The sequence below is a fragment of the Thainema salinarum CENA647 genome, from assembly GCF_057732415.1.
The window spans coordinates 2,764,539-2,822,209 of sequence record NZ_JBYJZJ010000022.1; the positions used below are offsets into that span (position 1 = coordinate 2,764,539).

Below are 57,671 nucleotides of genomic sequence, written 5' to 3' on the forward strand. Positions count from 1 at the left end.
GATTTCGCGATTTCCTGATGAAAAAAGGCAGAAAAATCATTGAAGCGATCGCGATTGCCGAGATGTTCTGTGGCTACAAAGTCCTGTGTAAATCTGCTTTTTTCTGAATTAACACCCTGAAGCTTCGAGATATAGGCGCGGTAATACTGAGTCAGAGCTGTGTCGTCTGCTCCCATTTGCTGCATTGCAATCAGAACCATCGGCAGGTGATTGGCCAAGCGATCGCCATAGAGCGGATGAAAACTAGACGCTTGCTGAATTAAGCTGCGACAATGCTGACCGATATCCATAGGCCTACTCCAACTTAACCGCCGCTGACGGGTGGAATTAGAACCACCTCATCTCCATTGTGCAAAACGGTATCTGGTTCAGCAAACTGTAAGTTGACGCCAAACCGAGTGATTTTTCGTAGATTGTCTAATTCGGGATGTTCTGTGAGAATGCGATCGCACACTTGCATAACCGTCGTCCCCGGCGGCAGTTCCATCTGCAGCTCAGGCATCCCATACGCCTCCTGATAAGCCGCAAACAGCTTAACCATAACCGTAATCGTTGACTCACTCATCTAAATCTATTAATCCTTCACCTGATCGCTTTACTCCTCACGCCTCACACTCTCACGCCCTAGACCTACCCCACCGTAGACCGATCCACTTTAGATGAAGCCACTTTCCCCCGCTTTTGCTGAATCGCTTGCCGAAAACCGAGGACGACCAAAATATTCGATAGCGTTAAGAAAACCTCAGCCCCACCGTGCAGCCAGTCCACATTAGCCAACTGCTCACCAAAGGCAACCTGAGCATAAATCCCCGCCGGAATCGTAACAGCGACGAACACGAGCGTTCCATAAAATCCAATCAGCGCCAGTCGCGGCGTCTGACCCGACCGCGTCAGAAACCAGAGAAACCCCAGATAGGGAAACAGCGATAGGGCAAATAAGCTTTCTTTACTTAGCATTGTTATATTGTTCTCTGCATCAAAACCAATTTAATGGTTGAGTAAAAGGTTGGCATCGCGACCTTTTACTCAACCATTAAATTGAGTTACATCAACGGTGGAATCGTCAGGCCCTTCAGTGCCTGCTGCTGCTGGGCTGCGCTCAAGCCTTTACTTTGCACCAAAACGCCAAAATTCCCTAGTCCCATCGGATTCATTAAATCATGTAGGGCTTGCCGTCGCCGTAAAAGTTCGCGTAGGGAGTAGGTGTCGGTTTCATCCATGTTGGACAAATTGGCAATCCGATCGCCTAGACCCAATGCCATCAAAAACATGGCTTGCTGAGTCGTGCCCACGGTGTGTAAACCGCAGCGCTCGCCCTGATTTTCTAGCGCGGTGAAGTCCACATGAGCCGTAATATCCTGCTGACCAACGTAAATGTAGGGATCGTCGTGGTGGCTGTGCTGGTAATAGCACTGGAGCGTGCCCTGATCGCGATAGGGACTGTAGTAGCGGTCAGCAGGATAGCCATAGTCAATCGTGAGTAAATAGCCCTGCTGGATGCGATCGCACACGGTTTCGATCCAGTCCAGTGCCGCCAAATTGACCTCGCTGCGGAAGCCCTCTGGATAACGCTCAGTGGGAATCTGCACCCCAACCAGCTCAAAATACTCGCGCAGTTTCGGCGTAGAGAGTTCGCCCACAATCTCAATGAACTGCGGAATATCGGCCTCTAAATCCACCAGCGTGACGTAGATTTCCTGAAGTTCACCCTGCTTGATCGTCACCAGATGTACCGGAAAAGCATCCACCAGCTCATTGGAAAAGCAGCAGCCAACGATAGAGTTAGACGGCAGAGCCTGCCAGTCCGTCCAGCGAATCGGAAATCCCTGGTCAATGAGCCGCTTCAGTCGGCGCTGCTGGTCGGCAATCAGTCCGGCGGCTTTTTCGATAATGACGTAGTCAATGCAGGCAAAAAACTCTGGATGGCGCTCGTTGAGATACCGCAGAATATCAACCGCCAGTAAACCTTGACCTGCGCCCATTTCTACCAGCGAAAACGGCTGTGGCTGTCCCATCACCTGCCACATATCGACTAATTGCTCTGCCAGTAGCTCACCAAAATCCTTTCCTAAGTGCGGTGAGGTAAAAAAATCGCCTCCCACACCAATCTGCGCCTGATTCGTGGCGTAGTAGCCATAATCCGGATGATAGAGCGCCAAGTCCATGTAGTCTGTAAACGGAATCCGCTGATCCGCATGGTTGGCGATACGATCTGCGATCGCACGACAGAGATGTAAATGCTGATGGGTTGAAGACATGCCGCAGGTGAACAGAAATAGTAACAGAGCGATAACCATATCCATTCGCAGTGTAACGAACCTTGGGTAATGAAATGGCAGAAATTCCTACATCTTGTGCCTTAATTCGGTGTCTGCCACGCTACAATAGCCAAGCGCTACTCGGTGATTTGGGGGATCAGCCCAAATCAGACAGCTTGATCTCGATGTGGATCAACGTAAAAGCTATCTAGGGAAAGTCCGGTGCAAATCCGGCGCTGTGCCGCAGCTGTGACAGAAATGAAGGAGCGATTTGTTTTGTGCATTCTGCACAAAACAAATCGCTCCCAACTCAAGCCTTTCTGGAGTCAGAACGCCTGCCGATTGCTTAACCACTTGCTTAGCCACTTACATCCTGCGATGCACAGGTAAAGGTGATGATGGAAATTATTCAAACGCTGCGCCCGACGATGCCAATGGATTGCATCGCGACGGTGCTAGAATCTCGCTGGCTGACGCCGACGATTAAGGCGATTCGCCTGCGGTTGGATCAGCCTGATTTTTCGTTTCTGCCAGGACAGGCGATTTGGCCCAAATTTGAGCGAGAGGGTCGCCAGTTCAGCAAAATTTATTCCATGTCATCGTCGCCCTCGAACTGCCCCGAGGTAGAACTTTGCGTCTCGCGGGTGGGCTGGAGTTCGGCTTATCTGCAAGACATTCCCGTGGGCGGCACGATTGCAGCGCGTGGCCCCTACGGTCTGCTGACGCTGGATCGACCGCCCATTCGCCCTCGACTGTATTTGGCAGAAGGATCTGGGATCGCTCCGATTAAAAGTCAGCTTGACTGGCTCTACGAAACGAAATTCCCCCATCCGGTCTGGCTGATTCAAGCGAATCCGGAAACGACCGATCAGCTTCCCTATTGGGATGAGCTACAGGCTCTCAGCCAAATCTGGCCACAGTTTCAGTATGTACCCATTTTTCAGCAAACACCGGAAGACGTGCTGACGCAAGCCGAACTTGATTTGGCACAGTTTGATATTGATATCTGTGCGGTCAATCGACGCACGATTGAACTACAGCATTGTGCGATCGCACTTGGAGCCTGTCCCCAGCAGATTCGCTTTGAAACTTTTCACAGCTTCTAACTAATTCAATATTTTTTGTTGGGCAAGGCTGAGCCTTGACCCAACAAAAAATATTGAATCACACGACTAACCAGCGTAAGACAGTGCAGGCATCGCAGTTCGAATTCGATAGCCCAGCAGATAGTGAACGGCAGATAGCAAATTCTGATGAATTAAATCTGGCTGGAACTGCTCCAAATACAGGCGACTGCGGATGCCGCAGGTGAGCGAAACCGTTGGAATGTTCAATGCTTGTCCGGCCAGCACATCTGCTTCCGTATCGCCAATCATCCAGCCCAGACGCCAACCCTGACGCTGGGCATGTGCGATCGCATTTTGCAAAAGCGCTGTTTTATGATCAGCATGATTCTGATAGGCCGCCTGATCATCCTGTGCTCCAAAGATACCGCTGAATGCAGGGGCCAGTCCGGCAGCTTGAACGATGGATTCCACCTGCTGCTGCTGACGTAGCGTTACCAGAACGACCTGGATGCCGCGATTGCAGAGGTGGGAGAGCGCCCAGCGTACACCTGGCTGAATGTCATCCTGATGCAGTAGTGCAGGCCGATTGACAATCTGCTGCACTTGCTGCAAAAACAGGTCAATTTGCTCTCCCTGTAGACCGGACTGAGCTGCAATTTCAATATCGGGTGTGCGATCGCACTTCAGTTGCCAAAACTGTTCCTTCGTCAGCAGCGAAAGCTGGAGCCGTTCACCTCTAGTCAAATACTGAGCAAACGTTTCAGCTAAGCTCAGCCGATAGGTTTGGTAGTAGCGCTCCGACACATCAACGATGGGGCCATCAAAGTCGCAGAATACAACTATTCCCGGCTGTAGAAACCACTTCATCCGCTGGGAAGGTGCGTAGTGTTGCTCGTAATTAGATGCCGTAGCGAAGGTCATGGTGCTTTACCAAACTTGGCGTTTTGAAATATATCTTCAATATTAACAGCCCGTAATATAAGTTGCGACACAAATATCGTTTTTGGTGTATTAGCTTAACTTATGGTAAATCTGCTAGAACCAAAATGTGAGGCGAGAGGAGTAAGGAGTGAGGAGTCGGAAGGTATAGAAAGCAATGAAGCAGCATATTCGGTCACCCATTCATCCATTCACCCATCCACCTCAACCCTCTTACTCAACCCTCAACCCTGGAACTGCGCTGCTGTAAGACCCATGATTTTTCGTTATTCAGACAAGGGTTATACAACGAAAAATCATCACCTAATCACTACGGCAGGCCCAATGGGCTATGCTGATGTCTGTCAAATTGCAGATATGCAGACAGGATGAAATTTAGCGAACTGGTTCAATCTCTCGGCGTTGACGTGCAGCACAGCAGCCTTGCACAGGATGCCAATCTCGATCCTGAACTTCAGGGTGTGGCAGCAGTCAGTGAGGCCGTAGCGGGCACCATCAGCTATATCGAAGGGGAGAAATACGCCAAATGTGTGGGGACAACCACAGCGAGCGCTCTTATTCTGCCCCAAAATGAAGCGTTATTAACCCAGGCCACTGAACGCGGTATCGCTTGGCTGACGGTCGCCGATCCGCGTCTGATGTTTGCTCACACCATTGCCTGCTTCTACCAGCCCTATCAGCCAGAGCCAGAAATTCATCCTTCCGCAGTCATTCATCCCACAGCGACCATTGGCAAGAATGTTTACATTGGCCCTCACGCTGTGATTCAGCCCAGAGCCGTGATTGGTGATAGCGTGTGTATTCACCCCAACGTGACGGTTTATCCCGATGCCCAAATTGGCGATCGCACTGTGCTCCATGCCAACTGCGTGATTCAAGAACGCAGCCAAATCGGGGCAGACTGCGTAATTCACGCGGGTGCAGTCGTCGGTTCCGAAGGGTTCGGCTTTGTGCCCTCTCCTCAGGGACTGGTCAAGATGCACCAGTCGGGCTATGTGGTGCTGGAAGATAATGTGGAAATCGGCTGCAACACGACGATTGATCGGCCTGCGGTCGGTGAAACCCGGATTGGTCGCAATACCAAGCTGGATAACCTGGTGCAGATTGGTCACGGCTGCAAAATTGGCCAAAGCTGCGCCATGTCGTCCCTGGTGGGTTTATCCGGTCGCGTCACCATTGGTAACGGTGTCTTCATTGGTGGACAGGTTGGAGTCAGTAATGATGTGACCGTCGCCGATGGGGTGATGATCACGGCTCAATCGGGTTTACATAAGGACATTACCGAAGCGAAGTCGATTGTGTCCGGTGCGCCCGCCATGCCCAATAAAATGTGGCGCAGAGTGATCATTGCCTACACAAAGCTGCCGGAGATTTATCAGACCATGCGAGAGATGAAGCGATTTCTGGCTCAGCAATCAGCAGAGCAAAATAATAAGTAAACATACTTGCATCTCGCAGGATTTCGCACGACGCAGATCGAAAACCGGAAGAGGTGACTTGACCGCCGTGCCACAGTGGTCAGTCACCTCCTCGGTTTTTTGTGAGAATCACTATCCCTACTTTCGACAGAGCCTCAAATCCAGTCGCCCTTTTATGATGCGGAAGAGAAAAATCGAGTTGCGATCGCACCCTGCATTTGTACCCTGCAACCCTGCATATCGCAATTCACTACCGCACGTTAAGGAAAATATGACAACTGGAGTTCAAACTTCATCCACCGTCGAATGGACGAATAACAAACAAGACAGCACTCCTAAAACGCTGGTGTTCCTGCACTATTTTGGTGGAGCAGCCACGAGCTGGCAGTGGGTAGCCGAACAGCTACCGGACTATCGCTGTGTTGCCATTTACCTGCCGGGATTTGGTGGTCGAGCTGCATTCGATCAACCGTCCCTCCAAGCATATGCCGATGATGTTTGCCAGGAACTGGCTCGGCTGGAGATTGAGGACTACATTCTTATAGGCCATTCAATGGGCGGCAAAATTGCGCTGCAAATTGCAGCAAGTTGCGATCTCACGCCCTCCCAAATCATCCTCGTTGCCCCCTCACCCCCGACGCAGGAACCGATGCCTGCCGAAGAAAAAGAGCGGTTGCTCAACAATCACCCCAGCCGAGACAACGCCAAAACAACGGTTACGAATGCAACACAGCAGTCTCTTCGCTCTGATCAGCATGAACTCGCAATCCAAACCCACGTGACGGTAGACAACTCCGCTTGGCGCTGGTGGCTGCTAGACGGCATGAATCATTCCATTGCCGATCAGGTGGCAAAGACTTCTGTACCCTTGACCGTGATTGCCTCTGAAGATGACCCGGTGATTCCGTTTGACACGATTCAAAGCGATGTGCTGGATATCCTACCTGATGCCGATCTGATTACAACTCAGCAAGTGGGTCATCTCATTCCCTTGGAAGCAGCAAACTGGTTGGCGAATCAGCTACGTGCGATCGCAGCATAATAAGCCTGGTTAAAAGCCAATATCAACCAAATACGCCACAAGCTGGAGGGTTCAGAACCCTCCAGCTTGTGGCGTTAAATCGGCATCACTAGCAAGGAGAATTAGCGTGTTGCTGTCGTCAAATTCTGCCAAGCCTGCATAATGGCCTGCAAATCGTCGGGCAGTTGGCCAGCAATAGAATCATCGTATTGGGTCACGCCACCCATTGCGGTGGAAACCGTCACCGTGAACGTATCCGCAACGCTGTGAGTTGGCTGGTAGTTCAGACGATGAAAGCGATTGAGCTGGTGGGACGCGACGATATCCTGAAATTGTGCGATCGCAGCGGGCGAAACCTGAGTCAAAACAGTACGGGTTTCAGGCTGGTTGGGGCCAGCGGTGTACTGAATAACGCGACCATCTGCGAGTAGAACGGTTGCGGTATCCATACCGGCAAAGCCACCGCTCATGCTGACTCGAAAGATTTCTTCTTCAATCGGTCGCGGGAGAGAGGCATCGGGCATGATTTGAATCGTGACATCGGCTTGTTCAACACCAACGATGTCATTTAGCCGAATGTCAGTTCCATCAAAATTGGTATGGTATATCCACGTTTGAGTCTGATCGGTGATGACGACCTGCCAGCCTGAAATCGCGATCATCGTACAGGCCGTCATTGGGCTAGCCACTCCCATACAGCCGTCCCAGGTCCGAGAGGTGAAGTCAGTAATGGTGAACTGGCTGACTGGCTGATCCGTTTCGGCAGCGGCAGCTTCCAGCACCCGCGTCTCAACCATTTCTGGGAGCTGACTTGTGGCAGTTTGCTCTTCCAAGCGGATACTGTCACCTGTTTCATCTGTCCGATAAATCCACGTGCGTTGGCCATCGGTAACTTCAACTCGCCAACCCGGAACCAGTGCCTGTAAACAGCCTTCATAAGGTTGACCCAAACCCAAACAGCTATCGCTCCAGGTTTCCTGACTAGCATCAACCACCTGGACAGCGATCACATCATTCTCAGAATAAACTCGCTCGAAAATGCGATCGCGGATGCTATCCGGTAAGCCAGAGTTGACGACTTCCGGCTCTAGGCGAATTTCAGTTGCGTTGGCATTGGTGCGTACCGTCCACTCTTCATCCCCATCGGTCACAGTTACGCGCCAACCGGGAGTAACCGCTGGAGCACAGAGTTCAACCGGATTGGGAACGCCCAAACACATGTCCGGCCACTCTTCCGCACTGGAATTGGTGATGCGTAGGCGCGAAGTACCCGCTTCCCGCGCGACATACTCATAGACTCGCCGCTCAACCTGATTCGGCAAACGACCATTCGGACGATCCGAACTATTGGGGGTCTCATTAAACGTGGTTGATTCCAGCCGGATTGAATTACCGGACTCATCGGTGCGATAAATCCATGTACTGTCCCCAGCGGTCATCGTCACCCGCCACCCTGGCGTCATGACAAAGGCGCAGATTTCAGCCGGACCGCCTAAGCCTAAGCAACTATCTGACCAGGTTTCGCGCTCGGCTTCACTGACCCGCAGCCGCGACGGATTGATGTCGTATTCTGCCCGGATTCGAGCTTTAATTTGTGCTTCTAGGCTGGCTGGAATCATGCGATTGCGCTGTGACATGGGAAAGCCTCGCCCTTTAGCAATCAGCTCAGGCCGTGTCGCTGTATCTGTTAAGTGCGATCGCACAGCCGCAAAACCAGCCTGTTCACCCACACTCAATGTTAAAAAGCCGCCCAGCAGTAGCGTTGAGGCTAAGCGTTGCGATGAGCGGTAGGAACCCAAAATGTGATGCAGAGAATTACGAAGAGTCATAGATAACCCAAACCTTAATAGGAGTCCAACTGATTCACAATCAACTCCAGCGTTTAACTATCCCAACTCTATCGACTCATTCAGGATGTCAGAGTTCCGTTACCAAATCTGAGACAGACTTGAGACAGCGCTAGGCTAAAGTAGACCACTCTAGTACCGCTGCATCGACACAAAAAATATCCCTAACCGAAGTCAGGGATTATCATCCAGCAATATCTACAGACAGTCTAAGCTTGTTATCTAGGCTCGTTTCAGGTTGCGATCTAGTTACCGCACCCAAACAGACTATGCATAGACTCACTGAACCATTAGGAAGGTGTGTACTCATCTGTATGTTCTATATCTACCGCGTTCTCTGCCAAAAACGTAGATCTTTATTAAAACTAAAGATTGATACATTCGCTACAGTTTTGCTCTGCACCCGCCCCTGCGCTATCTAACGGGAACGCCATTCGTACAAAACCATTAGAGCGATGGCATTCCCCCCCTACCGAACACATGACACTAGGGCGAATGCCATTCGCCCCTACCGATTTCATTAACGGCCTAACTCCCCTACAGCTATCTAATGGGCGAATTACCATTCGCCCCTACGATTTCATTAACGGCTAACTCCTTTACAGCCTCTACAGCCCCTCACCTCTAAACGCTGAACAACACACAAAACCTCAATCTATTCATATCCACGAAATAAATTTATAAATCACAAAAACAAATCATTGGATTTAATAATCTAAAAATGAACTTATAAGACTGCATGATAGCATCAGCTTCAACAGAGAGAAGTTAGCTAAAGATAGCTAATCAAACAAGAGGCAGCCGATTGCCTAATCGACATTAGCTAGTCTGACAATTCAGGCACGTCTTGGGCAGTTAATTGTCAACCTAGACATCAACTATTACCCGGCACAAATTACAGCAAACTGTTCCACTTTATGACTTGAAGTGGGAGCAAATCCTGTCGTGTTTTTTGTGCTCGTGTGTCATGAAAGTGTCGTAGAGCTCTGTATTGAATTGGTCTGGATACACGGCTGTATCAATGACTGTATCAACAGTTGTGTCCCAGATCAGTTGTGTTCCAAATTTACTGCTGTTGTGTGAGGATTGACTGTGTTCAAGGATTTACGATTCTGTCGCTGGCAAATTGCGATCGCATATTCGTTACTAAATGTTGTATGGGCAAATGAAGCCCTCGCTAAAGACACCCAGATAGCTTATCGAGAAGAGCTAATTCCGACTCATGCGAGTCTAGATGCGTTACCGACAACTACAGCAGATAGCTTATTCGAACAACACCTTAATTCAAATGCCAATCTCAATGCCCTAAACGACCAGATCAGCATCAGAGAAGGGGGCGAAAAAGCGGCATTACCGTCTGAAGCTCGGCCACAACCGGATTCCATTTCTCAGCAACAGATTGCGGAATTGCCAGCATTGCCAGAAAGGATTGATTCGGCAATTCCTCAGCCCTCTGGATCAACAGAACCCCAAGCCACCGCGATGGAGAGTTCTCCGACTGACCCAATGGCACAGGTCACGTCAGTCTCCCAGCTTTCAGATGTTCAGCCTACGGATTGGGCATTTCAAGCCTTGCAATCTCTGGTCGAGCGTTATGGCTGCATTGCCGGATACCCAGACGGAACCTATCGGGGCGATCGCAGCTTAACTCGGTATGAGTTTGCGGCAGGTCTCAATGCTTGTTTAGATCGGATTCTCGAAATTACGGGTACGGGTGGAGTTACAGACACAGACCTCGATACTATTCGGGCACTACAAGAGCAATTCGCAGCGGAACTGGCGACCATACGGGGACGGGTAGATGCGCTGGAAACGCGAGTTGCTGAAGTTGAAGCGAATCAATTCTCAACCACCACTCAATTGAGTGGACAACTCATCTTAGGGCTGGCTGGCGCAACGGGAGCCTATCCCGGTGCCGGAGAACCTGAGGCCACACCTGGAATTCTCAGCAACACTGGCGGCATACCCAGCAATGATACTCAGGTTGGACTGAACTATCGGTTGCGTTTGAATTTGACAACTAGCTTCACCGGACAGGATCTGCTAATTACGGGCTTACAGGCTTACAATTTCCTCGGGGATCCCAATAGCATCCAGGGCACGCTGGGCTATTCCGATCCGCTCTCGCTGAACGCAAGTACAGTCCGCCTTGGGTTCGAGCCGCAGTTTCCAGGCACCAATCCTCAGACCCTGACTCCCCTCAACCCTAACGATCTGCGTCTGTACAAGCTGCTTTATGTCTTTCCCAGCTTCTTGGATGATGTCACGTTTTTTGTTGGGACAAATGCTGAAGTAACGGACGCCTTTCCCGCAGTTAGCCCCTTTGCCAATGACACACAGGGCGCGCTTTCCCGCTTTGCCCCCTACAATGCAGCAGTTCGCGTATCGGGCGGCACATCCGGAACGGGACTGGCCTCTGCGGGCGGATTTATCTGGAATATTGCCGATTCAGTCAATCTGACGGCACTCTATGGCAGTGTCAATGCACCCCTTACCAGTAACCAAGGGCTGACGGGTGGCACACCATTGGGTGCAGGCTTATTTGGTGGGAGCTATGTAGCCGCCGCCCAGCTAACCCTCACGCCATCCGATCGTCTGCAATTTGGCCTGAACTACGCCCATAGCTATCACCAGATCAATATTCTGGGTACGGGCCTAAGCAGTTCTGACATCGGTTCCATCTTGTTCGATCCCAATGCCGCCCAACTCGCAGCGGTGGGAGGAAATCCCGTCTTAGCGATCGCGAATGAAGGGATTCAGCTCAACTCGCTGGGCGCGACGCTCAACTGGCGCTTTTTAGATGACGTCTCGTTTGTGGCCTCGGGCGCTTATATTTTCGCTGATTTGGTCGATGTTGATGCAAGTACCAACTTTATCAATTGGATGGTCGGATTGCATCTGCAAGACATTTTCGATGAAGGCAGTAGTGCTGGCATTCTGTTTGGACAACCCCTGCATCGGGACAGCATCGGTGGTGTCGCATTTAACCCGGAGGACGCTGAACCTTATCACTTGGAAGGATATATTAGTTTCCGCGTATCGGATAACATCACTCTAACGCCGGGTGTATTTGCCATCTTTAATCCCGAGGGCTACAGCGGTAACGACACGGCGGTGGTGGGCGTATTGCGCACCGCATTAACCTTCTAATTTCAGCAAACCCGTACAAATATCAGCAGGGGTTGCTTAATCTGGGGATGAATTGGGATGCAGGGACACTGCTCCTACATCCCAATTCATTCCTAAAATCAGCAATGCCCAAGCAAGCTTGTAAACCCAAGTGGATGCTGTGCCAAAGCCTTGACCTGCGATTCAATGGTTCAGCAATCTGCGCATAAATAGCGGTAGAGACATTCAATAAGGGATACCCATTACGGTATACTCTCGAAAGTTCTGGAACTTTTACAAGCACTGAGTTTTACAGAACGACGAGATTACGCAGGTTTATTTCATAAAACGCAGTCATGGAAATTGGTCAGAAAGTAAAAGTTTGTCGCCTTCGGGATCGGGTTTCGCAAGATATCATCAATCGCCTAGGACAAACCGGCATGATCCGGGACTATCGGGTTTTGGATGGCAAAGAAATTGGGGTTATCGTTCAATTCGACGATAAGTTCACGACTTGGTTTTTTGAGGATGAGTTAGCGTCTGTCTAACCATCGGCTAGTTGCTTTGCCCTTTAATTCACGGCAAGGTAGAAGTTGAGGCAAGCGATTTTGCTGAGGCTCCATCCTTGCCGATTTTTTATTGGGTACAAATACTGCAGCTCTCAACCGAGTGAGATTCATGAGCATGCTTCTTGTTGAAGGCAAAAAACAGGCTTGTGACTCACCCGTATGAGAAGCGCTGTATCGGCAGCGATCCCTATCAGGTCACATATTGAATTAAGTTATGGCTTTTATTCTGACATTCTTGGGAAAAGGCGGCACCGGACGCACCACACTTGCGATCGCAGCGGCCAAACATTTTGCCCAGCAGGGAAAACGGGTTCTCCTGGCCAGTCAAAGCGCTGGTCCCGGATTAGGGCTGATGCTCAACACTGAGCTAGGCGTTGATCCACAAGAGGTAGAACCGAATCTACAGGCCGTGCAGTTCCGCTCGGCCACGCTGCTGGAGCGCAGTTGGGAAGAAGTCAAGAAGCTAGAAGCTCAATACGTCAAAACGCCGTTCTTCAAAGAGGTCTACGGCCAGGAACTTGGGGTGCTGCCCGGTATGGATAGCGCGCTCGCCCTCAATGCGCTGCGGGAATACGATGCCAGCAAGCGCTACGACGTAATTGTGTACGACGGAGCGGGCGATCAGGCCACGCTGCGCATGTTGGGGATGCCCGAAATTCTGAGCTGGTATGTGCGTCGCTTCCGTAAAGTGTTCACAGAATCGGAATTTTGGAGATCGCTCTCTCCGTTTATTCAACCTGTTAGCAGTGCGGTGCTGAACGTCAACTGGTCGGGCAACGATATCTTCAACCAGCAGCCGACCAACGAGATGAACAACATCCTGGATGACGGCAAAAAAGCAGTTACTGATCCCAATCGCGTCGCTGCGTATTTGGTAACGACCGACGATCCAGTTGCGATCGCAACTGCGGCTTATTTGTGGGGCAGTGCTCAGCAGGTAGGCTTGACGGTGGGCGGCGTCCTGCTCAACCAATCCAGCAGTGCTGAAATTGACAGTGCTCCCTTTGCTCCCCTGCCTATCAGCGCCATCCCCACCCAAGCTGATGCGGACTGGCAGCTGCTGATCAGTGCCCTACCCGACTTTTCCAAAGCGGCACAAGCACCTAAGCCAGTAACGATTGATACGGCCAGCAAGCAGGTGCGGCTGTTCTTGCCCAGTTTCGATAAGCGACAGGTCAAGTTGACCCAGTACGGGCCAGAAGTGACCATCGAGGCTGGCGATCAGCGCCGCAATTTGTGGCTACCTGATGGACTCAGTGGTCGCCAAGTCACTGGAGCCAAATTCCAAGATGGCTACTTAATTATTTCGTTCTAGTTCATCAGAAATCACGGGTTTATCCGTTTTTGTAGGGTAGTAGCTATGCCATACCCTATAAAAGCATGACCTAAATATCATCACCATCGTTCTAAGATTGAATTGCTGCTAGGCAGTTAGGCGCTATGACTGAATCCAATACTCCTGAACGTTCTCAAGAGTCCACCTCTACTGTCACCCCCGAATCGACGACTGCTGCAACCACTGAGGCAACGGCTAAGCGGGGCAGCAAAACTCGTCAGATGCTGGGTATGAAAGGGGCTGAACCGGGCGAAACCTCCATCTGGAAAATTCGCCTGCAGTTGATGAAGCCGATCACCTGGATTCCTCTGATTTGGGGTGTAGTCTGCGGTGCAGCTTCTTCCGGCGGATACGTTTGGAAATTTGAGTATGTCCTGATTGCGGCAGCCTGTATGTTGCTATCCGGGCCACTGCTCACGGGCTACACCCAAACGCTCAACGACTTTTACGATCGCGAAATTGATGCGATCAACGAACCCTATCGTCCCATTCCCTCCGGCGCGATTTCTATTCCGCAGGTTGTCACCCAAATTTTAGTCCTGCTGGTTGCAGGTATCGCCTTGGCCTATGGCTTAGATACGTGGGCGGGTCATGAGTTTCCGACGATCACCGTTTTGGCCATTGGTGGTTCGTTCATCTCCTATATTTACTCGGCTCCACCGCTGAAGCTGAAGCAGAACGGCTGGTTGGGTAACTATGCTCTCGGTGCCAGCTATATTGCTCTACCCTGGTGGGCGGGTCATGCACTCTTTGGCGATTTGAATCCCACGATTGTGGTACTGACGCTGATTTACAGCTTCGCGGGTCTAGGGATTGCGGTCGTCAACGACTTCAAGAGCGTTGAAGGCGATCGCCAATTGGGGCTCAAGTCTCTGCCTGTAATGTTTGGTATCGGCACAGCGGCTTGGATTTGCGTGCTGATGATCGATATTTTTCAACTGGGAATTGCAGGCTATTTGATGAATATTCAGCAAAATCTCTATGCAGTGCTGCTGATTTTGCTGGTCATTCCTCAAATTACGTTCCAAGACATGTATTTTCTCCGCGATCCGCTAGAAAACGACGTGAAATATCAGGCTAGCGCTCAGCCATTTCTCGTTTTTGGCATGTTGGTCACTGCTTTAGCACTTGGACATGCAGGTGTCTAGTATCCCAGTGCTGTTTAAATTTCTGCTACTGAGCGCTAGTATTTTCCAAATCAATGTAGCAAATTCAGCAGTCTCCTAAAGCATCCTAAAAGAGTTGTGAGAAGTAGAGTGGATTTACTTTTCACAACTCTTTCGAACATTTGAGGATAGTGCATTCAAATAATGACGCTGCTAATGATGCTTGTTGTGAGGTGAGCTTACTAACTGACTGACATCATGCCTTTTAAGAAGAACCATCCATTCTGGAACCCTATACATAGAACTCTAAGAGCAGCTCGAAACGAAATTTAAAAATCTAAAAGAAATCTAAGAGTAGTCCGCAAAGTTCATTGTCAACTTTGAATTTTTCTTTTTCTCAAAACAAAGGGGAAACACTTTGTTTTTCAAGGAATCTGGATAAATTGTTGAGCTGTAGTGCGATCGCAATTTAATTTAAAAAGTAGCCAAATTGGTCTTTCTGCGTATAAAGTCCTATAAAGGTACGTGATCCCGAGATGAATTTGATTCGTTTTTTCATTGATGAGACTCATTGATGAAATGATTTAGCAGGTTTACCCTGTTTTAGATCGTGGTGTTTTTGATGGCGTGTGAGGCGATAACGTGGCAAATTTTATTTCACGCTTGAGGAACTCATCCTCATCAACAAACGACGCTCATCAGGCGATGGAATCCTCCATGACGCCTGCACGGCCAAAGTCCGTTGATTCATCAGCTGCTTCTGCTGAGGACACAGAGAACACAGTTAATGTTCCCGCTGGTAATTTTCCCTCTGGTAAGAGGCGTCGGGATGGTCGCCGCTTCTTGCGACCCCGCAAGCCAATTTATCAGCGCTGGGGACTGTGGATTTTGATGGCGATGGGAGCTGTAGTGACCAGCTCAAGCACTCAAGCCTACCGCTACGTTTCCACGCTTGAAGCCAATCTGCCTGATGTCGCGGAAGTCAATAGCTACGCTCGCGATGGCACGATGACGATTAAGGCTGCAGACGGTTCGGTCTTGCAGTACATTGGTCCGGCTACCCGCGATAAGGTCACCTTCGACAATATGCCTGAACAGATGGCACAGGCATTTATTGCATCGGAAGATCGCCGTTTTTATGACCATAGAGGCATAGATTTTCAAGGTATTGCCCGTGCTGCTTATGCCAACCTACGAGAGCGTGAGGTGGTTGAAGGTGCGAGCACCATCACGCAGCAGCTGGCTCGGATTGTCTTTCTCGATCAGGATCGCACCTATGAGCGGAAACTGCGAGAAGTGATGCTAGCTCGCAAGATTGAGCGTGATCTGAGCAAAGCCAGTATTCTAGAGCGCTATCTTAATCTGGTGTATTTAGGATCGGGAGCCTACGGCGTGGCTGATGCTGCTTGGGTCTACTTCAGCAAGCCAGTCGATCAGCTTACCTTGCCTGAAATGGCGATGATTGCAGGCTTAGCACCAGCACCCAGCGAATATTCGCCGATGGTCAATCCGGACGCAGCTCTAACGCGGCGTAACTTAGTCTTGCGCCGGATGGAAGCAGATGGCTTTATCTCAGCCGCAGAGGCAGATCAGGCTGTTGCGTCTCCGCTTGACCTCAACCCTAGTGCGCCTAAAAATCTCTATAGCTCCCACCCGTACTTCACCTCTTATGTCCAGCAGCAGCTAAACGAAATTCTCTCTCCTGAAGAGATTGAGGTGGGTGGTCTGACTGTCGAAACGACCATGAATCCGGTCTGGCAGCAGAAGGCGGAAGAAGTCGTGAAGGAAGCCGTTGATCGTTGGGGAGGCGGACAACGTTTTGAACAGGCCGCTTTAGTTTCGATTGATCCGCGTAACGGGCAGATTAAAGCCCTAGCCGGTGGCACCGAGTTTGGTGACAGCCAGTTCAACCGCGCCACCCAAGCCCAGCGCCAACCGGGTTCGACGTTCAAAGCTTTTGTTTATACAACTGCGATCGCAGCTGGCTTTTCCCCCTACAAAACTTACGCCGACGCTAAGTATGTTGTAGACGGCTATGAACCGAAAAACTATGGCGGCAGCTACAGCGGCAACGTCTCAATGCGGGAAGCCCTAACCAAATCAGTAAACATCGTGGCCGTTAAGGTTCTAGTCGATGTTGGCTTTCAAACCGTCATCGACATGGCCAACCGAATGGGCGTTGAATCTGAGCTGCTGCCAACCTACTCGCTGGCTCTGGGTGCGTCGGAGGTTACTTTACTGGAGCTGACTGGGGCCTATGGCACCCTGGCGGCGGAAGGTATGCACCACAATCCTCGGGCAATTTTGAAGATTTACAATCGCTATGGCGACGTGATTTACGATGCTTCTGACGAATTGAAGCCAGAGCGAGCCGTTGATGCTGAATCAGCGGCAATCGTCACCTGGATGCTGCAAGGGGTTGTGCAGGGCGGTACGGGTAGCCGAGCCGCAATTGATCGCCCCGTTGCCGGTAAAACCGGTACGTCTGAGCGCAATCGAGATCTATGGTTTGTTGGCTACATCCCTCAAGTTGTGACAGGCGTGTGGCTGGGTAATGACGACAGCAGTCCCACCTGGGGCGCTAGCAGCACGGCAGCAGCGACCTGGCGGCTGTTTATGCGGGATGTTGTTGACGGCATGGAAGTAGAAGATTTCCCTGAACGTCCTAACCTGAACCGCGAAGGCACGATTGAGGCTCAGCCCGTCAAGCCCGGTCGGGTAACAGCGGCAAAAGCGAGTTCTAGCAGCAGCGACGATGATGACGATGACGACACGCCGAGTCGCAGCCGTTCCTACTCGTCGAGCGATGAGGATGAGTCAGAGTCTTCTGGCTATTCCGGTGGGGGTGAAGAACGCGATCGCAGTCGCTCTTCTGGTTCCTCATCCCAGCGCAGCGGCAGTTCTAATCGGGACAAAGTGCCAACGCCAGAACGCGATCGCAGTACGCCCAAAGCTCCACCTAGAACACCTGAACCAGCCAGTGAGCCACCTACTGAACCTCCGGCTCCATCCGATGGTAACGACGATCCTCCTGCTTCACCTATTCCTGCCCCTCCTGCCCCTGCTGAACCTGAGCCGATTCCAATGCCGCCAACGGCCCCTGCACCGGTTGCGCCTGCTGCTGTTGAGCCACCACCACCGACGGCTCCCGCACCCGTTGCGCCACCGCCAGAGCCTGCTATACCTGCACCTCCCAAGAGTCCACCTCCTCCAGAACCTGCAGCAGGCAACTCATCGACTAAGGAATAACCGCGATCCGCAAGGTGCATTCCAATAAGGGGATCAAACTGTTCTAAAATACTTAGCGACGGAACTTAGCAGCAAATCAAAAATCAGAGTACTAAAAGGGTTGAGGGTCTTGCACCACTCATAAATCGCTAAGTTAATGACCACTAAACAAGGAGAATCTTTAAACCGATGGGCGGAGAAATTTTTAACGCGGCAATTCTATCATTCACGCTGATTTTGGTTGGGCTAGGAGTCGGTTTCCTAATGCTGCGACTCCAGGGTGGCGAAGAATAAATAGGGTAATCCTTCTAATTAACAGCACTTGCACGTACGCAGAAAGCTCTTGACAGACTGCGGTCAGTTGAGGTTCAACCTCGCCAACCTCAGGCTTCAAGAGCTTTCTTTGTTTCTTAATGTCTTAACTGATGTGGCGACTGCTACAGGAGCAACTTGGCAGCAGGTGCTAACCCTCAACAGGTCGCTCTGTACCGAATAGTGGTAGAGGTCGTAAACAAATTTTTCAAATTCCGGCAATTTTATGAGAAGTTTGCCGCTGCTTTCTGATAAAATCTTATCAAAAGTTTACGTTTAGAAAACATCTTTATCCCTCATGACTTTACTAATCGTTGGTGCGACTGGCACATTAGGAAGGCAAATTGCCCGTCATGCTCTTGATGAGGGATATCAGGTGCGCTGTCTCGTGCGAAGTTTTCGCCGAGCCGCGTTCCTCCGGGAATGGGGCGCAGAGTTGGTTAAAGCTGACCTCTGCCAGCCTGAAACCCTCCCACCTGCATTTGAAGGCGTGACGGCTGTAATTGATGCTGCAACAGCTCGACCAACAGATTCCCTCTCCATTCGTCAGGTTGATTGGGAGGGCAAAGTTAATTTAATCCAAGCTGCATCTGAAGCGAAGGTTGAGCGCTTTGTCTTCATCTCAATCCTCAATTCTGAGAAGTTTCCAGATGTGCCGCTGATGGATATCAAGCACTGCACTGAGGACTTCTTGGCTGAATCGGGTCTCAAATATACGATTCTCAAGCCCTGTGGTTTCCTTCAGGGGTTGATTGGTCAGTATGCAATTCCTATCCTGGAGAATCAGGCGGTGTGGGTCACAGGTGAGACAGCACCTACGGCTTATATGAACACTCAGGATATTGCCAAGTTTGCGGTTAAGGCGCTCTCAATTCCTGAGACTGAAAATCGCTCATTTCCTCTTGTTGGCACACGTGCTTGGACAGCGTACGAAATTATTCGTCTATGCGAACGATTATCTGGGCAGACCGCTAAGATTTCTCAAATGCCGCTTGGCCTACTGCGAGGTGTACGGCGCGTGGCTCGCTTTTTCCAGTGGGGACAAAATCTAGCCGATCGGCTGGCTTTTACGGAAGTTGTTGCTACCGGTAAACCTCTGGATGCCCCCATGGAGGAAGTCTATGAGGTCTTCCAGATTGATCCAAAGGAAACAACGACGCTGGAAGAGTATTTGCAAGAGTACTTTAGTCGTATTATGAGAAAACTAAAGGAACTGAATTATGAGAGCGGCAAGTCCAGAAAGAAGAAGTTTCCCTTCTAGCTCTTTTTGCCAATCCAAGGAAGTTCTAAGAGAGCTGCTGTGCAGCTTTTGTTCTCAAGAATCTACCCCCTTCGATACAATAGCAAGGCATAGAAGTGCTATTGTATCTTTCAGTAAATCGACCTGCGGACGCTGAATGTGCCGAAAGCTGGCATTATCTACAACGACGTTAAACCTATTGCTTGCCGAGCCGCTCAAGACTTAGCAACTCGTCTCAAGGCGGACGGTTGGGATACTCACGTGGCAACGGGAATTGGCGGCATTCTTGGCTACTCCAGCCCTGAGCGACCAATTTGCCACACGCCGATCGAAAGTCTCACTCCTCCCCACTTTGACTCTGATATGGAGTTTGCGATTGTGCTGGGTGGTGACGGTACGGTGCTGTCTGCCTGCCGTCAGCTTGCTCCTGTCGATATTCCTCTGCTGACTGTTAATACAGGGCACATGGGGTTTTTGACAGAAACGTACCTTAATCAGTTGCCCCAGGCCATTGAACAGGTTTTGGCTGGTTCATTTCAGCTAGAAGAGCGAGCCATGCTGACGGTTGAAGTGTGGCAACAGGACAAGCTGGTATGGGAAGCTCTTTGTTTGAATGAAATGGTGCTTCATCGTGAACCGCTGACCAGCATGTGCCATTTTGAAGTTGCTATCGGAAACCATGCACCTGTTGATATTGCGGCAGATGGGGTGATTATTTCAACGCCTACGGGATCAACTGCCTATTCTCTATCGGCAGGTGGCCCAGTGATTGCACCTGGTGTATCTGTGATGCAGCTGATTCCAATTTGTCCCCATTCGTTAGCGTCGCGGGCATTAGTTTTTCCGGATAGCGAACCTGTCACTGTCTACTCGGCCAATCCGCAGCAGTTAGTGATGGTGGTGGATGGTAATGCAGGCTGCTATATTTCGGCGGGTGATCGCGTCATGGTAGTTCGCTCAAAATATATAGCTCGATTTGTCCGTTTGCAGCAGCCGGAGTTTTTCCGTGTGCTTCGAGAAAAGTTGGGTTGGGGCCTACCGCATATTGCTAAACCCACATCCGTGGAATTACCGTAATAGGTCGCATATTGTTTGGCAAGCCCTGCTTTGTGCGGCTCGCCAAACAATATGCGATTTTCTTTAAGCGGTAGCGTCGTAATAGGGCAAGAGAAATATTTTGGTTGTAGGAAATGGGTAATATAAACCAGAATCTCTTGTTTTCTGTAGCCACTAGGTGGCTCAAATCGCTAATTTAGTCAGCGCAATGAAAATTCTCTTAGTTGAAGATGATGAAGTCTTTATAGCCGCTATAGCCACTAGCCTGGCCTGCCAAAACTATACCGTTGAATCAGTCACAGATGGAGAACAAGGTTGGGAATATGCTCAAGCCACTTTGTATGATTTGATTGTCCTGGATATCAATCTGCCAGGATTAGACGGCATTTCCCTGTGTCGGCAGTTGCGTGATGCTGATTATAAGGGAGCTATTTTACTCTTAACGGCCCAAGATGATGCTCACTCTAAAGTTATAGGACTTGATTCCGGTGCTGATGACTATGTCGTGAAGCCCTGCACAACTGAAGAACTGACGGCTCGCATTAGAGCACTCTTACGCCGACCACGGGAAACAACCGCTCCGATTTTACAGTGGGGCACGTTGCAGCTAAACCCAAGCACCTGCCAGATTACCTTAGCTGACCAAGAGATTACGCTATCACCCAAAGAGTACGGTCTATTAGAGCTGTTTCTCCGTAATCCACAGAGAATTTTCAGCAACGCTATGCTACTAGAAAGACTTTGGGGATTTGACGAAACGCCAGGTGATGAAACCATTCGTACCCATATTAAACGGTTGCGCCGCAAGTTAAAATCGGCTGGGGCTGAAGATGTTATCGAAAACGTATATGGCATGGGCTATCGCTTGATGCCACCTCCTGATCAATTGATTGCAGCGAGTGCTGAGAGCACTGATGCGATTAATTCAGCCGATCGAGCCGATCAAGATAGCAATTTATCAACTGCATCTATAGCTGTAAACGAAAAAGCCGAAGCGGCTAGAGCAGCTGCGATCGCAACTTTGAGTCAATTTAGTGATGTAATTGCTTCTCGTCTGGCCACTTTGCAGGAAGCCGCTGAGACACTGCAAGAGATAGGTGCTTTACCCAGTACACTGCATCAGCAGGCACAACAAGCTGCTCATAAACTTGTTGGTTCTCTGGGGATGTTTGGCTTGCAGGAAGAATCTAACCTTAGTAAGAAAATTGAGACATGTCTCAGCCAATCCTCAGTTATTTCAAATCCATGTCAGCTTTGCAAATGGATTTCACAACTCAGCCAAAATCTAGAGGCTGTGCTTATAAAAGTAAATAAAATTCCGTCAGCCTGCCAAATCGAAAGCGGAATCCGGATAAATGCAATTTTTTCTGATTGTCTCGAACAACAGATGATTTCGCTTTTAGTTGTTTCTACTTCGGATGAATTAATAAGAGCATTAGTTGATATTGCACCTAAAACATTACAGATTACTCAAGTAACGGATCTTGATCAGGCCCAACAACAGTTTGTCCATCGCTTAGCTCAACGGCCCCCTGATGTGTTACTCCTAGACATAGTAGGCTTTGCCAATATGGTACCGATCTCGTCTTTTCTAGAGAAAGTGTCTGAAGCTTTTCCCGATTTATTAATATTCATTTTGTCTTGTCAAAACACATTTCAGGTGCGTTTAAAGCTAGCTCGTTCTTGTCAATACACTTTTCTATCCCAATCCGTAACAGCTCAACACCTTTTGGATAAGATGCTTGAGAAATGTAGGTGCTATTTTCCCACCCATTACCACGTTTTAGCAGTTGATGATGACTTAATGGTACTCAGAGCGCTTGAGCAACAACTTTCGCGCTGGGGTATACAAGTGACAGCTCTGAGCAAGCCTGAACAGTTATGGAATACGTTGCCTCAAACTAAACCAGATCTCGTGTTATTGGATGTTGAAATGCCTAGGATTAGAGGAATTGAGCTTTGCCGAGTTATTCGTAGCGACTGCCAGTGGGATGCTCTACCTATTGTATTTTTAAGTGCTCAAAGTGATTGTAGGACGCTTCAGCAGGTCTATAGCTCTGGAGCGGATGACTATATCACTAAACCCTTTGAATATAAAGCACTCGCTACTCGCTTGCTTAACAAAATACGTCGTAGCCGATTAGTACAAAGAAAATTGATCGGTGTTTCTAAATAGCTAATTGAATCTGTGAAATTATTCTACAGTAGATACTAATATTATCTGTCGTTCATTTGTCTCCTATTTTATCGCCATTGCTATTTGAATTGAGACAGATGAACAATCTAACGAACGTTTTCGGAATTTCCAGTATCCCAATCAGTGTGGCTACGATAATAATACATTGTTTGATTATTCTAAAAAATGTCAGCCCAAGTCAGTTGACCAATGCAGCTATTAACGATCTAACAGTATGACAGCTCAAAGAAAAATTTTGATTATTGATGATGAGCCTGATATTCGCGAGGTTGCTAAGCTTAGCCTGAAAATTACAAAGCATTGGGATATTGTATCTGCTGGATCGGGCGATGAAGGGGTGAGGCTCGCGCTGGAAGAAAGGCCAGATGCAATTTTATTAGATGTACTGATGCCTGTAATGAATGGGTTAGCTACACTTAAAAACTTGAAAAGCTATCCAGAAACTCAAGTTATTCCGGTTATTTTACTAACCGCTACGGTGAAAAAGGCTATTCAAGAAGATTTTTTCTATCTTGGCGCACAAGGAATTTTGATTAAACCTTTTGATCCAGGTTTATTAGGTGAACAAATCGAGTCCATACTAGGATGGACTAATTTAAATATGGTTTAATTGGTTTATTTCTGACAACTCTTTTATGTAGCGGTTCTAGATACGAACGAGAGAGGAGAGTGCCTCAGGATGAGGCACTCTCCTCTCTCGTTCTCTTACTCTTAAGTGGAATCGCTATAAATCATGCCCCGTACCTTGAATAGGAACGGACTGTACTTCTATATCTCCTCATCGGTTGCTGTATCCCATCCGGGCGTCACAAATTTGTCACATTGTTAAAATATATTTTACTGTAGAAAATTACGCAGGCTTACCCCTAGCCTCTAGTTATCTTTGATTATGCTCCCTACAGTCGTTTCAGAAAATTTAATCACTCTATTTGCATATTGGGATGAAGGCATCCAAAGAGGTATGTTGTTTAGCAATGAACTCTATACCCAGGTTAAAAGCTATGATTTGGACAGCCGTTTGGATGCTTATAGGGACGGCTGCGAACTTTCAACGGCAGATGCGAAAGTTTGTATTACGGTTTCTGCGTCTGGATACACATTATGGATAAGTCTGCGAGCCGTATCTATGCTCGCTACAAACCAACACTCTAAAGATAATAGTTTAAGTGCATTAAATAATTGCGTTGCTGCAAACTTGGGAAATAACTAATTTGTGGAAGCGCTGTTTTAAACTTGTTGCTGATAGAAATACTTTATACCAAAACAATATGAAGCCAAGCATTTTCATGAGCTGAAAGTATTGAATCACAAGCTTTCCAGGCTTTACGTTATGCTCATCTTCATAGCGGATTGGTATTAAATTATAGCCTAAGCTACAGGTATCGCTAACTTTCTATTATCTTAACGGCTGTTACTTTATTTATTGGTATTTTACTGAAAAAAACAATTTTATACGCCACCATGTTGCATTCTACTGTATTACCGTTGTCTGCTGGTTCAACCATCTCAAACAACAATGTTGAGCAGATTGAAGAAATCACCAGCCTTATTTGTCATGAGATGCGCACACCTCTTACTTCTATTCAGGGCGTTCTGAAGCTTTTAGATTACGAGCAGTTTGGCAACTTATCGGACGATGGATTGAAACTTTTAAAACTTGCAATTGGTGGGGCCGATCGTTTAACTCGCCTGGTTGATTTTCTTGAGCACCATCCTGATTTACTTCCAGCCATATTGTCTGCTGAAGATATAGAAAACTTCAAGCTAGAAAAAGATATTGCAGGTGGATTAAAGCGTCGGGAGTTCTTTCTGAATTACCAACCAATTATTTCTGTACTAGATAATAGGATCATTGGATTTGAAGCTCTGGCTCGATGGCAGCATCCTACTCAAGGACTGATTTCACCTACAACTTTTATTCCCCTGTCCGAAAAGACTGGTCAAATTAAAGAACTGGGGCTTTATTTACTAAGAATGGCTTGTCAGCAGTTACAAGACTGGCAAGCAGGATTTTGCCACGATGCGCCGATTATGATGAGTATTAATCTTTCATCCAGCCAGTTGTCGGAGCCTGATTTATGTTTAAACAACAGTCCGGACAGTTTTTGGGAGAGTGCGAAGAAAGCTATCCACCGTGTAGAGTGCGAATGTACCTAACATGTCGCACCAATGGATAGCCTCAATCGGATTCTAACCGGTTTGCTGGAGACAGCAGGCCATTTGGTAAACCCCAACAACAGTTTTTGTTGACCTTGATGACCACAATTTTCGTGGTCTGTGGCAAGGTGAACTACGCCAACCTCAGTCGTTACAGTGACTTAAGCGAGCGAAGTTACCGTCGACACTTCGAACGGGGCATTGGCTTCGAAGGACTCAATCAAGCACTGATAGAACCATTAAGACGAGACGAGGCGGTTCAGGTCGCAGTGGTCGATTGCACCTTTATGGAAAAAAGTGGACGGCACACCTACGGTCTAGACCAGTTCTACAACGGTAAAACCCAGCGTCCAGAACGGGGCTTAGAACTGTCAGTGGTGGCGATTGTCGATCTGGAGCAGAATACAGGGTACACGCTGTCTGCCCAGCAAACCGAGGCAGACTTACCTCATTTGAGAGCGTCTTCGAAACAGGGAAAGGGCGCGAAGGGCAACCGGATTGACTTCTATCTGGGGCATCTGGCCTACTGCCTGACGTTCTTCCCCACTTGGATTCGCTACATTGTCGCCGACGGGTTTTACAGCAAGTACAAGTGGGTCACTGGCGTGGTGCAACTCGGGTTTCATGCGATTGGCAAACTGCGCTGTGATGCCAACCTCAAGTTCCTCTATGAGGGGCCATACCAAGGGCGAGGTGCTCCTCGACGCTTTGACGGCAAGGTCAACCTGCAAGACCACCGACGATTTCAGTTGGTCAAACGCTTGGACGATGGAGTTTATCTTTATACCGCCATCGTTTGGTCGGTCAGCCTCAAGCGCAACATCCGGTTGGCCTATCTGCTCAAAGAGCATCGGGGTCGCCGCAGTTATGTCGTGCTGTTTTCTACCGACCTCAACATTGACCCGTTCCTCCTTTACCGGTGCTACACGGCCCGATTTCAGATTGAATTTATTTTCCGTGATGCTCGTCAGTTTACCGGGTTAGTGGACTGTCAAGCTCGCTCTGCCGAAGCGATAGACACCCATGTCAATGCCAGTTTGATGGCACTGAACCTGGCTAAAGTCGCGTTGCAAAACAACCAGAAAGACGATGATTCGCTGAGCTTCTCGCTCGCCTCTTTCAAACGACTGGCCCTCAACCAACATCTTTTAGACCGATTTATTGACCAGTTTGACTTGGAGCCGACTTTAATTAAATCCCATCCTAATTACCAAAAGCTGCTTGATTACGGGGCGATAGTCTCCTAAATCTGTCCGGAGTGTTGTTTAAAGGTCAAAGATATATTATCTGACTATACGATTAGTCCTAATACTTTAAAGCTAGAAATAACTGAAAGCTTTTTGATTGGTAATCAAAATAAAGCGTTAGAAAATATCGTCAAACTAAAAGAACTGGGCGTCAAGTTTTATATTGATGATTTTGGTACTGGCTATTCTTCTTTGGCTCGACTACAAGATTTTCCATTTGATGCTATCAAAATTGATCGATCCTAGTTCCACCCAAGTTTGTGTTGAGTAGAATTGAGGCAGAGAGTTCAGCAGGCCAAAGCCGATGGCTCAGCAACGACGCAAGCGTGGCACAGCAGGCGATAAAACGATTTGTCTGCCCATTGCAGACGACCTTGACTACGAGGTCTTAGTAGAAGACCGGGAAGCCTTTCGCCAGTATCTCAACGAGCAGATCGCATCCCACCCGGAACTGTTTCCCGACGGGATTGAGGCAGGCTATCGCTTTCACGGATGGGTCGAGTCCTCTCGTCAACAGCTCAAGACCCGGCGGATTTTGCTGCCGAGTACCGGAGAGGCTTATCAACTGCGTCCCGATTTGGTGATGCCGTACATGAGCGAGACGGCGGAGATGGCCGACAAAGCGCTCTATTTAAGAAAGCATGGCCTGTCGTATGAGGGGATTGCCTATGTGCTGGGCCGTTCTGAGATGCACTGGTATCGGCTCTGTCAGTCGTTCGGTCGAGCCTCGATTGTGGGCAGTACCCTCAAAAGGGAAACGGCGCTCCCCCCCATCTAGTTGCCGATGAGAAGCATTGTGATTGGCACGGGCAGCGAGTCTATCTGGCAGTGACAGCGGCGCAAGGGTGCGTCCTGGGAGCCAGTCTCAGTGCCAATGCGGGTCAGGATGGATTAACCGCAGCCTATGGGGTATTCCAGCAGGAAGCTGCCCATCATGTTCCCGACTATGCGCCCGAGACGGTGACGACTGATGGTTGGGAGGCCACCCGAGCCGCTTGGGAGGAGCTATTCCCTGGCCTGGTCTGGATTCTGTGCTTCCTGCATGAGGTGATTAAAATTCGCGATGGGTGCCGCTCTAAACCAGTCCTGGGTCAGCAACTAGCCGACAAGCTTTGGCATCTGTATCGGGGCCAGAGCAAACGTCACTTTGCTCAACGGTTGCGTCGGTTGCTGGAGTGGGTGAACACCCACGCGTTGCCCCAGGCCATTGACGCTCGCTTGCGACGCCTCAACGACAAATCTCACGTCTTCCAACGCGCCTTTGACTTCCCTGACGCCTATCGCACCAGCAATCAGGTTGACCGTCCGATGAACTATCTTGACCGCATCTTGTATGCCATGCAAGATTTTCATGGATTCTGGGACTCGGCGGAACAGTCGGTGCGCTCGATGGCCTTACTCTGGAACTTCCATCCCTTTTGTCGCAAGACTCGCAAAGCAATGGGCGGGTGCTTATGCCCCTTTGAGCAACTCAACGGCTTCCGCTATCACGACAACTGGGTTCGCAATTGGCTGATTGCCTCATCGTTGAATGGCAGAAGACCATTGCTCAGGAACGCTGACACAAAATAAGTTGGAACTAGGATCGATCGTTTATTTCCAATCAAAATTGGGTTATGAGTGAAGCAATTTTAGCTCTAGCATCTCGTTTGAATTTAGATGTAATTGCCGAGGGAATTGAAACACCAGCGCAACTAGACAAGATGAAGCAAATTGGTTGTAGGAAGATGCAGGGCTATCACTTCTCTATGCCAGTTGATAGTTTGGCGGCTGCTCAATTTTTACTGAAAGGTATATGAATTTGATAAGAAATAAATAAAGCTTTGATGGAGGTATGGTGATTAATATCGGCTTTTTTGAATACTGCCCCTAAAATGATGTTTTGATTTTAAGAAGTTTTAATTTATTTGATAGTTTGATTATGGAAATGGGTAATACTGAGGTGGCGTAGTTTTGGGTCGCACCAGTCGCTAGGCTTTTATATTGCATTGAACTTCCAAAGTAAACTTGGGTCGTTATGATATAACGACAAGGGCTGACTTAGGTCTGTGATTATTGGATAAGATGCAAGGATGAGTCAGGAAAAGCGTTTGATGCTCCTAAAGTTACAGTAGCTTAGTGGTTTTAATTAAGTACTCAGCAGTAGCCTCGTGAGTTCTGACACCATACTCCAACCAACGTCAATTTTGATTATTGATGATAAGCCAGCTAATTTGTCTCTATTGGCGGACTTGTTGTCTGAGCAGGGATATAGTGTTCAGCTGTCTCCGAGTGCTAGCCTTGCGTTGATGGCAATTCAGCAAAATTTACCCGACTTGATTTTGCTGGATATTCGAATGCCTAAAATGGATGGGTATGAGCTGTGTCAACGGCTAAAAGAAAACCGAAACACTCAAGACATTCCAATTATTTTTCTCAGCGCTCTACAGGATGGTCGAGATAAGGTAAAAGCTTTTGAGGTGGGTGGAAGCGACTATATTACCAAACCGTTTCAATCGGAAGAGGTGCTAGCACGGGTGCGGCATCAGATGCGGCTTCTACATTTGCAGCGACAGCTTCAGCAGCAGCAGCAGCTTTTAGCGACTCAAAATCAGCAACTTCAACAGGAAATCCGCGATCGCAAATGTGTTCAAGCAGACTTGAGCCGAGAGCGGAACCTCTTACGCAATCTAATCGACGCAATTCCAGATTTTATTTTCTATAAAAATTCTAAGGGGCAATACATTCTTTGGAACCAAGCATTCCAAACCTTTACGGGACGTGCCCAACAGAGTATTTTGTGCCAAACGGATGCCGACCTATTTTCACCATCAGCGGCTCGGCAAATTCAAGCGCGAGATCGGCAGGTTCTAACTCGCCGCGTACCGCTCCGGTACGAAGAACTTGCTATCTTCCCTGACCAAAGTAAACGCTCGTTGGATACCTATAAGATACCGATTGAAGATCCGCAGGGAAAGTTGCTGGGACTAATTGGTATCTGTCGAGACATCACGAATCGCAAGGCATCAGAAGAACATCTCAGTCGAACCAGTTCTCGATTATCCACACTGATTTGTAGCTTGCAAGCTGGCATTTTAGTGGAGAATGAACATCGAAAAATTGTTTTAAGTAATCAGCTATTTTGCGATCTATTTGGTGTTGATCTGACTCCTTCAGAACTGCTAGGACTGGACTGCGAACAAATGGTGGCCCAAGGTGCAACCCTATTTGCCTATCCAGATCAGGCCATTCAGCGGATTAATCAGATTTTGGAAAATCGCCAACCCGTTGTGGCCGAGGAAATTGTGCTGGCAGACGGGCGAATTTTGGAGCGAGACTATTTACCCATCCTGTCGGGCGATCGGTTCCAGGGTCACTTGTGGCAATACCGAGATATCACATCTCGCAAAGCTAACGAACAAAAGTTAGTTAAAACCTCTCAAACCCTTCAAAAATTTAGCCATAACCTCAAACAGCTTCATCGTCTAGGGCTGAGGCAGTTTGAGAGTTTCGACGAACTGTTTGAGGATTATCTAAAGACAGGTTGCCAAACTATGAAGTTTGCGGGTGGCGTGATTAGCTCTATCCAGCAAAGTCAGTACACGATTCAGGCGATAGAGACTGGCCTAAGCGGTTTCTCCCCTGGTTTTAGCTGTGATCTAGAAGATACGTTCTGTGCTGAAGCGATTCGAACTCGACAAACCGTTACGTACTCACATCTCGGCAGCATTCCGGGCATAGAGCAACACCCAATTTATCAAGCATTTAAGATTGAGTCCTTTATTAGCACACCTATTTTTGTTAATGAGCAGATTTACGGCAGTTTATGTTTTTTCTCACAAGACATTCGCTCAGAAGGGTTTGAAGGGCATGAACGCGAAATTATTGAGCTGATGGCTCAAAGCATCGGCAAGTTTATTCGTTCCTATCAAATTGAACAACAGCGGCAGCAAGCGGAAATGGCACTGCGGGAAAGCGAGGCTCGGTTTAGGCAGCTTGCAGAACATATTGAAAATATTTTTTGGATCTTAGAACCGTCCCAACAGCAATTTACCTATATGTCGCCGGCCTATGAAGCGATCTGGGGCCGTCCGTGCAGCATGGTGCTACAGGATGCCCAGGTTTGGCAGGCTGCCATTCATTCTCAAGATATCAAGCGAATCGTGGCAAAGCAGGCTAAGGGTGAAAGCTACGATGAAGAATATCGGATTATTCGGCCTGACGGCACCACTCGCTGGATTCGCGATCGCGCTTTTCCAATTTGTGACGATGCGGGGCATGTTGATCGGGTAGTCGGCATTGCGGAAGATATCACCGATCTCAAGTATCAAGAACAGGCTCTGCGGCTCATTTTTGAACGAACTGCAGCTAAAACGGGCAGCCAATTTTTCCGCTCCTTGGTTCGTTACCTAGCCGATGTGCTCCAGGTTCGATATGCTCTCATTACCCAAACCATTGGTACAGAAAAGAAACGTGTCCGCACGCTGGCCTTTTGGCAAAAGGAGAGCTTTGGGGCAAATTGTGAACTGGATTTAAGCGGATCACCTTGTGAAAAGGTTTTAGACGGACACACTGTTTTTCATGAACGCAATCTGCAATCGCTATATCCACAGTTTCCGATATTTGCTGAGTGGGGAGTTTGCAGTTATTTTGGCGTACCGCTGACTAATTCAAATAATCAGGTGATTGGACATTTGGCTGTGCTTGATGATCGACCGATGCTCACTGAACAGCAGCGTGAGCTCATCCTAAAGATTTTTGCGGCCCGAGCTGGCGCAGAGCTAGAGCGACAAACCTTTGAAAATGAGTTACAGCAAGCACGGGAAAGTGCGGATGCAGCCAATCGGGCCAAGAGCGAGTTTTTAGCCAACATTAGCCATGAGTTCCGCACCCCATTAAATTCGATTTTGGGTTTTACCCAACTCCTCTTAGGAGAGGGGAAAGTTGATCAAACAACGCATGAATATTTAGACATTGTTTACCGCAGTGGAGAACATCTGCTGACGTTGATTAACGATGTGCTTGAAATGTCCAAAATTGAGGCTGGCAAAATCTCGTTTACGCCTCAACCATTTGATCTATATGCTTTGCTGCAAAGCCTCGAAAATATGTTTTTGCTGCGGGCAAAAAACAAAAATATATCTCTGACTATTGACTGTGCATCTAATGTTCCACGTTATATTGAAACAGATGAAAATAAGTTACGTCAGGTATTAATTAACTTGCTGAGTAATGCGGTGAGATTTACTCAGCAGGGCCATGTCAATTTGCGAGTGAAACTAATTACCAGGCAGGAAGTTGATTACTTGACGGGCAATTTGGCCAATAATCCAGAAATCGTCACAATGATTTCACAATCTTCTCCTATATTCATATCATTCGCGGTAGAAGATACAGGCCCAGGAATTGCGCCAGATGAGCTAAAAACACTTTTTGCTCCATTTACGCAGACAACTGCCGGACATCAATCTCGCGAAGGGACTGGGCTGGGATTATCAATTAGCCAGCAGTTTGTTCAACTGATGGGAGGTGTCATTCACGTTCAAACCTCACTGAGTCAAGGTTCAACATTCTCCTTTGCAATCCAAGCTTTAGTGGTTGATTTACCCGTGAGTCCGCCTTCAGTTGCGACTGATGCCGTAGTTGAACGATTAGCTCCGGGGCAGCCCGCTTACCGACTATTAGTGGTTGAAGACCAACCCGCTAATCGCTTGCTGCTCGTGCGCATGCTCGAAGCCGCTGGGTTCACAGTTAAAACGGCAGAAGATGGCTTAGCTGCTGTCGAACTTGCTCACAGTTGGCAGCCTCATCTGATTTGGATGGATATGCGGATGCCAAGAATGGATGGGTATGAAGCAACTCGTCAAATTAAGGCCGCCGCACAATCACCCTCGCCAATTATTGTTGGCTTGACAGCCAATGCGTTTGAAGAAGAGCGAAATCGAGTCTTGGTAGCCGGATGTGACGACTTCATTCGAAAGCCGTTTCAGGCTAAGCAAATTTTTCAGACAATTGCCGAATATTTACCCGTTCGTTATCTCTATAAAACAGACTCATGCGCGATCGCAGATTTACGTTATCCAACAACCACTAGTTTTGAGGTCGCACCTGAACAGCCAACTGTCGATCAACTCGTGCTCGAATTGGCAACGGTCTTACCATCTATGCCTGAAACGTGGATTCAGTCTCTGCAACAGGCTGCAGTCAAAGGATCAGATGAACGAATTTTCCAGCTGATTGAGATGTTACCGGATCAAAAATCAAACTTGGCACAAATGCTAATCTATTGGGCGCAAACTTTTCAATTCACATCTATTATGGAAATCCTGAAAATTAGCGACTTGGAAAATAGCTGATTCAGTAATAAGAATAATTCATTCAGCAGCATAATTCAAAGTTGACTGATTATCCAGTTATTACTTGAATTGGATTCGAAAGCTGGTGAATTTTTCCAGTAGCCAAAACCAAAAAACAAGATTGATTCAGCAAATTTACCAGTGGCTGGAAAACCTAATACCTAATAAATTGATAATCGTAATTGTTTGCTAAATTAGACTGCTGGTTCACAATTTTAAGTCAGATTTAAAGTCGCTCATTAATTAGGATTGCATCAAGAAACTTGCCAATCGTTGGGCCATCATATGATATTCGTTGTGCTAGTAAAGACATGCTGGATCGTTTCTTATCTCAAGCCATTGACTATCATCCTCCGACGATAGAGCGTACAGCGTCTCTACAAACTGCGATCGCAGTTATGAGGCAGACCCACTTCACGGCGCTATGGATTACGGAAACGAATGCTAATGGCGATATTCAGCTACTCGGAGCCGTCTTTCCGAAGCAACTACTGCAAGCCATCACCACAACGACTAACGACGCAACGGTTGGCAATATAACGGCTAATAGCCTGACTGCCCTGACGGTTGAGCACGTTATGGTGCGTCATTTACCGTGCATTCAGCCAAACACATCCCTCTCCATTGAGCAACTCATTGGTTACTTTGAAGCGTATCAGGTTGATTATTTACCCGTAGCAGCTCCTGGCAGCTCCTTTCTAGGAGTCGTGAGTAAATGGCAACTCCTACGTATTTCTTGTCGAGAACACACTCCCAGTCTGCTCGAACAGATCTTTGAAGAAGCTCAAGATGGCTTTTTTCTGATGATGCTGGATGAGCCGTTGACCTGGAATGACGACACTGACCAAGCTGCTGCCATTGACTATGCCTTTGTTCATCAACGCATTACTAAAGTCAACAACGCATTTCTAGAGCAGTATGGTGTAAGCCATGAGGACATTTTAGGCACTACGCCTGTTGACTTTTTTGCCCACGATCTGGACTACGGGAAAGAGGTGTGGAGGCGCTTTTTCAACGTCGGCATCATGAGCACAGTCACCGAAGAGCGGCGATTTAGCGATGGTGCAACTCTGTGGATTGAAGGGTATTACACCTGTCTGTATAACGACCAAGGCCAGATTATGGGCCACTTTGGGATTCAGCGGGATGTCACGCACTACAAGGAAATGGAAGCGCTGTTAGTCCGGCAAGAGCGCTATCTGTCTGTTGTGGTTTCGATTCAGCAGCAGCTATTGGCCTCTGGCCATTACTTGATGTCCCGCGATTTGGACGACTCATCGGACTGTGGGGCGCAGCCAACCCGGCTCAGTTTAGAGTCCCAACTGGCTAAACTTAAATTGGTTTATCAGACCGTTTTGAGCCAGCTTGGAGAAACGGCAGGCGCGTCACGAGCCTATCTATTTGAAAACCACGATGAGCGACTGATGAGCCAGCGGCTGGAGTGGTGTGCAGCGGGTATCCCGCCTCAAATCGATAACTCGCTGCTGCAAAACCTCTCCTATGATCAGTTGTCGCCGCAGTGGTTTCAACGCTTGTCCCTGGGACAGCCAATCAACAGCCTGGTTTGCGATTTGCCCGCTTCTGATCAAGCCATTCTAGACTCGCAGGACATTCTGGCTATTCTGGTGTTGCCGTTAATGGTAAAAGGGCAATTTTGGGGCACGATTGGGTTTGATAACTGCCAAACCGCTCGGCTATGGGATGCCGCTGAAATTATGCTGTTAGAAGCTGCCGCTGCCTCTCTTTCACTGCATCTGGAAAATTGTCAAGCTGAAGTAGAACTCCATCAAAACTGGCGGCGAGAACACTTGACGCATCAACTGGTTGAACAGATGCGCCAAACACTGGAGGTTGAGCAAATTTTTGCCACAACTACCCGTGAACTACGCCACCTGTTGAACTGCGATCGCACTCTGATTTATCGCTTTAACTCCGACTGGAGCGGCTGTTTTGTCTCCGAATCCGCCGCTCCAGCTTGGGATACCCTCATCCCAACGTTCTCCCAGGTTCCTCATTTGCCGAGCGAAGCCGTAACCTCCCAGACATGCAGTATTCAACATTGGAACCAGCGTTTTATCTTCGAAAGGGATACCTATTTTCAAACGTCTCAGGAGGGACACTATGCTCGAGGCAAACCCTATAGCTGCATTGCCGATATCCAGCAGGCCAAGCTAGACGACTGCTACCTCAACCTGCTTCGCCATTTTCAGGTGCGGGCTTACCTCACGGTTCCCATTTTTGTGGGTGGGCGGCTTTGGGGACTGCTGGCCAATTATCAAAATGCTGCACCGCGCCAGTGGAAACCGGAAGAGGTTAACCTCGTGCTTCACATTACCAGCCAACTGGGCGTTGCACTGCAGCATGCAGAGCTTTTGGAACAAACTCGCCAACAGGCTCTAGAACTGGCTCAAGCTAAGACAGCAGCAGAATCCGCCAACCAAGCCAAAACCGAATTTCTGGCTAACATCAGCCATGAATTGCGGACGCCGCTAAACGCCATTTTGGGATTCAGCGAAATTTTAGGCAATGAAGCCAAAGAAGATACCGATACTGCCGAAACGGTAATTACAGCGGAGCACAAAGAATACATTGATATCATTCATCGCAATGGCCGCTATTTACTCAATCGCATTAATGATGTGCTGACGATTGCCCGCCTCGACTCTGGCCCCAATCAGCTGGTTTCAACTCGTTTTAATTTACGTGAGCTGTTAGTGGATATTGAAGCGAAAGTTGCGATCGCAGCTGCCCAAAAAAGACTGAGCTTATCGTTCGAAATTGATCCGCAACTGCCCCAATCCATCACGACCGATCAAGGCAAGCTGCGCCAAATACTGTTTAATTTATTAAATAATGCCATCAAATTTACTCAGATTGGCAGTATTACATTACGCATGGGAATCCAGGCTCAAGTTCCTGTTAACCAAACAGACTATCGCTTCAATCTTTGGGTTGAGATTGAAGATACGGGCCAGGGCATTGAGCCTGAAGAATTAAATAATGTTTTTGCACCCTTTACCCAAGCAGAAGCCGGACGGAAAGCGAGTCAAGGTAATGGTTTGGGATTGGCGCTGGCTCGCCAATTTATTAACTTGATGGGAGGAGATATCACTGTTCATAGCGCATTAAATCACGGTAGCTTGTTTAAATTTAATTTTTGGACAATTGCCAGTAACGGCGCAAGTGGGCCATCGGCAGTAATAGATAATACAGCGATTCAGACCACCACCGCTACATCAAGCGAATTCGACGTTCCACCGTCTGTGCTTGATCCTGAAACAATTGAATTCTCGAAGTTCAACGTCGCGTTATTTGATGCCTCTAATCATTCGCTGGATGAGATGGAGCCCCTTTTCAATGCTGTAAAAGAAGATTTAGATCGAGTCTCGCTGCAGTGGCGACAGCAAGTTCATCAAGCGGCTTTAACAGGTTCCGATCGTAAGATTCTTCAGCTAACTGAACAAGTTGCTCTTAAACATGAAGCCTTGACAAAAATTTTGGCTCATTTAGCAAAACGATTTCAGTTTGATCAGATTGTGTTACTGATGAAAATGGGCTAAACAATTGCACTACGCGCTTGATTTACTTTATGCCATATCTTCCAGCAAATCCGTCTAAAAAAGAAATCCTAGTTGTCGATGATACACCAGATAATTTGCGGTTGTTGTCGGCCATACTGACACAGCACAATTACGAGGTGCGTAAAGCCTTGAATAGCGCTCAAGCTCTTGCTTCAGTGAAAGCAGATGCGCCTGATTTGATTCTGCTGGATATCAAAATGCCGGAGATGGATGGTTATGAAGTTTGCCTGCGGCTCAAACAAGATCCAGACACGCAAGCTGTTCCGATTATCTTTATCAGTGCCCTGGATGATGCATTAGACAAAGTGCACGCCTTTTCTGTCGGCGGAGCGGACTACATTACTAAACCTTTTCAAGAAGCTGAAGTGCTCGTCCGGGTCGAAAATCAGCTCCGCCTGCAGGAACTCCAGCGGCAGCTAACGGCTCAGAATGAAGAGCTAGCCCGCTCTAATCAAGAGCTGGAGCAGTTTGCTCATATCGTGTCCCACGACCTACAGCAACCTTTACAAGGCATTACAGGCTACACCAAAATCATCACCCTTCAGTTCCCAGAGTTGACTCAAACTCCAGCCCAGGAGTACTTAAACAACATTGTTAACGCCTGCGATCGCATGCAGCGATTAATTCAAAATCTGCTGGATTACGCTCAACTTGGGCATGAAGAACAAGCGTTTGCCTGGTTAGACGGTAATGCTGTGTTAGCGCAAGCGCTCAGCAATCTCGATATTGCTTTGAGAGAAAGCGGCGCAGTTTTGCAGTGTTCTGACCTCCCGGCTATTTACGGCAACGAGACGCAGTTAGTTCAGTTATTTCAAAATTTAATTAGTAACGCCATTAAGTTTGTTCACGCTCAGGTGATTCCCCAAATTGAGATCGCGGCTTCTCCCCACGACGAAACCTACTGGCGCTTCGCGGTTCATGACAACGGCATCGGTATTCCATCTGAACATCTACAGGACATCTTCAAGGGTTTTCAACGCCTTCACCCGACTGAAAAGTATCCCGGTAGCGGCATTGGATTGGCAACCTGCAAGAAAATTGTCGACAGTCATGGCGGAGATATTTGGGTTGCTTCTGAGGTTGATGCGGGCACATCGTTTTACTTCCAATTGCCGAGTCGAGATGCAGCAGCACAGACTTTGCCGTAACGACAGTCGTAATGTAAAAATCGGCGGTGCAGAAAATAATAGAATGGAGCTAAGCGGATTCGAACCGCTGACCCTCTCAATGCCATTGAGATGCGCTACCAACTGCGCTATAGCCCCGTATACGCGTCTACTATCATGCCGTAAAGCCTCTGAATTCGTCAAGTGAATTTTCAAATTTATCTATCATCATCCAGATTGGGTCACTACCTGGACACCGAGATAGATCTGTTAGCCAGAGCGGCTAACGATCTGGCAACCAGCAAAAAACAGGTTGCCGACAAATGTGAATGCATAGTGATCAATCAGTATCAACGAGTCACCTAAGAGTTGAGAGCCTTAACAGGCAAGGTGATCGTGAATTCAGAGCCTTGATTTGGGGACGCTTTGACGTCTAGCGAACCGTTGTGCTGTTCAACAACGATTTGTTGAGAGATGGCTAAACCCAGTCCAGTTCCCTTCCCCACATCTTTAGTCGTAAACAGGTGATCAAAAATTTTCTGCTTGACCTCCTCACTGATGCCAATGCCGTTATCTTGAAGCTGAATGACAACGGCCTGCTGATCGTCCGTTAATTGGGTACTGATAGTAATTTGATTGGGATTGGCTTTAATGTCGGCAAAGCTGCGTTCAGCATTAGATTCTTCTAGTGCATCAATTGCATTGGCCAGGATATTCATAAAGACCTGATTTAATTGGCCAGGAAAGCAGTCAATTTTAGGCAAGTCACCATAGTGTTTAACCACCTCAATATCGGGCCGATTATCATTGGCTTTCAGGCGATGCTTCAGGATTAGCAGCGTACTATCTAATCCTTCATGAACATCAAACGGAACTTTGTAGTCCTTATCTGCACGGGAGAACGTCCGAAGGCTGTTGCTGATGCCGTGGATACGCTCAATTCCCACTCGCATCGACTGTAGAAGCTTAGGCAAATCATCCCGTAAATAGTCCAGATCCACATCCTCTAGCTCATCCTGAATTTCAGGTGTGGGTTCAGGATAGGTTTGCTGATATAGATCAATTAGCCGCATTAGGTCGCTGACATAATCCTGTGCTGGCTGTAAATTGCCCGATAAAAAGCCTACGGGATTATTGATTTCATGGGCGACACCCGCAACCAAATTACCTAAAGCAGACATTTTTTCGCTTTGTACCAGCTTTAGTTGCGCCTGCTGTAATTGCTGTAAGGATTGGGCTAATTTGGCGGTACGCTCTTGCACCTGTTGCTCAAGTGTGCGGGTTAAATGAGATAGCTTCAGATGCAGCTTCAACCGAGCAACGACTTCTTCTTGTTGAAATGGCTTAGTTACATAATCGACCGCGCCCATTTCTAACCCTTTCACTTTATCTCTTGCATCCGATAAAGCGGTCATAAAAATGATCGGAATATTTTGAGTCAGGGGATTATCTTTTAGCCTGCGGCAGGTTTCGAACCCGTTCAAACCAGGCATCATCACATCCAGCAAAATCAAATCAGGACTAGCATATTCAGCCTGTTCAATCGCAGATTCACCATCCGTTGCCATTAACGCTTTCCAACCATAGCCTTGAATGGCTTCCGACAGCACTTTCAGATTGGTTGGATTATCATCAACCAGCAGAATATGCACAGAAGTCGGTATGGCATCAGTGACTAAGCTATTCGGTGATCCATCACATTGAGCAGCCTGACTCAGCGTGGAAGTTGACTGGGAGAAAGAATGTGAAATCATTACTGATGCGACTCCGTTTTGACAAAAGCTTTGAGGAATTGGCGAATTTTTTTAGTTTGAAAGTTAGTGGCCAGCTTGTGTAACTCAGCGACAAAGGGAGCGAACTGTGAATGTTGAGTTAAGTCCACTAAAATCTGCTCAATCGCTGGAATGTCGCCCATCATGGCCAGGTGGTAGAGCTGCTGTAGAACGTCATCTGAAGGCAAGACCCATTCATCCTGTTGATGATTATGTTGATGAGCAGACGACTGTACTGGCAGCGGATCAGGAATTAAAGAGGTTGACAGTGGCATTACTTCGGCATAGATCCAGTCCACATTCAGCAGTGAGCTGATGGCATTGAGTAGTTCATCGGTTTGAAACGGTTTGGGCAGAAATGTATGTGCCCCAGCTTGCAAACTGCGATCGCGGTCTGCTTCAAACACGCTGGCACTAGACACGATAATTGGAATGGCTTGAGTGTCTGAATTAGCCTGCAACTTCATCATCAGCTCAAATCCATCCATATTAGGCATGGCCAAATCCAGCACAATCAGATCGGGCTGATGTTGCATAGCTTGTGCTAATCCTTCACCACCGTCTGTGGCGGCAAGGGTTTGACAACCGATGTCCTGCAGCAGCTTCGTCAAAATCGAACGATGGTTGGCATCGTCATCAATAATTAGGATTTTGGGGGATTGACCTTGAATTCCTACAATTACGGGTTGAGTCGGGTTCTGCTCTGTGGCCTGCCAGTCACGGGACACTGGAACACTGAGGTCAAACCAGAAGACGCTGCCTTCTCCTAAGCGGCTCTGTACCTGAATTTGACTACTCATCAGCGCGATGATTTTTTGGCTAATCGCTAGCCCCAAGCCAGTACCGTCGGGGCGATGACTAGCTTCACCAACCTGCTCAAACGGTAAAAAGATTTTTTCGATCTGATCGGTAGACATGCCAATGCCAGTGTCTTCAACTTGAAAGCGTAGCGTGATGGTAAGCTGATTGGCCTGCTGTTCATCTTCGTCTTGCGGCGGAGCAGCCTGGGGCAGGACATCAATTTTGAATGTGACTTTGCCGTTGTCCGTAAACTTGATAGCGTTTCCCAGCAGATTAATCAAAACCTGTCGCAGCCGCTTTTCATCGGCCTGAATCGTTATCGGTAGGCGATCGTTCATGGCCATATTGAAGAACACACCTTTTTGCTCGGCCCGAATGCGACAGATTTCAGCCACTCCATGCAAAAACGTCAGCAGATGAATCTTTGTGGGTGATAAATCCAGTTTGCGAGCTTCGATTTTTGACAAATCCAGAATGTCATTAATCAGCGTCAGGAGGTGGGTGCCGCATTGATAGATAATGCCTACACCTTTTTGATCTTGCTGACGGAGCGCTGGCGAGCGCTCTAGAATTTGGGCGTAGCCCAAAATGCCGTTGAGCGGCGTGCGCAGCTCATGACTCATGTTGGCCAGGAACTCGCTCTTGGCTTGGTTGGCGGCATCAGCGGCTTGTTTGGCTTGAACTAGCTCGTGTGTGCGCTCTTCTACTTTGGCTTCCAGCGTTTTGGAATAGTCCAGAAGCTGAGCGTTAGCAATTTCGAGCTGTTGGTTGGTTTCTTCTAGCTTTTGCTGTTTGCGAGCGTTTGTCGTGGCAATCACGCTGCTAGTAAATGCGACCAATGCAGGACTAACGGGTATTAAAATACCGCTCAAGAATCCGGCGTAACCGCCCACCAGTAGTGCTCCATTAATGCCCACGCTGGCCCAGAAGATTTTGCCGCCCGGAATCCATTTACCCGCTTGCACGCTTGAGAGCCACCAGCTACCAACTGACCCCACAGTAGACCAGAGTAAAATCCAGCCAGCAAAGGGGACACGGGAAAAGCCGCGTAGATTCGCTGTTCCCGTCTGTGCGCCGCGAACGAGCTGGTAGGCAATATTGGCATGAACAACGACACCAGGTGTTGGACGTTGGGCAAATAGCCAAGAGGAACTAAAGGGAGTGCCAAAAAAGTCGTTTGTACTCGAAGCGGTCGAGCCAATAAAAACCATGCGATCGCGCATTAAATCCGACGGCACGTTGCCTGCTAGCACATCGCGCATGGTAACCGTTTGGAAAGCAGTTTCTGAGCCATGCCAGTTCAGCAAAATCTGATAGCCGCCCAAATCCCCATTCGAGTAGCCCGCTTCCTGTCGGCTGAGTGGTACATAAGTTTGTTGACCCAACTGAAACTTCTGCTGCTCTGGATCAATGCTTTCTAAACTGATACTTTCGGCTTCCAGGTACTGGAGAGCAACGCGGGTAGCCAATCCAGCTTTGATGATGTTGTCCTCTTGCTCATCGCCAGCCGTGAGCAGGGCGCGGCGCACGTTGCGATCGCTGTCTAGCACCAAATCTGCCAGTCCCACTTGGTCGAGCTCTTTTAGTGCGGGCGGCGCTGGAACTCGTTCCCCGGTAATTTTCTCAACTCCAATTAAATTAGGCGTTGTTTGAAAGATCTCAACTAACTGCTCGTGGCCACTGCCCTCCGGCAAATCGCGATACAGATCCAGGCCGATGCTGCGCGGTTCTTGCGCCCGAATCTGTTCCAGTAGCTGCGCCAGTGCCCAGTCTGGAATCGGCCAGTTACCGACCGATTGAATATCCTGCTCATCAATTGTGACAATGACAATCTCGTCGGCTACGACATTTTGCGATCGCAACCGCACCCACTCGTCGCGGATCTTCCATTCCGGTAGGTTAAACAACCCAAATGACTGACCCACAATGACAGTCAAAGCCACACTGGGCGTAATCACCAGTACGCTACGAGTTCGTTGAAGAAGAGTCTGAAACTTGCGCCACATAATTTTGCTAGACAGCGATCGCGAGCTGATTGAATATGGGTTGGGCTAGGCCAAGAAGTTGGCAAGGATAACTCACCAACTTCTACTGGACGTTAGACATTACTGAGCGCACATCTTGCACCAAACCCAGAAGGGTTATTTTGCCGCCGCATCACGGCGGCAAAATAACCTGTTCGGTTTCTTAAAATGCAAGGTGCAAGATGTGAGTAAGCCAATCTATTGAACAGAAGCTAAAACGGGAGCTGTTTCAATTGCTTCTAATCCAACCGAGGACAGTAGCTCTGCCCACTGATGGGTTAAGGTCGTATCCGCTGCCTCTGTGGCATAAAGCGAAGCAAGAATTGCCACGCAGTCATACCACACACCGTTTTGACCCAGAGCCGTTGCCTGTTCTAGGGCATCTCCCTCTTGCAGAGCCGTTGCCAGCTCGTCATTCGGTTGAATCCGCTGAATCCAGCCATCGACATAGGGCGTGCTCGGCCCCAACTGCCCATCGACCTTGAGTGCAACTAACCACTGATAGTCTTCCCCAATTTCTAGGGCAGGTGCATCTTCTGGCAATTGAATTGGCACAACACCAACAGCTCCGGCAACCGGAACCGTCATCTGGTATTGCAGATTGCCCGCTGCGTCCTTCAGGCTAAAAACGGCTTCCGCCGCATTGGATGCAGGCAGATACACCAGAAACATGGGACGCTCAGACACCGTCGTGCCGTAGTAGCTTTGAGGCGTCAGCGCAATCATCGCGGCTGGGCCGTCTGCCCCTACCATTGATGGATTCAAATAGTAGGTGCCGACACGCGATGCCCCACCAGCAGCCTGTTGGGGAGCCCGCTGACTATCAGCAGGCGTGAACAGATCGCCGCGTGACGCTCCACCAGCCGCATGCTGGGGCGCACGTTGGCCATCGGCAGGTGTAAATAGACCACCGCGTGACGCTCCGCCCATTGCCTGTCGAGGAGCCCGCTGACCATCAGCAGGCACAAACAAGCCTCCACGAGAGGCTCCACCCGTGGCTTGATTCGGAGCGCCCTGGTCAGCTGGAGGGATAAAGAAACTCCCGCGCGATGCTCCGCCAGTCGCTTGACTTGGAGCCCGATTGGTGGTTGGGGGTGTAAATGTCACAGCTTGAGCACTGGTACAAACACCACCCGCGATTAGAGCAACAATGCTCAACATACTCGCCAGATGTTGACGTTTCATGACGTGATACCTGGATAAGGTTAATGTGGACAAAACTCTAGCGATTACAAATAGAGCAGATGATAAAAATGGCTCTACATCCATCACGCTAAAACCTTTCCGAACAGGTAGTTCCTCATTATTTCCTAATCAAAATTGGTTGAAATTAGTGATTAAGAACAACGATTTGCTGTCGGATACATCATTAACAGAGAACACACTTGTAACATAGACAACTACGCACATCGGAACCATAGAGAAACTACGCAAATCTGAGTATTTTTACGAGATCTAAATCAACGAACGACAACAATGTTTTTTAAGTAAACAGGAATTTGTCCAACCTAAACTTGATCAACTAAATTTATTGATCGAGTTTAGGCAAATTTGTCCCTGTTGCGATCGCAACTATTTCAGCACGGATTCATCGCTCCTATTTGATTAGGAATCCAAACTTGCATTGTGGCTTTTGTATGCTATAACCAGTTACCCACTAAAACAAAGGCAGACCAAAAGAAAGGATCTTTAAAGTCAGTTTGCTGAATGAGATACATTTGAGCTTGACGTAGTGCTTCAGCTTTTGTCATACCTTGCTGTTGCAGCTGATCATAAAAACGAGTCATCAGTTGAGCAGCAGCTCGATCCTTTACAGGCCAAAGCGCAGCCACCGTTGAGCGAGCGCCTGATTTGACCGCTAAGCCAGCTAAGCCAAGTACTGCCCGATCATCGCCAGTAGCAGTATCACAGGCACTAAGAACCAATAATTCAATCGGCTGTGAGGCTTTACTACCGCGATTCTCTAGAAGTTCCGATAGTTCTTTAATGCTGACTCGACCATCCCAAGTTAAGAGAAAGGTTTCTTCTTGCCGAGAACTAAACTGTCCATGAGTCGCTAAGTGAATCACATTAGCATTTGTATTTCTAAAGCGATTCGCCAGAGCAGCGATAGTAAATTCGTGATTCATTAAAACTGAAGCTGGCACCATCTCTGAAATTTCTTGCACTTCGGATTCAACAGCAGGTAAGGCACTAAAGCCTTCATGGGATTGACTAATACCACCCACAATCGCGTCAATTTGATTCGGTTGGAGGGACTGAGCAGCCATTAGCTGTAAACCTGGCGAAAGGGCAACAGCATATTTTTCAATCAAATAGTTCTGGCCATCATATAGAGCCGCCATTGGAATATTACGCAGGCGGCCATCTAACACAAACACCAATGTTTTTGTATCGGTCAAAATTTGCTCTGCTTCCGCCGGTTGAATTAACCAGTTGTATACTTGCTGAGAAGCGCGATCGCGTTCTTTGGCATCTGAAACTGGATTGAGGCCAATTAGCAACGTGTCTAACGTTTGCTCAATTTCTACCTGTGACACAGGTGTTTCATAGTAGTGCAGCGGTTTTCCAGCCGCAGAAAGGATGACGGCTAAGCGATCTGGCAGAATAATCGGATAAATGACGGTTGCTGCCGGATCAACTTGGTCAATCTCAACCCGCTGGGTTTCATCTAAACAGGCTTCGTGGAAGAAATCATCTAGTTCTGCCACCTGAAGCGATTCAATCAATTCACGGGCTTCTAACAAAGCTGTTTGACTGGGCTGACCATCAAGCAGCAAATCAACTAGTTCTCGATAGACTGGCTCGACACTTTCCTGAAATGAAAACTGAACGTCGGAATTAATGGACGCTAAATCAGTTCGTAAAGCCTTTAAAGCATTGACGGCTTCTGTATAAGCGCTAATAGCTTCCGTCCGCTTTCCTTCCTGGCGATACACTTGGCCCAAGCTCCAAGCTGACTGAGAAATAATGTGGTCTGCTCGAAGCTGACGAGCCACATCGAGAGATTTCTGCGTCACCTGTCTTGCGTCTGCCCACTGCTCAGACCGCTTATAAAGTTGACCTAACTGGTACAGCGCATAGGCTTCTGCTTGAGCATCCTGGCTCTGCTGGGCCGATTGAATAGTCGTAGCCATCAACTGCGACAAATTGCTCAGCGGCAGAACTTGAGCCGGATTTTCGATCTGGTTAATCGCAGCGGTAAAGTTGATCGCCGCATAGAGCGATAGATGATTCGGTGGCAGTGCCTGAAGCTGCTGAAGGATCGTGGCGGCCTCCGGTGTCGCTAAATCCAGCAGGTCATAGTCCAGAAACAGCTTGAATCGATCCAATCGAGCTTGTAACTGCTCACCTGGATTGACGGCGACCTGCTCGGCCTGATCAAAGCAATACAGCGCGCTATCGGGATCGCCTAAGTCAGCAGACGTTTTGCCCAAATTCAACCAGATGGAGCTCAGTTGTGCCGTTGCACCAATGTCTTGTGCGATCGCTAAACTCTGTTCCAATGCCTGCTGACTGCCGACTGTATCACCAATCATCTGTAGAGATAAACCTAGCGATCTCAACCCGCTAACTTTCATATCTGCATCAGGCATTGCCTCTAGTTGCTGAGCCAGCGATTCGAGTTGCTGCTTTGAGCGGCGATAGAAGCCCAAGCTCTGTAATGCCTGTGCCTGGTTGATTTGGCTGCCTAAGCTACCGCTGGTATCCCCTGCTTGTTCGTAATAGGTTTGCGCTTGCTGCCAGGTTTCCAACGCCAATTCGGCTTGGCCGGTGTTGAGCTGCAGGCTTGCCTGGGTATTGAGAGCCTGCGCCCACAAAATGGCATCTGCTGTTGATTGAGCCGCTTGCAACAGATCCAAGCTTTGCTCAATTGACTGTTGAGCCGCATCCCACTGATAAAGCTCCTGATAAGCTAGCGAGAGATAGCTGAGGCCGAGTGCCTGATTGAGTGAATCGCCTTGACTCTGATACTGCTGAATGGCCTGCTGCCAGATAGTAATTGCGTCTCCAAATTGCCCGGCTCGATAAAGGCTACGGCCTTGTTCTAGTAAAGATTGGGATGAGTTGGCAGATAAATTGCTAACTGCTGAAATACTAAATGATGCAGTCGTGGGCGTTGCCGAGAGTACTCGCGCTGTTGGCAGAACAAGGGACAGACTCAGGCTTAAAATACTAAGGATTAGATAAAAGAGCGGCGATCGCTTAAAACGCAAAATCATAGGAGTTTATGCAGGTAGTTTGACAGTTAGCCACGTTAATCGGCTACAGATTACTGGTCAGTTATGTAATTAGGCTTTAAACATTGCCAATTTGTTTGTCTCTTTGGGCAATCACTGAACCACCACTCCATCGATTTGCCTCCAGGATCAATTTCTTGATCTAGATTTCCCCTCATTAGCGAATAATTACCATCTTCAGTAATAAAACTGTTCATCTTTAAAATGGAAAATGGGAAAACCAAAGAGAATTCAAATCACCAGTTCATTTAGCGAGTTATTGTGGCTGTTTCAGTCGCTGCACTATAACTATGCTGTGATTGGGATGTGCCACTCCTAATGGCTGGACTGCTACAGGTGGCAAAAGCTGAGTGCTGGATAGCTGATTGCTCAGCAATCAGCTCAATTTGACCATTGATGTTGCGACGCCAGCTTGTGGTTTCAATCAGATTAGATACAGTCGTCGGGGCTGGAGACTCAGCGTTCTCTGACTGTCGATAAGCAGAGAGATCGCGGACATCTTCCCAAGTGCGATCGCGGTTGACCTGCTGGGTAGGATTCTGGGGTACGCCGCCGCGTCCAGTGGCAATGAACTGACTGCCTTGCGTTTCTGCACAGCCTGTAGCAATTTGCTGTGACGGGTCTGTCACGTTAGCAGGTAGTTCAATCACGCCAGAACTAGGGTCGGTGTTGATGGTGGTGATCTGAACCGTGCCGCTGACGCCGAACTGGGAACTAGCCGTAATATCACTTTCCGGTGTCAACTGGTCGCGAAACTCTAGGCCAAAGATACCTTGAGTGGTGATGTCGATGTTACCGCCATTGCCTTCAATAGCATTGGCGATGATGTCACTGTTTTCATCGGCTACTGCTATTACAAATCCAGCATCGATAGCGATGTTGCCTCCGGTGGACGCACCTTGAGCATTGGTGGTGATGTTGCTGCCGTTTCGCAGCACGAGTAAGTCATCAATGTGAAGTCGAATATTTCCTTGCCCACCGCCGTTAACTTCAGCTTGTAGACTGCCACCGTTATCCAAGAAGACGTTGCGAGCCCAAACGTTGAGGTTCCCGGCATCACCAGTCCCCAAATTGCTCACGGTTACTTTAGCACCGTCTCTCACCTGTAAGCGATCGGCTCTGATATTGACTGAGCCTGCCTCAAAGGCACTAGCTGAGGAGGCTGTGATTTCACTGGGTAGGAACTGGCCATTTATTTGAGACGGGGAAATGCCTCGCACATCAATATCTCTGACCCGGAGGCTGACGCTTCCGGCGGTTCCTTGTCCTAAGCTGGAAGATGTAATCTGGCCACCATCAAAGACATATAGCCGATCAGCCGTTAGATTGATACTGCCACCTGGGCCGACTGCATTACTTCCTACAGCAACGGTAATGCCACCGGGTAAATTGCTGGTGCCATCAAGTTTCGGTTCACTAACGGCTATCTCCGTTGCTCGAATAGAAATGTTTCCGGCTTGCCCTGTTCCTGCTAAGCTACTCCGAATAGATCCACCATCAGAGATTTGTAGCCGTCCAGCATCGATCGTGATGTTTCCAGCCTGCCCTTCTGCAAAAGGTTGAATGCCTGTAGATACTCCAGATAGCACCTCACGAGGTGTAGATCCTGCAATTTCAAAGCTTTCAGTTGCTCGGATCGAAATGTCACCCGAGCGTCCAATTGTAGGAAATACAGGGCTAAAAGCTAGCAAAGACGTACTGATCAGTCCCCCATTTTGCACACGGATGCGATCGGACTCAATAGTAATATTGCCGCTTTCATTGTTTGCGCCACTGAAGAGGGTAGTGGTAATGCTAGTGGGTGTTTCCAAGAAGGGATTCGATCCAATTAATTCAACAGTTGAAGCCTGAACAAAAATATCTCCTGTTCGAGAATTGTTTCCAGACGAAGAGGACGAAAGTCCTGCTCCATTACGCAAACGCAAGTTCTCGGTCTCAACGGTTACATTTCCAGCACGACCGATGGCCAAAGAGCTAAACACGCTACCAACAGACGTTCCAATACCCGGAAAAAATTGATTTGGCTGTGAAACTCCGAGCAGGTCAACAAAGTCTGTCGTTTGAACGGTAATGCCTCTGCCTCGACCCGCTAAGGTACTTGAACTAATGTTCGATCCATCTTGCACGGTCAAGCCTAGTCCCCGGATGTTGATAGCTCCACCATTGGTTCCACTCGTATCTACCAACGAAGTTTGTCGTAGCGAAACTGTATCCCAGTTCGCTAGATCCATCTCACTCGCCAAGCGCCAATTACGGAGACTACTGTTAAACGTCACCTCAGCATCTTGTACAGCCCACAGTTCGATTTGCCCATCTGGAGCCGTTAGGGTTGCGTTATCAATATCAATTTGTCCCCCCACTAAGGCCAAGGTTTCTCCTGATGGGACAGCCAGAGTTGGAGGACGAGGAATAAACGAATTTAGTACTGGTGGCCCTTCGACTTGAATTGATCCTGCATTCGGCTCCAGTTGTAATCCTACCGGAACACTAACGGTTAACAATGGAGGCGTAGCCGTATCGGTCGTGCTCCACTGAACACCATCGCCAAATAAGACACTGCTTGCGGTACTAGCAACAAACGAACCGCTAATATCTAAACGGGCATTGGGACCAAAGAGAATGCCCGCTGAATTGAGCAGAAATAAATTTGCACTGCCATTGGTTTGAATGAGGCCATCAATATTGGAAGCACTGCCCCCGGTTACTCGGCTGAAAATGGTTTGTACATCGGCAGCATTATTGAAGATAGCTGCTCCATTGGTGGGCACAGAAAATTGGCTGAAGCTGTGGAATAAATTATTGCCGACTCGACTGCCGTTGTTGATAGTAAAGCTGCTGCCTGTGCGAGAAACAGTTGTGGATAAAGTGCCATCAGAGGTTACTTGAGCGTTTGCAGAAACTCCCCAAATTAAATTCAGTCCAACAGGTATCAATAACCCCGCAACTGTCCCAACATGTGTCTTGCCGAAACAACTCATCCATCTTTTCATCAACCTAACCCTGGTAAGGCGCAACTTTAATTTATATTTCCCTTGAATGACGGATAATTGCTAGTTACGGTGATAAACATTGAGGATTAGATAAAAATCAGATTTATTCTTCCCAATCACCAACTGGCTTGGCTCGTCATGATGGCTGTCTCCGTTACTGTGCTGTGGCTAGGGAAACGACCGTTCATCGTTGAACCGCTACAGGTGGCAAAAGCCGATTGCGGCATCGCTGATTGCTCAGCAATCAGTTCAACCTGACCGTTGGTGTTGCGACGCCAGCTTGTGGTTTCAATCAAATTAGATACGGTCGCCGGGGCTGGCGGTTCAGGGCTGCTAGACTGTCGGTAAGCAGAGAGATCGCGGACATCTTCCCAAGTGCGATCGCGGTTTACCTGCTGGGTCGGATTCTGCGGCACACCACCGCGTCCAGTGGCGATAAACTGACTGCCTTGCGTTTCCGTACAGCCTGTGGCGATTTGCTGCGATGGGTCTGCTACATCTTCGGGTAGCTCGATCACACCAGAACTCGGATCAGTATTAATGGTGGTGATCTGAACTGTACCGCTGACGCCAAACTGCGAACTGGCGGTGATGTCACTTTCCGGTGTCAGTTGGTCACGAAACTCTAGACCAAAGATGCCCTGAGTCGTGATATCGATGTTTCCCCCGTTGCCTTCAACCGCATTGGCGATGATATCGCTGTTTTCATCGGCCACCGCCACCACAAATCCAGCATCAATGCTGATGTTGCCTCCGGTGGAAGCTCCTTGAGCATTAGTGGTGATACTACTGCCGTGTCGCAACACGAGTAAGTCATCAACGTAGAGTCGGATATTGCCCTGCCCACCACCGTTGACTTCCGCTTGTAGGCTACCACCGTTGTCGAGAAAGATATTGCGTGCCCAAACGTTGAGGTTACCTGCATCGCCTGTGCCAGAGTTGCTAACCGTTACTTCGGCTCCATCACGTACCTGCAAGCGATCAGCTCTGATATTGACCGAGCCTGCATTAAAGGCACCCGTTGAAGAGGCTGTTATCGCACTGGGTAAAAATTGGTCATTCACTTGAGATGGGGAAATGCCGCGCACATCGATATCTCTGACTCGGAGATTGACGCTTCCAGCGGTTCCTTGCCCCAAGCTAGAAGATGTAATCTGGCCACCATCAAAGACATAGAGCCGATCAGCCGTTAGACTGATGTTGCCACCTGGGCCGACTGCGTTATTCCCTACAGCAACAGTAATGCCACCCGGTAAATTACTAGTACCATCGAGTTTCGGCTCACTGACAGCTATCTCCGTTGCTTGGATGGAGATGTTTCCAGCTTGCCCTGTTCCGGCTAAGCTACTCCGAATAGATCCACCATCAGAAATTTGTAGCCGTCCAGCATCGATCGTGATATTTCCAGCCTGCCCTTGTGCAAAAGGTTGGATGCCTGTAGATACCCCAGATAGCACATTGCCGGGTGTCGATCCCGCAATTTCAAAGCTTTCGGTTGCTCGGATCGAAATATCACCCGATCTTCCAACCGTAGGAAATAGAGGGCTAAAGGCCAGCAAAGATGTACTGATCAGTCCTCCATCTTGCACACGAATATGATCAGCCTCAATAGTAATGTTGCCACTTTCGTTGTTTGCGCCACTGAAGAGAGTAGTGGTAATACTAGTTGGTGTTTCCAAGAAGGGATTCGATCCAATTAATTCAACATTTGAAGCCTGAACAAAAATATCTCCTGTTCGAGAATTGTTACCAGACGAAGAGGAAAAAAGTCCTGCTCCATTACGCAAGCGCAAGTTTTCAGTTTCGACGGTTACATTTCCAGCACGACCGATGGCCAAAGGGCTAAACACGCTACCAACAGACGTTCCAATACCAGGGAAAAATTGATTTGGCTGTGAAGCTCCTAGCAGGTCAACAAAGTCTGTCGTTTGAACGGTAATGCCTCGACCTCGACCCGCTAAGGTATTCGAACTAATATTTGAGCCATCTTGCACTGTCAAGCCTAATCCCCGGATGTTGATGGCTCCACCATTGGTGCCACTTGCATTCACCAACGAAGCTTGTCGTAGCGAAACTGTACCCCAATCCGCCATGTCAATCTCACTGGCCAAGCGCCAATTACGGAGGCCGCTGTTAAACGCCACCTCAGCGTCTTGCACCGCCCATAGTTCGATCTGCCCGTCTGGAGCCGTCAAAGTTGCGTTATCGATATCAATTTGTCCACCCACTAAGGCCAATGTTTCTCCTGATGGGACAGACAGGGTTGGAGGACGAGGAATAAACGAATTTAGTACTGGTGGCCCTTCGACTTGAATTGAACCTGCATTCGAGCCCAGTTGTAATCCTAATGGAACACTAACAGTCAATAATGGAGGCGTAGTCGTATCGGTCGTGCTCCACTGAACACCATCGTTGAATAGAACACTGCTTGCGGTGCTAGCAACAAAAGAACCGCTAATATCTAATCTGGCATTGGGGCCAAAAAGAATTCCGGCTGAATTTAGCAGAAATAAATTTGCATTGCCATTGGTTTGAATGAGGCCATCAATATTGGAAGCACTGCCTCCTGTGACTCGGCTGAAAATGGTTTGCACATCGGCAGCATTATTGAAGATAGCTGCTCCATTGGTGGGCACAGAAAATTGACTAAAGCTATGGAATAAATTATTGCCAACTCGACTGCCGTTGTTGATCGTAAAGCTATTGCCTGTGCGAGAAACGGTGGTGGACAGCGTGCCGTCAGGCGTTACTTGAGCATTTGCGGGAGATCCACAAACCAAACTCAGTCCAACAGGTATTAATAATCCTGCAACCGTTTCAACATGTATCTTTTCGAAACAACTCATCCATCTGTTCATCAATCTAACCCTGGTAAGACACAACTTTGATTTATATTTCCCTTGAACAGCGAATAATTGCTAATTACGGTGATAAAACATTGAGAGTTAGATGGAAAATCGGATTTATTCTTCCCAATCACCAACTGACTTGGCTCGTCATGGCTGCTGTCTCAGTCACTGTGCTGTCCCTGGGAGAATAACCGTTTACTGCCGAACTATTAGCTAGACCGCTACAGGTGGCAAAAGCCGACTGCGGCACAGCCGATTGCTCAGCAATCAGCTCAACTTGACCATTGACATTGCGACGCCAACTTGTGGTTTCAACGAGATTAGGCGTGGCAGCCGAGGCTGGCGGTTCAGCATTGTCTGACTGCCGATAAGCCGATAAGTCACGAACATCTTCCCAAGTGCGATCGCGGTTTATCTGCTGGGTAGGATTCTGGGGAACACCGCCGCGTCCAGTCGCGACAAATTGACTACCTTGAGTTTCTGCACAACCTGTGGCGATTTGCTGTGATGAGTCTACCACGTTGGCAGGCAGTTCAATCACACCAGAACTCGGATCAGTATCGATGGAGCTGATTTGAACCGTGCCGCTTATCCCAAACTGAGAGCTAGCCGTGATGTCATTTTCAGGAGTCAGTTGGTCGCGAAACTCTAAACCAAAGATGCCTTGAGTTGTGATATCGATGTTCCCGCCGTTACCTTCAACAGCATTGGCAATAATGTCACTATTTTCTAGTCCTACAATTACTGGCGCATCAATAGTGATATTGCCGCCATTACCTGCGCCGCCTGCAGTGGCGTTAATCAAACTCCCATTCCGTATAATTAGCCCATTTTGAGCTTGGAGGTTGATGTTTCCACCTTCTCCTGAGGTGGTCTGAGCTTGAATGCTGCTCTGGCGATCGAGGTAAAGAAGATCAGTTGAGATCGCAAGCATCCCTCCATCACCACTACCCCGATTAGTGACGCTGATTGTTCCACCGTCCGTTATCACTAAGCTCGGTGTTGTTACATTGATGCTGCCAGCATCAGCTGTTAGAACATCAGGCAGGCCAAAGAGCAGCCGAATTAGCGGATCTGGCCGAATGACGGCTGAATTGATGCTGCTGTTATTCCTTTGGCCTTGCCCACTGATAAGAACGGATTCTGTGGCATTGATGTCTAGATCGCCTCCCTGGCCCACAAGCCAAGATGTAGTTGCGATCGCACCACCGTCGAGTATGCGTAATCGTCCAGTCTCTAACGCGACCCTGCCCGCATCGCCAGTACCGAATGTGATACCACTGATATTGCTGTAAAGACCGCCAAAGTTATCTCCTACTACAGTCGTTTCACGATTACGAATGGTGACCTGCCCACCAGCCCCTGCACCAAATGTAATCGAGGACAAAGCACCACCTCCTGAAACCAGCAACCGCTCACCTGTAATATAGATGTCACCTGCAGGTTGAGAACCACGAGTATTTGTCGTTAAAGACGTTACGCCACTGGGGTTAATGGGGGAAGAACCCGAAATCTCAACAATGGCAGCATTGACTTTAATATCACCGCTAGAGCCTGTTCCAAAAGCATTGTTATTAATCCCTGCTCCTTGCAACAAACTCAAGCGCGGCGTGATAATTTCAGTTGCGGATCCAATGCCTGTCGCAAGAGATTCATTGCGGATGCCGCTACGAATTGTGGCGTCCGCAGTTGTACCAACAATGTTAATACCTTCGGATGCCTGTAAGTGAATCATGCCACCAGGTAAGGCACCCAAGTTTTGGCTCCAAATCAGCGACCCATCGGTAAACTGAATTTGTCGTCCCTGAAGTCTTACAGAGCCTGCGTTTATACCGCTGACATTAAGGAGTGACTGTTGAGCTAATTGAATATCGTCAAACTGTTGAGCAGAATCGTAGCCCAAACGATACCCGCCAGGGATTGGCGTTAGCCTAACTAAGCCTGCACTGCCTAAGCTGCCAAGCTCAATATTGCCTTGCCCAGCAGTTAGTGTCGCACCTTGCAAACTTAGCTCCCCACCCACTAAGGCAAGAGTGTGACCAGGCTGGACACGAAGTTCACTAGAGCCTGGCATGCGAACGAGCGGACTGATACCCGTGGATGTTGTGAGGGTGTGCCCAGTGCCTTGAACGGTAATGGGTGCAGGTTGATTTCCCATCTGTAAACCGATTGGCGTACTAATGGTCAACAAGGCTGGATGACTTTGGCCAGTTGTCTCAAACTCTGTACCGTCCTCAAACAAAATACTATCGGCGGTACTTGTAATAAAAGAGCCACCGATATTCAAGCTGACGTTGGGGCCGAATAAAATTCCAGATGGATTGAGCAGAAACAGGTCGGCATTACCATTGGTTTGAATTAAACCATCAATATTGGAAACACGGCCTCCTGTCACTCGACTGAAAATAGTTTGCACATCGGTAGCATTGTTGAAGATAGCTGCTCCATTGGTGGGCACAGAAAATTGGCTGAAGCTGTGGAATAAATGATTGCCAACTCGGCTGCCGTTGTTGATGGTAAAGCTGCTGCCTGTATGAGAAACAGTGGTGGATAGAGTGCCATCAGGTGTTACTTGAGCGTTTGCAGAAACTCCCCAAGCTAAACTCAGACCAACAGGTATCCACAATTCCACGATTGTTCTGATAAGCATTTTTTTGAGACAGATCATCCACCTTCTCATAAATCCTGGCAAGATAAAGCTTTGATTTATGGTTCCCTTTGGTCATGAATAATTGCTAATCACCAATTAGTTTTACTCGTCATTGCTGCTGTTTCTATTTCTGTTTCTGCACGGTGACTGAAGAAACGCTCGCTCATTGCTGATCCGCTACAGGTGGCAAAAGTTGAGTGCTGGATAGCTGATTGCTCAGCAATCAGTTCAACCTGACCGTTGGCGTTGCGACGCCAGCTTGTGGTTTCAATCAGATTAGATACAGTCGTCGGGGCTAGAGACTCAGCGTTCTCCGACTGTCGATAAGCAGAGAGATCGCGGACATCCTCCCAAGTGCGATCGCGGTTGACCTGCTGAGCCGGATTCTGGGGTACGCCGCCGCGTCCGGTAGCGACAAACTGGCTACCCTGTGTTTCCTCACAACCTGTGGCGATTTGCTGTGATGGGTCTGCCACATTCTCAGGCAGTTCAATCACGCCGGAACTAGGGTCGGTGTTAATGGTGGTGATCTGAACCGTGCCGCTGACGCCGAACTGGGAACTAGCCGTAATATCACTTTCAGGCGTTAGTTCATCCCGAAACTCTAGGCCAAAGATACCTTGAGTGGTGATGTCGATGTTACCGCCATTGCCTTCAATAGCATTGGCGATGATGTCGCTGTTCTCATTGGCTACCGCTATTACAAATCCAGCATCGATAGAGATGTTGCCCCCGGTGGACGCTCCTTGAGCATTGGTGGTGATGTTGCTGCCGTTTCGCAGCACGAGTAAGTCATCAATGTGAAGTCGAATATTTCCCTGCCCACCACCATTGACTTCAGCTTGTAAGCTACCGCCATTATCGAGAAAAACATTGCGAGCCCAGACGTTGAGGTTACCCGCATCGCCTGTGTCAGAGTTACTAACGGTCACTTCGGCCCCGTCTCTCACCTGTAAGCGATTAGCTCTGATATTGACCGATCCGGCCTCAAAGGCACTAGCTGAGGAGGCAGTGATAGTACTGGGTAAGAACTGACCATTCACCTGAGATCGGGAAATTCCTTGTACGTCAATATCACTGACCCGGAGGGTGACGCTTCCGGCTGGCCCGTCGCCTTCGCTTGACGAGGTGATCTGTCCTCCGTCAAAGACTCGCAAACGACTCGCAGCCAAATTAATATTGCCACCCGCTCCGATAGCGTTTTGCCCCACAGACACTGTGATGCCGCTAGCACCCTGGCTGTAAAAATCAACTACGGGATCACTGACTTGTACGTCGGTGGCTCGAATGGTGACATTTCCGGCTATGCCTCGACCTGCGATCGCAGCATTTGGACTACCAGAAATCGCACTAGAGATCGTTCCACCCGCAGCAAGGTTGAGTTGCCCAGCCTTAATTGTGATATCGCCCCCTTGACCCTCCGCTAAGGTTTGAATCGAACTAATAATGGCGCTATTGAAATTGGCTGAAGTTGTGCCGCGAATATCTAGCCTCTCGGTTGCTGTCACAGAGATATTCCCTGCCGTACCCGTTGCAATAATTGGCTGTCCGGTGAAGAAATCAAACGAACCTAATAAATCGGTGCTAATGCGGCCTCCGTCTAGCAGGCTTACCCGCTCAGCATTAACAGTAATGGCACCGCTGTCATTCTGTTGCCCCCCGGCAACTAGCGTTGTAATTGCACCCGCGACAAAAGTTCCTGTAAATGGATTAGGAAAGGGTGCTTCACCATTCACTTCCACATCCGCAGCCCGAATTGTAATATTGCCAGTGCTGGCATTATTAATTGGCGCAAAGGTAAAAAAGTCAAAGCCATAGTTGAGGGAACTGATCCAGGCGCTATTGCTAAGGCGCAATCGTTGCGTATCAACTGTGATATTTCCAGCCGTCGCTCCACTGCCAGTCACACTGGTTGCTAACCCCGAAGATGTGTAATTCGCCGGATCAGAAATGCCCAACAAATCCACAAATTCTGTGGTCTGAACATGAATACCCTGACCACGACCATTAGCACCCGTCGATGATTCAATATGTGAGCCATCTTGCAGAGTCAATCCGCGCCCCCGGATGTTAATCAGTCCCCCCGTAGCACCATTGGTATTGATATAGGAGGAATCCTGCAAGGTGACAGTGCCCCAAGTTGGCAGGGTTGATGAACGAGCCAACTGCCACTTCCCAGAGGTCGGCATGTTTACAGTGCCATTCTGCATTGCCCACAATTCCACATGACCATCGGGTACATAAATAGCGGCACTATTGATATCCACTTGTCCCCCAATCAAGGCCAGCGTTTGATTCGGTTTCATCGACCATGTTGGGGGACGGAAAAAGAAATTGTTGGTGGGTGTACCTTGGACTTGGATTGGCCCCGCATTGGCTCCCAGTTGTAATCCCAGTGGAACACTCACAGTCAGCAATGGCGAAGCAGTTGGCTCAGTCGCACTAAACTGAGTACCATCTTCAAACAAAATGCTATCTGCCGTGCTGGCGATAAAGGAGCCACCGATATTCAAGCGTGAATTGGGGCCGAAGAGAATGCCGGACGGGTTGAGCAAAAACAGGTCAGCATTGCCATTTGTTTGAATCAAGCCATCAATATTTGAGACGCTGCCCCCCGTCACCCGGCTGAAGATGGTTTGTACATCGGCAGCATTGTTGAAGAAGGCCGCCCCACCCGTCGGGACAGAGAACTGGCTGAAGCTGTGAAATAGGTTATTGCCAACTCGGTTGCCATTGGTGATGGTAAAGTTACCGCCTGAGCGGGAAACGGTGGTGGACAGTGTGCCATCGGACACGACTTGAGCATTTGCAGCAGTTCCCCAAACTAGACTCAGGCCAATAGGCATCAATAATCCAGCAATTGCTCTACCGTCAATCTGTTTCAAATAGCTAATCCACCTTTTCATCTATCACCTCCGGCAATCCAGCGTCTTTATCAGGATTCCCTTCGACAATAAATAATCACGATTTTATAGAAAATTATTTTCCCGGAGTAAATCTCGCGGGGCGCTCAAATTCCTATCCCCGCCGCAAGCGGACGGGGCATTACGGAATTTGCCCTTCGGGACGCACTCCCGCGCTACCACTAACGTGGCAAGCCACGGGGAATTAGACCCACAGAGATTAAATTACTGCTTTGATTATTAATGATCGGTTTTTCTGAAAAGTAATCTTTGATGCAAGCAGTATAGCCAAGCTGCAATGTTCATAAATTTT

37 protein-coding genes and 1 tRNA gene (1 of these 38 only partly in view) are annotated in these 57,671 nt (G+C 48.5%); 23 read left to right on the forward strand and 15 right to left on the reverse strand.

The features are described from left to right. The 4 genes from AC286M_RS19035 to AC286M_RS19050 form a co-directional block, all read right to left on the reverse strand. On the reverse strand, positions 1-290 hold the 5' end (the start) of the coding sequence (locus AC286M_RS19035; protein WP_488205887.1) for a questin oxidase family protein. The gene continues 694 nt to the left of window position 1, outside the view; 290 of the gene's 984 nt are visible here — the first part of the coding sequence; it begins with the start codon at positions 288-290; the stop codon falls past the left edge of the window. Between the two features lie 14 nt (positions 291-304). Beyond that, positions 305-565 (reverse strand): MoaD/ThiS family protein, encoded by a 261-nt coding sequence (locus AC286M_RS19040; protein WP_488205888.1) that lies wholly within the window; start codon positions 563-565, stop codon positions 305-307. A 65-nt stretch (positions 566-630) separates the two neighbouring features. Further along, positions 631-957, reverse strand: a complete 327-nt coding sequence (locus tag AC286M_RS19045) for a DUF3593 domain-containing protein (protein ID WP_488205889.1) — start codon at positions 955-957, stop codon at positions 631-633. Positions 958-1,043: 86 nt separating this feature from the next. Then, positions 1,044-2,297, reverse strand: a complete 1,254-nt coding sequence (locus AC286M_RS19050) for a class I SAM-dependent methyltransferase (RefSeq protein ID WP_488205890.1) — start codon at positions 2,295-2,297, stop codon at positions 1,044-1,046. 356 nt (positions 2,298-2,653) lie between these two features. On the opposite strand from AC286M_RS19050, the gene AC286M_RS19055 reads away from it, so the two are divergent. After that, on the forward strand, positions 2,654-3,364 hold the full coding sequence (locus AC286M_RS19055) for a ferredoxin--NADP reductase (protein ID WP_488205891.1): 711 nt from the start codon (positions 2,654-2,656) through the stop codon (positions 3,362-3,364). 66 nt (positions 3,365-3,430) lie between these two features. Here AC286M_RS19055 and AC286M_RS19060 read toward each other — a convergent pair whose 3' ends face one another. Continuing rightward, positions 3,431-4,246, reverse strand: coding sequence for an HAD family hydrolase (locus tag AC286M_RS19060; protein WP_488205892.1), 816 nt, complete (start codon positions 4,244-4,246; stop codon positions 3,431-3,433). Positions 4,247-4,632: 386 nt separating this feature from the next. On the opposite strand from AC286M_RS19060, the gene lpxD reads away from it, so the two are divergent. Next, a complete protein-coding gene (gene lpxD, locus AC286M_RS19065) occupies positions 4,633-5,703 on the forward strand; it encodes a UDP-3-O-(3-hydroxymyristoyl)glucosamine N-acyltransferase (RefSeq protein WP_488205893.1) in 1,071 nt (356 codons plus the stop codon). A gap of 250 nt (positions 5,704-5,953) precedes the next feature. Next, the gene (locus tag AC286M_RS19070; RefSeq protein ID WP_488205894.1) at positions 5,954-6,724 is read left to right on the forward strand and encodes an alpha/beta fold hydrolase; all 771 of its coding nucleotides are present in this window, start codon (positions 5,954-5,956) and stop codon (positions 6,722-6,724) included. Positions 6,725-6,825: 101 nt separating this feature from the next. On the opposite strand, the gene AC286M_RS19075 is transcribed toward AC286M_RS19070, so the two are convergent. Next, a complete protein-coding gene (locus AC286M_RS19075) occupies positions 6,826-8,532 on the reverse strand; it encodes a DUF8738 domain-containing protein (RefSeq protein ID WP_488205895.1) in 1,707 nt (568 codons plus the stop codon). 1,110 nt (positions 8,533-9,642) lie between these two features. Here AC286M_RS19075 and AC286M_RS19080 point away from each other — a divergent pair. From AC286M_RS19080 to AC286M_RS19175, 20 genes are all read left to right on the forward strand, one after another. Beyond that, positions 9,643-11,700, forward strand: coding sequence for an iron uptake porin (locus AC286M_RS19080; RefSeq protein ID WP_488205896.1), 2,058 nt, complete (start codon positions 9,643-9,645; stop codon positions 11,698-11,700). Positions 11,701-12,014: 314 nt separating this feature from the next. Further along, positions 12,015-12,206 (forward strand): cytochrome b6f subunit PetP, encoded by a 192-nt coding sequence (gene petP / locus AC286M_RS19085; RefSeq protein WP_488205897.1) that lies wholly within the window; start codon positions 12,015-12,017, stop codon positions 12,204-12,206. Positions 12,207-12,441: 235 nt separating this feature from the next. Then, positions 12,442-13,542 (forward strand): Get3/ArsA fold putative tail anchor-mediating ATPase NosAFP, encoded by a 1,101-nt coding sequence (locus AC286M_RS19090; protein ID WP_488205898.1) that lies wholly within the window; start codon positions 12,442-12,444, stop codon positions 13,540-13,542. 125 nt (positions 13,543-13,667) lie between these two features. Then, positions 13,668-14,711 (forward strand): chlorophyll synthase ChlG, encoded by a 1,044-nt coding sequence (gene chlG, locus AC286M_RS19095; protein WP_488205899.1) that lies wholly within the window; start codon positions 13,668-13,670, stop codon positions 14,709-14,711. Between the two features lie 675 nt (positions 14,712-15,386). After that, positions 15,387-17,918: a transglycosylase domain-containing protein gene (locus tag AC286M_RS19100; protein ID WP_488205900.1), complete on the forward strand. Its 2,532-nt coding sequence runs from the start codon at positions 15,387-15,389 to the stop codon at positions 17,916-17,918. A 168-nt stretch (positions 17,919-18,086) separates the two neighbouring features. Next, positions 18,087-18,191 (forward strand): cytochrome b6-f complex subunit PetM, encoded by a 105-nt coding sequence (gene petM / locus AC286M_RS19105; RefSeq protein WP_488205901.1) that lies wholly within the window; start codon positions 18,087-18,089, stop codon positions 18,189-18,191. A 316-nt stretch (positions 18,192-18,507) separates the two neighbouring features. After that, complete coding sequence (locus AC286M_RS19110) at positions 18,508-19,470, forward strand: SDR family oxidoreductase (RefSeq protein WP_488205902.1); 963 nt, start codon at positions 18,508-18,510, stop codon at positions 19,468-19,470. 138 nt (positions 19,471-19,608) lie between these two features. Continuing rightward, complete coding sequence (locus tag AC286M_RS19115) at positions 19,609-20,526, forward strand: NAD(+) kinase (protein ID WP_488205903.1); 918 nt, start codon at positions 19,609-19,611, stop codon at positions 20,524-20,526. Between the two features lie 157 nt (positions 20,527-20,683). After that, positions 20,684-22,681, forward strand: a complete 1,998-nt coding sequence (locus AC286M_RS19120; protein ID WP_488205904.1) for a response regulator — start codon at positions 20,684-20,686, stop codon at positions 22,679-22,681. Between the two features lie 235 nt (positions 22,682-22,916). Beyond that, positions 22,917-23,312: a response regulator gene (locus tag AC286M_RS19125; protein WP_488205905.1), complete on the forward strand. Its 396-nt coding sequence runs from the start codon at positions 22,917-22,919 to the stop codon at positions 23,310-23,312. 273 nt (positions 23,313-23,585) lie between these two features. Beyond that, complete coding sequence (locus AC286M_RS19130) at positions 23,586-23,912, forward strand: hypothetical protein (protein WP_488205906.1); 327 nt, start codon at positions 23,586-23,588, stop codon at positions 23,910-23,912. A 251-nt stretch (positions 23,913-24,163) separates the two neighbouring features. Continuing rightward, positions 24,164-24,859 (forward strand): EAL domain-containing protein, encoded by a 696-nt coding sequence (locus AC286M_RS19135; protein WP_488205907.1) that lies wholly within the window; start codon positions 24,164-24,166, stop codon positions 24,857-24,859. 98 nt (positions 24,860-24,957) lie between these two features. Further along, the gene (locus tag AC286M_RS19140) at positions 24,958-26,106 is read left to right on the forward strand and encodes a transposase (RefSeq protein ID WP_488203420.1); all 1,149 of its coding nucleotides are present in this window, start codon (positions 24,958-24,960) and stop codon (positions 26,104-26,106) included. After that, positions 26,107-26,352: an EAL domain-containing protein gene (locus AC286M_RS19145; protein ID WP_488208853.1), complete on the forward strand. Its 246-nt coding sequence runs from the start codon at positions 26,107-26,109 to the stop codon at positions 26,350-26,352. A gap of 58 nt (positions 26,353-26,410) precedes the next feature. Beyond that, the gene (locus AC286M_RS19150) at positions 26,411-26,884 is read left to right on the forward strand and encodes a hypothetical protein (RefSeq protein ID WP_488202633.1); all 474 of its coding nucleotides are present in this window, start codon (positions 26,411-26,413) and stop codon (positions 26,882-26,884) included. A 50-nt stretch (positions 26,885-26,934) separates the two neighbouring features. After that, positions 26,935-27,678 carry a hypothetical protein gene (locus tag AC286M_RS19155; RefSeq protein WP_488202632.1) on the forward strand — a complete coding sequence of 248 codons (744 nt, stop codon included), beginning with the start codon at positions 26,935-26,937 and terminating at the stop codon, positions 27,676-27,678. A gap of 44 nt (positions 27,679-27,722) precedes the next feature. Next, positions 27,723-27,905: an EAL domain-containing protein gene (locus tag AC286M_RS19160; protein WP_488205908.1), complete on the forward strand. Its 183-nt coding sequence runs from the start codon at positions 27,723-27,725 to the stop codon at positions 27,903-27,905. Between the two features lie 351 nt (positions 27,906-28,256). Continuing rightward, a complete protein-coding gene (locus AC286M_RS19165) occupies positions 28,257-32,441 on the forward strand; it encodes a response regulator (protein WP_488205909.1) in 4,185 nt (1,394 codons plus the stop codon). 311 nt (positions 32,442-32,752) lie between these two features. After that, positions 32,753-36,001: a GAF domain-containing protein gene (locus tag AC286M_RS19170; RefSeq protein WP_488205910.1), complete on the forward strand. Its 3,249-nt coding sequence runs from the start codon at positions 32,753-32,755 to the stop codon at positions 35,999-36,001. 29 nt (positions 36,002-36,030) lie between these two features. Beyond that, positions 36,031-37,170 carry a sensor histidine kinase gene (locus tag AC286M_RS19175; protein ID WP_488205911.1) on the forward strand — a complete coding sequence of 380 codons (1,140 nt, stop codon included), beginning with the start codon at positions 36,031-36,033 and terminating at the stop codon, positions 37,168-37,170. 44 nt (positions 37,171-37,214) lie between these two features. Here AC286M_RS19175 and AC286M_RS19180 read toward each other — a convergent pair. From AC286M_RS19180 to AC286M_RS19220, 9 genes are all read right to left on the reverse strand, one after another. Continuing rightward, positions 37,215-37,287 (reverse strand) — tRNA-Ala (locus AC286M_RS19180). Positions 37,288-37,490: 203 nt separating this feature from the next. Beyond that, positions 37,491-38,882: a sensor histidine kinase gene (locus AC286M_RS19185; protein ID WP_488205912.1), complete on the reverse strand. Its 1,392-nt coding sequence runs from the start codon at positions 38,880-38,882 to the stop codon at positions 37,491-37,493. Then, positions 38,882-41,707 carry a CHASE2 domain-containing protein gene (locus AC286M_RS19190; RefSeq protein WP_488205913.1) on the reverse strand — a complete coding sequence of 942 codons (2,826 nt, stop codon included), beginning with the start codon at positions 41,705-41,707 and terminating at the stop codon, positions 38,882-38,884. The genes AC286M_RS19185 and AC286M_RS19190 overlap by 1 nt, the downstream gene beginning before the upstream one ends. Positions 41,708-41,923: 216 nt before the next feature. Beyond that, complete coding sequence (locus tag AC286M_RS19195) at positions 41,924-42,910, reverse strand: DUF928 domain-containing protein (protein WP_488205914.1); 987 nt, start codon at positions 42,908-42,910, stop codon at positions 41,924-41,926. A 455-nt stretch (positions 42,911-43,365) separates the two neighbouring features. Then, positions 43,366-45,948: a CHAT domain-containing protein gene (locus AC286M_RS19200; RefSeq protein ID WP_488205915.1), complete on the reverse strand. Its 2,583-nt coding sequence runs from the start codon at positions 45,946-45,948 to the stop codon at positions 43,366-43,368. A gap of 266 nt (positions 45,949-46,214) precedes the next feature. Beyond that, positions 46,215-48,944, reverse strand: a complete 2,730-nt coding sequence (locus tag AC286M_RS19205) for a two-partner secretion domain-containing protein (protein WP_488205916.1) — start codon at positions 48,942-48,944, stop codon at positions 46,215-46,217. A gap of 128 nt (positions 48,945-49,072) precedes the next feature. Then, positions 49,073-51,802, reverse strand: coding sequence for a two-partner secretion domain-containing protein (locus AC286M_RS19210; RefSeq protein WP_488205917.1), 2,730 nt, complete (start codon positions 51,800-51,802; stop codon positions 49,073-49,075). A 130-nt stretch (positions 51,803-51,932) separates the two neighbouring features. Then, positions 51,933-54,437 (reverse strand): two-partner secretion domain-containing protein, encoded by a 2,505-nt coding sequence (locus AC286M_RS19215; protein WP_488205918.1) that lies wholly within the window; start codon positions 54,435-54,437, stop codon positions 51,933-51,935. 107 nt (positions 54,438-54,544) lie between these two features. Continuing rightward, complete coding sequence (locus AC286M_RS19220; RefSeq protein ID WP_488205919.1) at positions 54,545-57,361, reverse strand: two-partner secretion domain-containing protein; 2,817 nt, start codon at positions 57,359-57,361, stop codon at positions 54,545-54,547. Between the last annotated feature and the right edge of the window lie 310 nt (positions 57,362-57,671).

Bases quoted from the DNA above. Each gene is read 5' to 3' on its own strand.
- AC286M_RS19040 (WP_488205888.1), bottom strand. From the start codon at position 565: ATGAGTGAGTCAACGATTACGGTTATGGTTAAGCTGTTTGCGGCTTAT.
- AC286M_RS19045 (WP_488205889.1), bottom strand. From the start codon at position 957: ATGCTAAGTAAAGAAAGCTTATTTGCCCTATCGCTGTTTCCCTATCTG.
- AC286M_RS19050 (WP_488205890.1), bottom strand. From the start codon at position 2,297: ATGGTTATCGCTCTGTTACTATTTCTGTTCACCTGCGGCATGTCTTCA.
- AC286M_RS19055 (WP_488205891.1), top strand. From the start codon at position 2,654: ATGATGGAAATTATTCAAACGCTGCGCCCGACGATGCCAATGGATTGC.
- AC286M_RS19060 (WP_488205892.1), bottom strand. From the start codon at position 4,246: ATGACCTTCGCTACGGCATCTAATTACGAGCAACACTACGCACCTTCC.
- lpxD (WP_488205893.1), top strand. From the start codon at position 4,633: ATGAAATTTAGCGAACTGGTTCAATCTCTCGGCGTTGACGTGCAGCAC.
- AC286M_RS19070 (WP_488205894.1), top strand. From the start codon at position 5,954: ATGACAACTGGAGTTCAAACTTCATCCACCGTCGAATGGACGAATAAC.
- AC286M_RS19075 (WP_488205895.1), bottom strand. From the start codon at position 8,532: ATGACTCTTCGTAATTCTCTGCATCACATTTTGGGTTCCTACCGCTCA.
- petP (WP_488205897.1), top strand. From the start codon at position 12,015: ATGGAAATTGGTCAGAAAGTAAAAGTTTGTCGCCTTCGGGATCGGGTT.
- AC286M_RS19090 (WP_488205898.1), top strand. From the start codon at position 12,442: ATGGCTTTTATTCTGACATTCTTGGGAAAAGGCGGCACCGGACGCACC.
- chlG (WP_488205899.1), top strand. From the start codon at position 13,668: ATGACTGAATCCAATACTCCTGAACGTTCTCAAGAGTCCACCTCTACT.
- AC286M_RS19100 (WP_488205900.1), top strand. From the start codon at position 15,387: ATGACGCCTGCACGGCCAAAGTCCGTTGATTCATCAGCTGCTTCTGCT.
- petM (WP_488205901.1), top strand. From the start codon at position 18,087: ATGGGCGGAGAAATTTTTAACGCGGCAATTCTATCATTCACGCTGATT.
- AC286M_RS19110 (WP_488205902.1), top strand. From the start codon at position 18,508: ATGACTTTACTAATCGTTGGTGCGACTGGCACATTAGGAAGGCAAATT.
- AC286M_RS19125 (WP_488205905.1), top strand. From the start codon at position 22,917: ATGACAGCTCAAAGAAAAATTTTGATTATTGATGATGAGCCTGATATT.
- AC286M_RS19135 (WP_488205907.1), top strand. From the start codon at position 24,164: ATGTTGCATTCTACTGTATTACCGTTGTCTGCTGGTTCAACCATCTCA.
- AC286M_RS19140 (WP_488203420.1), top strand. From the start codon at position 24,958: ATGACCACAATTTTCGTGGTCTGTGGCAAGGTGAACTACGCCAACCTC.
- AC286M_RS19150 (WP_488202633.1), top strand. From the start codon at position 26,411: ATGGCTCAGCAACGACGCAAGCGTGGCACAGCAGGCGATAAAACGATT.
- AC286M_RS19160 (WP_488205908.1), top strand. From the start codon at position 27,723: ATGAGTGAAGCAATTTTAGCTCTAGCATCTCGTTTGAATTTAGATGTA.
- AC286M_RS19170 (WP_488205910.1), top strand. From the start codon at position 32,753: ATGCTGGATCGTTTCTTATCTCAAGCCATTGACTATCATCCTCCGACG.
- AC286M_RS19175 (WP_488205911.1), top strand. From the start codon at position 36,031: ATGCCATATCTTCCAGCAAATCCGTCTAAAAAAGAAATCCTAGTTGTC.
- AC286M_RS19185 (WP_488205912.1), bottom strand. From the start codon at position 38,882: ATGATTTCACATTCTTTCTCCCAGTCAACTTCCACGCTGAGTCAGGCT.
- AC286M_RS19190 (WP_488205913.1), bottom strand. From the start codon at position 41,707: ATGTGGCGCAAGTTTCAGACTCTTCTTCAACGAACTCGTAGCGTACTG.
- AC286M_RS19195 (WP_488205914.1), bottom strand. From the start codon at position 42,910: ATGAAACGTCAACATCTGGCGAGTATGTTGAGCATTGTTGCTCTAATC.
- AC286M_RS19200 (WP_488205915.1), bottom strand. From the start codon at position 45,948: ATGATTTTGCGTTTTAAGCGATCGCCGCTCTTTTATCTAATCCTTAGT.
- AC286M_RS19205 (WP_488205916.1), bottom strand. From the start codon at position 48,944: ATGAGTTGTTTCGGCAAGACACATGTTGGGACAGTTGCGGGGTTATTG.
- AC286M_RS19210 (WP_488205917.1), bottom strand. From the start codon at position 51,802: ATGAGTTGTTTCGAAAAGATACATGTTGAAACGGTTGCAGGATTATTA.
- AC286M_RS19220 (WP_488205919.1), bottom strand. From the start codon at position 57,361: ATGAAAAGGTGGATTAGCTATTTGAAACAGATTGACGGTAGAGCAATT.